This window comes from Flavobacterium sp. SORGH_AS_0622 (assembly GCF_030818825.1).
Taxonomy (GTDB): domain Bacteria; phylum Bacteroidota; class Bacteroidia; order Flavobacteriales; family Flavobacteriaceae; genus Flavobacterium.
This window is the reverse complement of the sequence record NZ_JAUTAX010000001.1, coordinates 3,056,589-3,114,259: the sequence shown is the minus strand read 5'-3', so window position 1 is coordinate 3,114,259 and position 57,671 is coordinate 3,056,589. Positions and strand designations below refer to the sequence as shown.

At 33.8% G+C, this 57,671-nt stretch carries 47 protein-coding genes and 2 tRNA genes (1 of these 49 only partly in view); 16 read left to right on the top strand and 33 right to left on the bottom strand.

The window, feature by feature from the left end:
• Positions 1-170: 170 nt before the first annotated feature.
• Positions 171-1,769, bottom strand: a complete 1,599-nt coding sequence (locus QE431_RS13250) for a DUF6377 domain-containing protein (protein ID WP_307296634.1) — start codon at positions 1,767-1,769, stop codon at positions 171-173.
• Positions 1,770-2,248: 479 nt separating this feature from the next.
• On the opposite strand from QE431_RS13250, the gene QE431_RS13245 reads away from it, so the two are divergent.
• The 6 genes from QE431_RS13245 (at position 2,249) to QE431_RS13220 (ending at position 11,936) form a co-directional block, all read left to right on the top strand.
• Positions 2,249-2,770, top strand: coding sequence for a DUF5004 domain-containing protein (locus QE431_RS13245; RefSeq protein ID WP_307296631.1), 522 nt, complete (start codon positions 2,249-2,251; stop codon positions 2,768-2,770).
• Between the two features lie 8 nt (positions 2,771-2,778).
• Positions 2,779-3,861, top strand: coding sequence for a hypothetical protein (locus QE431_RS13240; protein ID WP_307296628.1), 1,083 nt, complete (start codon positions 2,779-2,781; stop codon positions 3,859-3,861).
• Positions 3,862-3,890: 29 nt separating this feature from the next.
• Positions 3,891-6,908 (top strand): TonB-dependent receptor, encoded by a 3,018-nt coding sequence (locus QE431_RS13235; RefSeq protein WP_307296626.1) that lies wholly within the window; start codon positions 3,891-3,893, stop codon positions 6,906-6,908.
• Between the two features lie 28 nt (positions 6,909-6,936).
• On the top strand, positions 6,937-8,448 hold the full coding sequence (locus QE431_RS13230) for a RagB/SusD family nutrient uptake outer membrane protein (protein WP_307296623.1): 1,512 nt from the start codon (positions 6,937-6,939) through the stop codon (positions 8,446-8,448).
• A gap of 199 nt (positions 8,449-8,647) precedes the next feature.
• Positions 8,648-9,892 (top strand): glycoside hydrolase family 71/99-like protein, encoded by a 1,245-nt coding sequence (locus QE431_RS13225; RefSeq protein WP_307296621.1) that lies wholly within the window; start codon positions 8,648-8,650, stop codon positions 9,890-9,892.
• A 25-nt stretch (positions 9,893-9,917) separates the two neighbouring features.
• The gene (locus QE431_RS13220) at positions 9,918-11,936 is read left to right on the top strand and encodes a glycoside hydrolase family 97 protein (protein WP_307296619.1); all 2,019 of its coding nucleotides are present in this window, start codon (positions 9,918-9,920) and stop codon (positions 11,934-11,936) included.
• 315 nt (positions 11,937-12,251) lie between these two features.
• Here the strand turns inward: QE431_RS13220 and QE431_RS13215 are convergent, their stop codons facing one another.
• On the bottom strand, positions 12,252-13,166 hold the full coding sequence (locus tag QE431_RS13215) for a hypothetical protein (RefSeq protein WP_307296618.1): 915 nt from the start codon (positions 13,164-13,166) through the stop codon (positions 12,252-12,254).
• A gap of 174 nt (positions 13,167-13,340) precedes the next feature.
• Between QE431_RS13215 and QE431_RS13210 the strand changes: the two genes are divergently transcribed.
• From QE431_RS13210 to QE431_RS13200, 3 genes are all read left to right on the top strand, one after another.
• The gene (locus QE431_RS13210; RefSeq protein ID WP_307296617.1) at positions 13,341-13,817 is read left to right on the top strand and encodes a MarR family winged helix-turn-helix transcriptional regulator; all 477 of its coding nucleotides are present in this window, start codon (positions 13,341-13,343) and stop codon (positions 13,815-13,817) included.
• A 64-nt stretch (positions 13,818-13,881) separates the two neighbouring features.
• The gene (locus QE431_RS13205) at positions 13,882-15,303 is read left to right on the top strand and encodes an MATE family efflux transporter (RefSeq protein WP_307296615.1); all 1,422 of its coding nucleotides are present in this window, start codon (positions 13,882-13,884) and stop codon (positions 15,301-15,303) included.
• 148 nt (positions 15,304-15,451) lie between these two features.
• Positions 15,452-16,615 (top strand): hypothetical protein, encoded by a 1,164-nt coding sequence (locus tag QE431_RS13200; RefSeq protein WP_307296612.1) that lies wholly within the window; start codon positions 15,452-15,454, stop codon positions 16,613-16,615.
• A 112-nt stretch (positions 16,616-16,727) separates the two neighbouring features.
• Here QE431_RS13200 and QE431_RS13195 read toward each other — a convergent pair whose 3' ends face one another.
• Together QE431_RS13195 and QE431_RS13190 are read right to left on the bottom strand one after the other, a co-directional pair.
• On the bottom strand, positions 16,728-17,162 hold the full coding sequence (locus tag QE431_RS13195) for a DUF6526 family protein (protein ID WP_307296610.1): 435 nt from the start codon (positions 17,160-17,162) through the stop codon (positions 16,728-16,730).
• Between the two features lie 308 nt (positions 17,163-17,470).
• Positions 17,471-17,956 (bottom strand): DNA-deoxyinosine glycosylase, encoded by a 486-nt coding sequence (locus tag QE431_RS13190; protein ID WP_307296608.1) that lies wholly within the window; start codon positions 17,954-17,956, stop codon positions 17,471-17,473.
• 164 nt (positions 17,957-18,120) lie between these two features.
• Between QE431_RS13190 and QE431_RS13185 the strand changes: the two genes are divergently transcribed.
• The gene (locus QE431_RS13185; RefSeq protein WP_057116240.1) at positions 18,121-19,146 is read left to right on the top strand and encodes an AraC family transcriptional regulator; all 1,026 of its coding nucleotides are present in this window, start codon (positions 18,121-18,123) and stop codon (positions 19,144-19,146) included.
• Positions 19,147-19,455: 309 nt separating this feature from the next.
• The gene (locus QE431_RS13180; protein ID WP_307296605.1) at positions 19,456-20,406 is read left to right on the top strand and encodes a bifunctional helix-turn-helix transcriptional regulator/GNAT family N-acetyltransferase; all 951 of its coding nucleotides are present in this window, start codon (positions 19,456-19,458) and stop codon (positions 20,404-20,406) included.
• A gap of 79 nt (positions 20,407-20,485) precedes the next feature.
• Here the strand turns inward: QE431_RS13180 and QE431_RS13175 are convergent, their stop codons facing one another.
• The 10 genes from QE431_RS13175 to QE431_RS13130 all read right to left on the bottom strand — a co-directional run bounded on the left by QE431_RS13175 (position 20,486) and on the right by QE431_RS13130 (position 33,132).
• The gene (locus tag QE431_RS13175) at positions 20,486-21,685 is read right to left on the bottom strand and encodes an FAD-binding oxidoreductase (protein WP_307296604.1); all 1,200 of its coding nucleotides are present in this window, start codon (positions 21,683-21,685) and stop codon (positions 20,486-20,488) included.
• Complete coding sequence (locus tag QE431_RS13170; RefSeq protein WP_243839362.1) at positions 21,682-22,224, bottom strand: low affinity iron permease family protein; 543 nt, start codon at positions 22,222-22,224, stop codon at positions 21,682-21,684. The genes QE431_RS13175 and QE431_RS13170 overlap by 4 nt, the downstream gene beginning before the upstream one ends.
• The gene (locus tag QE431_RS13165; RefSeq protein ID WP_307296601.1) at positions 22,224-25,043 is read right to left on the bottom strand and encodes an AsmA family protein; all 2,820 of its coding nucleotides are present in this window, start codon (positions 25,041-25,043) and stop codon (positions 22,224-22,226) included. The genes QE431_RS13170 and QE431_RS13165 overlap by 1 nt, the downstream gene beginning before the upstream one ends.
• 131 nt (positions 25,044-25,174) lie before the next feature.
• Entirely contained in the window at positions 25,175-26,014 is an 840-nt protein-coding gene (locus tag QE431_RS13160; protein ID WP_307296598.1) for an MlaD family protein, read from the bottom strand.
• A 22-nt stretch (positions 26,015-26,036) separates the two neighbouring features.
• Positions 26,037-26,816 (bottom strand): ABC transporter ATP-binding protein, encoded by a 780-nt coding sequence (locus tag QE431_RS13155; protein WP_057116234.1) that lies wholly within the window; start codon positions 26,814-26,816, stop codon positions 26,037-26,039.
• 2 nt (positions 26,817-26,818) lie between these two features.
• Entirely contained in the window at positions 26,819-27,577 is a 759-nt protein-coding gene (locus tag QE431_RS13150) for an ABC transporter permease (RefSeq protein ID WP_057116233.1), read from the bottom strand.
• Positions 27,578-27,836: 259 nt separating this feature from the next.
• On the bottom strand, positions 27,837-29,081 hold the full coding sequence (gene fabF / locus QE431_RS13145) for a beta-ketoacyl-ACP synthase II (RefSeq protein WP_307296594.1): 1,245 nt from the start codon (positions 29,079-29,081) through the stop codon (positions 27,837-27,839).
• On the bottom strand, positions 29,081-29,638 hold the full coding sequence (locus QE431_RS13140; RefSeq protein WP_307296593.1) for a TetR/AcrR family transcriptional regulator: 558 nt from the start codon (positions 29,636-29,638) through the stop codon (positions 29,081-29,083). The genes fabF and QE431_RS13140 overlap by 1 nt, the downstream gene beginning before the upstream one ends.
• A gap of 184 nt (positions 29,639-29,822) precedes the next feature.
• Entirely contained in the window at positions 29,823-32,093 is a 2,271-nt protein-coding gene (locus QE431_RS13135) for a glycosyltransferase (protein WP_057116230.1), read from the bottom strand.
• Positions 32,074-33,132 (bottom strand): pesticidal protein Cry7Aa, encoded by a 1,059-nt coding sequence (locus QE431_RS13130; RefSeq protein ID WP_281865962.1) that lies wholly within the window; start codon positions 33,130-33,132, stop codon positions 32,074-32,076. Before QE431_RS13130 ends, QE431_RS13135 begins: the two co-directional genes overlap by 20 nt.
• Positions 33,133-33,402: 270 nt before the next feature.
• On the opposite strand from QE431_RS13130, the gene QE431_RS13125 reads away from it, so the two are divergent.
• Complete coding sequence (locus tag QE431_RS13125; RefSeq protein WP_082586767.1) at positions 33,403-33,564, top strand: DUF1328 family protein; 162 nt, start codon at positions 33,403-33,405, stop codon at positions 33,562-33,564.
• A 177-nt stretch (positions 33,565-33,741) separates the two neighbouring features.
• Here QE431_RS13125 and QE431_RS13120 read toward each other — a convergent pair whose 3' ends face one another.
• From QE431_RS13120 to QE431_RS13070, 11 genes are all read right to left on the bottom strand, one after another.
• Positions 33,742-34,209, bottom strand: coding sequence for a DUF1440 domain-containing protein (locus QE431_RS13120; RefSeq protein ID WP_307296590.1), 468 nt, complete (start codon positions 34,207-34,209; stop codon positions 33,742-33,744).
• Between the two features lie 27 nt (positions 34,210-34,236).
• Entirely contained in the window at positions 34,237-34,743 is a 507-nt protein-coding gene (locus tag QE431_RS13115; RefSeq protein WP_307296587.1) for a DinB family protein, read from the bottom strand.
• Between the two features lie 178 nt (positions 34,744-34,921).
• Positions 34,922-35,299 (bottom strand): VOC family protein, encoded by a 378-nt coding sequence (locus QE431_RS13110; RefSeq protein ID WP_057116227.1) that lies wholly within the window; start codon positions 35,297-35,299, stop codon positions 34,922-34,924.
• Between the two features lie 74 nt (positions 35,300-35,373).
• Positions 35,374-35,583 (bottom strand): hypothetical protein, encoded by a 210-nt coding sequence (locus QE431_RS13105; protein ID WP_057116226.1) that lies wholly within the window; start codon positions 35,581-35,583, stop codon positions 35,374-35,376.
• Between the two features lie 12 nt (positions 35,584-35,595).
• Entirely contained in the window at positions 35,596-35,976 is a 381-nt protein-coding gene (locus QE431_RS13100) for a DoxX family protein (RefSeq protein ID WP_307296584.1), read from the bottom strand.
• 204 nt (positions 35,977-36,180) lie between these two features.
• Positions 36,181-36,912 carry a GNAT family N-acetyltransferase gene (locus QE431_RS13095; protein ID WP_307296581.1) on the bottom strand — a complete coding sequence of 244 codons (732 nt, stop codon included), beginning with the start codon at positions 36,910-36,912 and terminating at the stop codon, positions 36,181-36,183.
• A 71-nt stretch (positions 36,913-36,983) separates the two neighbouring features.
• Positions 36,984-37,589, bottom strand: a complete 606-nt coding sequence (locus QE431_RS13090) for a Crp/Fnr family transcriptional regulator (RefSeq protein ID WP_307296578.1) — start codon at positions 37,587-37,589, stop codon at positions 36,984-36,986.
• Positions 37,590-37,874: 285 nt separating this feature from the next.
• Positions 37,875-39,293: a TolC family protein gene (locus QE431_RS13085; RefSeq protein WP_307296575.1), complete on the bottom strand. Its 1,419-nt coding sequence runs from the start codon at positions 39,291-39,293 to the stop codon at positions 37,875-37,877.
• Between the two features lie 126 nt (positions 39,294-39,419).
• Positions 39,420-42,584 (bottom strand): efflux RND transporter permease subunit, encoded by a 3,165-nt coding sequence (locus tag QE431_RS13080; protein ID WP_307296573.1) that lies wholly within the window; start codon positions 42,582-42,584, stop codon positions 39,420-39,422.
• Positions 42,585-42,596: 12 nt separating this feature from the next.
• Positions 42,597-43,814, bottom strand: a complete 1,218-nt coding sequence (locus tag QE431_RS13075; protein WP_281865956.1) for an efflux RND transporter periplasmic adaptor subunit — start codon at positions 43,812-43,814, stop codon at positions 42,597-42,599.
• Between the two features lie 248 nt (positions 43,815-44,062).
• Positions 44,063-44,656, bottom strand: coding sequence for a TetR/AcrR family transcriptional regulator (locus tag QE431_RS13070; RefSeq protein ID WP_057116220.1), 594 nt, complete (start codon positions 44,654-44,656; stop codon positions 44,063-44,065).
• Between the two features lie 591 nt (positions 44,657-45,247).
• Here QE431_RS13070 and QE431_RS13065 point away from each other — a divergent pair.
• From QE431_RS13065 to QE431_RS13055, 3 genes are all read left to right on the top strand, one after another.
• Positions 45,248-45,682 (top strand): cupin domain-containing protein, encoded by a 435-nt coding sequence (locus tag QE431_RS13065; RefSeq protein ID WP_307296566.1) that lies wholly within the window; start codon positions 45,248-45,250, stop codon positions 45,680-45,682.
• 227 nt (positions 45,683-45,909) lie between these two features.
• On the top strand, positions 45,910-46,458 hold the full coding sequence (locus QE431_RS13060) for a type 1 glutamine amidotransferase domain-containing protein (RefSeq protein ID WP_307296564.1): 549 nt from the start codon (positions 45,910-45,912) through the stop codon (positions 46,456-46,458).
• 661 nt (positions 46,459-47,119) lie between these two features.
• Positions 47,120-47,356, top strand: a complete 237-nt coding sequence (locus QE431_RS13055) for a hypothetical protein (RefSeq protein WP_307296562.1) — start codon at positions 47,120-47,122, stop codon at positions 47,354-47,356.
• A gap of 46 nt (positions 47,357-47,402) precedes the next feature.
• On the opposite strand, the gene QE431_RS13050 is transcribed toward QE431_RS13055, so the two are convergent.
• The 3 genes from QE431_RS13050 to QE431_RS13040 all read right to left on the bottom strand — a co-directional run bounded on the left by QE431_RS13050 (position 47,403) and on the right by QE431_RS13040 (position 48,942).
• Positions 47,403-47,475, bottom strand: a tRNA-Lys gene (locus QE431_RS13050).
• 6 nt (positions 47,476-47,481) lie between these two features.
• Positions 47,482-47,553: transfer RNA gene (locus tag QE431_RS13045), tRNA-Lys, on the bottom strand.
• A gap of 30 nt (positions 47,554-47,583) precedes the next feature.
• Complete coding sequence (locus QE431_RS13040) at positions 47,584-48,942, bottom strand: hypothetical protein (RefSeq protein WP_307296561.1); 1,359 nt, start codon at positions 48,940-48,942, stop codon at positions 47,584-47,586.
• 205 nt (positions 48,943-49,147) lie between these two features.
• Between QE431_RS13040 and QE431_RS13035 the strand changes: the two genes are divergently transcribed.
• A complete protein-coding gene (locus tag QE431_RS13035) occupies positions 49,148-49,342 on the top strand; it encodes a hypothetical protein (protein ID WP_307300549.1) in 195 nt (64 codons plus the stop codon).
• Positions 49,343-49,425: 83 nt separating this feature from the next.
• Here QE431_RS13035 and QE431_RS13030 read toward each other — a convergent pair whose 3' ends face one another.
• From QE431_RS13030 to QE431_RS13010, 5 genes are all read right to left on the bottom strand, one after another.
• Positions 49,426-50,259 (bottom strand): hypothetical protein, encoded by an 834-nt coding sequence (locus QE431_RS13030; protein WP_307296559.1) that lies wholly within the window; start codon positions 50,257-50,259, stop codon positions 49,426-49,428.
• The gene (locus QE431_RS13025) at positions 50,259-51,929 is read right to left on the bottom strand and encodes a hypothetical protein (RefSeq protein WP_307296557.1); all 1,671 of its coding nucleotides are present in this window, start codon (positions 51,927-51,929) and stop codon (positions 50,259-50,261) included. The genes QE431_RS13030 and QE431_RS13025 overlap by 1 nt, the downstream gene beginning before the upstream one ends.
• Before the next feature lie 416 nt (positions 51,930-52,345).
• A complete protein-coding gene (locus QE431_RS13020) occupies positions 52,346-53,434 on the bottom strand; it encodes an efflux RND transporter periplasmic adaptor subunit (protein ID WP_057116213.1) in 1,089 nt (362 codons plus the stop codon).
• Positions 53,424-56,708 carry an efflux RND transporter permease subunit gene (locus QE431_RS13015; RefSeq protein ID WP_307296551.1) on the bottom strand — a complete coding sequence of 1,095 codons (3,285 nt, stop codon included), beginning with the start codon at positions 56,706-56,708 and terminating at the stop codon, positions 53,424-53,426. The genes QE431_RS13020 and QE431_RS13015 overlap by 11 nt, the downstream gene beginning before the upstream one ends.
• Before the next feature lie 10 nt (positions 56,709-56,718).
• Positions 56,719-57,671: the 3' portion of a TolC family protein gene (locus QE431_RS13010; protein ID WP_307296548.1), read on the bottom strand. The gene runs 433 nt beyond the window's last position; the window shows 953 of its 1,386 coding nt (coding positions 434-1,386); the start codon falls outside the window, past its right edge — the gene reads right to left on this strand; the stop codon is at positions 56,719-56,721.

Sequence of the window (57,671 nt, the reverse complement as noted above, 5' to 3'; positions counted from 1 at the left end):
TATAAATTTAAGTACTAATAATATGTCGCTCCGCTGGAGCTTTTTTCTTGAGGTATTACCTATATTTCTATAAATATTTAGCTTCTCCGAAGCTTTTAGAAGATCTCAAAAACTCAAAAACTCAGAAGCTCAGAACCTTAGTATCTCAGAACCTCAGCACCTCAGCACCTTCAAATAGTTTTAATCTCCATAATTTTCTGTTCAAAAGTATCTTTAAAATCAGATTTACTCTTAATTCTGGTTTTGTAGGTGTAAATTGTAGCCACAGAAAGTTCTAAGAATTCTGCCATTTGACTACTGTCTTGAATTCCTAATCGGTACAAAGCAAAAATTCGTAATTCGGTATTCAAAAGTTCGCCTTTTTTTACAATGCATTTATGATCGTTTGGGAACAGTTTATTGAATTCGGTCACAAAAGTGGGAAACAATCTCAAGAAGATCTCATCAAATTGATGAAATAGATTTTCTCTTTCTTCCTTTACGTTATAGCGCTTTAAACTGGCAATAACTTCATCTGTTTTTTTGGTGATAATTTTATGAAGCGTGCTTTTCTGAATATGATCTATTTTATTGATGAAAGCCGAAGTTGCTTTGATGAAATACGTAATATATTCTTCTTTTATAGCATTTGCCTCGCTTAAACTCACATTCATTTCTTGTAATTGCAGATAAGAAGAAGCCATAATTTTTCTAGCCTTATTTTTTTCTTTCAACTGCTTGAAAATAATGCCTAAAAACAGAAAAATAATAACCGTAAGAATAGTCAATAGAATAATGATTTTTTCCAGTTTATCATTTTTGTCTTTTACATTATTCAATTGTGCCTTTTCTATAATTGGCAGAATAGATGAAATCTCAATTTTTCGATGTCTGGCGTTATAAAAAGTGGCGTCATCCATCGCAATATTGATGTATTCGTTGGCTTTATCCAAATATCCCATTTTAAAAAGTTCGTTGGCCAAATTTCGAAGTGCAACCGTTTCTTTTGTTGCATTTTTGACATCTGCAATTGCGGCAAGCGCCAGATATTGAATAGCCTTTTTAGTATAACCTCTTTCCGAATAAATATATCCTAGACTCGAAGTTGCAATTCCGTAATAATCCGGAGGCAGATTATAATTGTTGATCCAATAACTAAAGGCGAATTCTGCCCCGCGCCAATCTTGCTGTTTTAGACGTTTCAGGCTTTCTGCGGCCCAATATTCATTAGTATTTGTACCAATTAAAGCCAATGCCTTTTTTAAGAAATGATTTCCCTGTTGCACATAATGAATATTAAAGCGCTGATCACGGTTGTAGTCGGCTAAATCATAATAGGCTCGGGCTTTAATGTTATAATATTCAAATTTATTTTTAAGATCAAGTTTAGTATCATCAATAACATTCAGAGTATCAATTGCTTCTTTAAAAAGTCCAGAAGACAGTAAAACAAAACCTTCTTTAATTCGGCTTTTAGACAAAAACTTGGGATCTTTTAAAATTTTAGCTTTGATTTTAGATTGCTCCAGATAATAATAAGCAGAGTCATATTTAAAAGATTTGTATTCTTCAAATAATGACATATAACAATTATACAGCTCTTCATTGTTTTGACTGAGCGTAAACTTGGAAACATTTTTCTTTAAAGCTTCAATTTTTCGATATTTCTGTTTCAGGTAAACATCTTTTTTCAAGAGAACCTGATCTAATTCTTCTAAGTAAGGATTTGTCTCTTTCGCAGTTAGAGAAAAACCTCCAATGAAGAAAAGCAGTATCAATATTCTTCGCATGATTTAGTTTTGGTTTAGGGTAAAAAGTGGTTGTTAGATATTTTAGTTAATTCGTTTTAAAATTAAAAATAAGTTTGGGATTACACGAAACCTAATTTTTAGAATCTTGTAAATTGTTTAGTAACATCGCTTTAGAAGGTGGTTTTTGGAACAAAAATAAGCTGTAAATGTTAAAAACGAATAAATTATTTGCAATTATACAATAAAAACTAGTTATATATATACATAGTGAAAAAAATATAGTGATTAATTTAGATATTGTCATTTTTACCATTAAAAAACTACCGATTTTGATCTAAACAACGTCTTGATTTTTTAAATGTAAAAATAAATATAAATAATTGATATTTAATTATTTGTGTTTTAAAATGCTCAGATTTTATCTTGATTTTTCTCAGATATTTTTTTTAAGATTTATTTAACTTCTAGTTTCGCTGTATCCTTTTGAAGGGGTAACAAACTAACAAAAACCAAAATTTATGAAATGTAAAAGTCTTTATTGGTTAGCTTTTATAATGTGTTTTTTTGCGCTTAGCTGCGACAACACAGAAGATGGAAGCTACGTAGATCCGATTACCATTTATGAGAAAGTAAATGGGAATTGGCAATTAGCAAATCTGAAAATGGTTGATGAAGTTGCGAAAGCAAATAAGATCGAACCAAATGAAGAAAACTTGAGTACCTATTTCAACTACGAAGATTTTAAAATCAACTTCAGTGTAGATGAAAACAACAGGCCTACAAGTTATGAAGTAACTGGAAATGTCCCTCCATTATTTGCTCCAAAGGGATATTGGGCACTTAGCTCAGATTTTCAGCAGACCAATGCTGCTGCAACAAGAATCTACTTGTACAGTGATGCACAAAAAACTCAAAAAACAGACGAACTTCGATTGATTTCCGTTCCAGGAAAAAACAAAGAAATGCAGATTCAGTTAACGCATTCTTCAGACGGAGTAGATTTTGTGTCTTATGTATTTAAATTAAATGCTATTAATTAAAAAGTAATATGAAAAAGTTTATATATACAATTTTACTTGCCTTGTTGATGGCTCCTAATTTTATTCAGGCACAAGAGGCTGCTGGAGCTGTAGGGCCAATGTCATCTTATCCTGTTGTATACAAATATGATGAACAAGTGACCTGGTATTTTGATTTATCAGGAACAACATTTGCAGAAAACGAAAATTTATACATCTGGATTTGGTCGCCATCTGAACCAGATGCTGGAAATTGGGAGAACTCTTCTGAATTTGCCAAACTTAAATATGAAGGAAACAAAGTTTGGAGTTTTACTTTAACTCCAACAGTTTATTTTTCTAAAACTCCTGCAGAAATTGCAGCAAGTGCGGGCTTTTGGTTTCGTTTAAAAAACAAAAACGGATCTAAACAAAGTGAGGTTGCCAATATGCTGTATACAGATTTTACGTCATTTTATACTGCAAATGAGGTAATCAGATCATACCCAACAAAACCTTTAATTGATAAACCAGTTAGTATTTTATTCAATTCTAATTTGAAAGATGGTTTTGCAGGTGTTGAAAGCGTTCATTTTCATAGTGGTTTAAACAACTGGGCAGTTTTGCAGGAGTATCAAGCATGGCTTCCAGATGTGTCTGAAAAAACAAAATTGAAAGATCTTGGAAATGGTTTTTACAGAATGGATTTGATTCCGCAGCAATATTACAATACAGAGCCAGGTTTTGTTATGGAAAATATTACTTTCCTAATGGTAGCAAAAGACTGGACAACAAATTCTGGCGACCAAATTATTTATGCTGGAGAATTTATTCCGCCGCCGCCGCCAAGTTTCAACTTTTTCCCATTACAGATAAGTCAAAAAGATTTTCTTGGAATGTCTAGAAAAAATAACGAACCAGGTGTAAACAAATTACTTTACACTATTACAGCTGGCACAAAAACATTCTCTGGTGAGTTTTCTGGAGGAACTGCAGAAATTAAAGGTTTTGTGAATCTTGTTTCTGAACTAAATGGTATTTCAAATTTAAATGAAATTCATGTTTTGGTAAAAGACAACAAAGACAAAACGATTTCGGACACGACAATTCCGCTAAAAACTTTAGATAAATAATTCACTATTAAATTAAAACACCAATTCTAATGAATAGTAAAAATAAAAAAAGCGTCCTGCATCAAATGTGGACTGCTAAATCGGCGGTATTGATGATTTTTATGCTTTTTCTTTCTGCCGGCATATTTGCGCAGGGCAAAAAACAGATATCAGGAACCGTTTACGACAATACTGGCAATGTATTGCCGGGAGCTTCTATCATTGAAGTAGGAACAAAAAATGGAACTACAACAGATTTTGACGGTAAATTTAGTCTTCAGGTAGCCGTAGGAGGTGCAATCGAAGTTTCTTTTATTGGTTCAACAACTCAAAGAGTTCAGATTACAGGAACTACTTCTAATCTTGAAGTGCGTCTGCAAAATGATGGTTATACTTTGGCAGAAGTACAAGTGGTTTCTGTAGGTTATGGAAAAGTAAAAAAATCAGATTTAACGGGAGCTATTTCAACTGTTGGAGCAGATGATTTAGTAAAAGGAACCATTTCATCAACTGAACAAGTTTTACAAGGAAAAGTAGCAGGATTAAATATTATTCGTCCTTCCGGCGATCCATCCGCGGGTTCTACAATACGATTACGTGGAGGAACTTCTTTAACAGCAAGCAACAGTCCGTTAATTGTGGTTGATGGTATTGCAGGGGTAGACATAAATGTGGTGCAGCCGGCAGATATTAAATCGGTTGATGTTCTTAAAGATGCTTCTGCAACTGCAATTTATGGTTCTAGAGGAGCAAACGGGGTAATCATGATTACGACTAAATCTGGAACTAAAGGAGTGTCTGTAACGTACAGCGGATTATCAAGTTTTGGTTACGCTGCCAATAATTTAGATCTTTTATCAGCCAATCAATGGAGAGGTTATGTTCGTGAAAATGGATTGGCAGATGCTGTAGATTATGGCGGAAACACAAACTGGCAGAAAGCAATTGAACAGACTGCAGTTTCGCAGTCACATACTTTAAGTATTAATTCTGGTAAAGCAGACAGCGGTTTTAGAACTTCACTTTCTTATCTAAACAATGAAGGTCTTATAAAAAGATCCGGTTTAGAAAGAATCAGCGGAAACGTTACAGCTTATCAATTTCTTGGAGACAACAAAGATGTAAAGTTTGATATGGGATTATTTGCAAATATCGACAAATGGCACCCTATAGACTATAGAATTTTTGAAAGAGCTTACAACTTAAATCCAACAATTCCAGTTTACAATTCTGATGGTGAGTTTTCTGAGGTAACTGGAAATATTTATCAAAATCCAGTTGAGATTTTAACCAACAGAACCATTGATAATGAGAGACACAGATTATTAGGTTATTTTAAAACGGATGTCAAATTCTTAAACGATTTTACCGCTACAGCTAATATTTCATTAGAACATAATGCCGTAAAAGGAGGTTCGTACAAACCATCCTATGCCGTTATGGAAGGGCAGACAGAAGGCGGTTTTGCACAGAGAAGTTATGGCGAATTTACAAATGCACAAGGAGAACTTTATGTCAACTACAATAAAACCTTCGACAAACATAACGTAAGTGCTTTGGCTGGATATTCTTATCTGCAAAATATTTACGAAGGTTTTGGAGCACAAAGAGGTGGTTTTGTAACAGATGCTTTCAGCTATAACAATTTAGGGGCTGGTTACAATTATCGTCTGGGTGATGTTTATTCATACAAAGGAAAATCAAATTTAGTTTCGTTTTATGCCCGCGCCAACTATGGTTACGACGGTAAATATTTATTGACAGCAACTGTAAGACGCGACGGATCAAGCCGTTTTGGAGAAAACAATAAATGGGGAACTTTCCCATCTGCATCTGCAGCCTGGAGAATTTCTAACGAGGCATTTATGGAATCTTCTAAAGGATGGTTAGACAATTTAAAAGTTAGAGTTGGTTACGGAGTTACAGGAAATCAAGATGGAATTGGCGAATACAAATCGCTTTCTATTTTAGGAGTTGGAAACGATAGTTACTACGATCCAGTTACTAAAACTTGGAGTTTGGCTTATTCACCAAAACAAAATCCGAATCCTGATTTGAAGTGGGAATCAACAGAGCAGATAAACGTTGGTTTTGATTTTGGTCTTTTCAATAGAATTACAGGATCATTCGAATGGTATTCTAAAACAACAAAAGATTTATTATATACTTACGAAGTGCCTCAGCCTCCTTACTTAGTAGGAACTATGCTGGCTAATGTTGGTGAAATGTCAAACAAAGGAGTTGAACTTACTTTGAATGCAGATATTGTAAAAGGAGATAAATTCAATTGGAATGCGAATTTGACACTTGGTCATAACGTTCAAAAAATCGAAAAACTTTCGAACCCAACGTACAAAACAGATGTTATTTACAGCGGATCTCTGCACGGTTTAGCAGGTATGTCTGGACAATATTCTCAAATTATTGCCGAAGGATATCCAGTTGGAACTTTCTGGGGATTTAAAAATGCTGGTTTAGATGCTGATGGAAAAATTCAATATTATAACGCTGCGAATGAAGTAGTGGCAGAGAGCGCATTGGTTGATGCAGACAAAAGAGATTTAGGAAACATCCAGCCAGATTTAACTTTAGGTATCGGAATGAATTTTACTTATGAAAATTTTGATCTTGGAATTTCAGGCTACGGAATGTTTGGGCAAAAAGCATTAAATGCAACCAATATGATGTTAAACGATCCAAACAGGTTACCAGCTTTTAATGTGCCTGATGATTTCTTAAACAGCGGTATTACATCGGCACCAAAGTATTCTGATTATTGGATCGAAGATGCATCATTCTTTAGACTTCAAACCTTATCACTTGGTTACACACTGCCATTAAAATACAAAAAATCTAAAGTTAGATTCTATGTAATGGGAGAAAACCTATTTGTAATTACAGGCTACAAAGGTGTAGATCCAGAGATTGGTCTAAATGCTCAAGACGGTATAAATCAAACTGGAGTAATGGATCAAACGGGATTAGCAGCTCCTGGAATTGACAGGTACAACAATTATCCTCGACCAACTACGATTTCTGTTGGACTAAATTTTACGCTGAATAACTAAGCGAATTGATAACCATAAAATATTAAAAATGAAAATCAAAATAACAGCAGCGATACTTTTAAGCATGCTTTTTACGGTATCATGTACTGATCTAAACGAACAATTATATGATCAGGTAGAAGATGGAAATTTTGGAAACACACCTAAAGAAATAGATGCGTTGGTTGGTGGAGCTTATTCTTCTTTAAGAGGATTCTCTGATGCAATATCGAATAATTTCCCGACTTGCGAATATGTTTTCTTTTTGAATGAAGTAGTTTCAGACGAAGCTACAATTCCAACAAGAGGAACAAACTGGTACGATGGCGGACAATATCAAGATGCTCAAAAACATACTTGGAAAGCTGATAATAGAATGATTCTTTCGGCTTGGCGTTACAATTATACTGGAATTGCTAAGATCAACGCGATCATTTATCAAATCAATAAATCGTCATTGACAGAGAAAGCAAAAGCCCCAATTTTTGCAGAATTAAAAGCGCTTAGAGCTTATTACTACTACAATCTTTTGGATTTATTCGGAAATGTTCCAATCGTAACTAATTTTGAAGATACAGATCTTCCAACCAATTCAACTAGAAAAGAAGTCTACGATTTTGTTGAAAAAGAGCTTACAGATGCAATTCCGTATTTAAATGGAAATGTAGTGTATTCTAAATTGACTAAAAATGTAGCCTATTCAATTTTGGCAAGATTATATCTGAATTCTGAAGCATTTATTGGCGTGGCGCGCTGGCAGGATTGTTTAGATGCATGTCAGAAAGTAACAGGTTACAGTTTAACACCAGATTTCTTTGCCAATTTCGCCACAGAAAATCAAACTTCAAACGAAATCATTTTTGCAATTCCTTACGATTCAAAAGCAGGAACGGTTGGAAATTACATGAACTCAATGTCTGCTCATTATAATCAAAAATTAGCAATTTCACCAATAGGAAATTACCCTTGGAGCGCTAACGGAATGTGCGCTCAGCCTGGAGTATATTCAACTTTTGCAGATACAGACAAAAGAAAAAAATGTATGCTGGCAGGAGATCAAATTAATCTTGCCACGGGTTCTGTAATTATGATGGACAATGGAGAACCGTTGACTTATACAGAAAACTTGACAAGTTTAACAGATGCCAAAGAAAATGAAGGAGTTCGTTTAGCTAAATACGAAATGAAAGCAGGAGAACAATGGGAGCGTGATCATGATTTTGTTTTAATTCGTTATGCAGAAATCTTAATGATGCAGGCAGAATGTTACGTGCGTTTGGGCTCGCCAGATTTAGCAAGACCATTTCTACAACAAGTAACCGCACGTGCTGGAGAAGAAATGCCGGCAACTATTGATCTTGCTTTTATAGACAAAGAATTGTTGAAAGAATTTACATTTGAAGGAAGAAGAAGAACAGATAATATTCGTTTTGGAACATTTTTTCTTCCATGGTGGGAAAAAGGAACTACTGAAAAATACAGAGCAATTTTTCCAATTCCAAGTACAGTTTTAACTACAAATAAAAACCTGAAACAAAATCCTGGGTATCCTTTGAATTAGGTTTCTAAACTGTCAGTCTTCCATGTTGGTTAGTCGTGGAAGGCTGACATGTTTTTACGAATGAATATATGAAGGGCTTTATTTTAGCCACAGATTAAAAGATTCTCACAGATTATAAGTAAACAAATACAAAACAAAAAATCCTTTTTAATCTTTTAATCTGTGGCAAAAAATATAAAATAATAAATAATACATCAGTATGAAAAGATATATCACATCGCTGGTTTTCGGTTTAATGAACATTGTGATGGTTGCTGGCTGCAGCAGTGATGACAAAGGTCCAGAAAAACCCGTAGAACCAGAAGTAGTAAAACCTGTTGCGATAGAGAAAACCAACAGCACCAAAATTTATGTTCACTACATGCCGTGGTTTGAAACCAACGAAAGCAGTGCCGATAAAAAATGGGGATATCATTGGACAATGGCCAACAAAAATCCGAATAATGTTGCGGCTAGCGGCCGTAGAGAAATAGCATCTTATTATTATCCGCTGATTGGACCTTATCACTCAGGCGATAAAAATGTGATTGAAAATCATTTATTGATGATGAAATACTCTGGAATTGATGGAGTTCTAATAGATTGGTATGGAACTTTTGATGTATATGACTATAGAATGGTCAAAGAAAATACCGAACAGCTGATTGATATGCTGGAAAAAGTAGGATTAGAATATGCCATTGTGTATGAAGATCGAGTAACCAAAAGTGCAGTAGATGCTGGAAAAGCTATTTCGGTAACCAGTGCTGCAAAAACAGATTTAGCTTATGTACAAAATAATTATTTTACTGATGCTAATTATATCAAAATTAATGGCAAACCTCTATTAATGAATTTTGGACCAATCATTTTGCAGACTCCTGCCGAATGGACAAATGTATTTGCTACTTTAACCACAAAGCCAACATTTTTGACACTTTGGGATCAATCTTACGAAGCAGGCGAAAATGCTTCTGGCGAGTATGCATGGGTATACAAAGACAACAGCTTCCTGACGAATTTTTACACCAATACCAAACCAAAATTAGGAGTTGCTATGGGAAGCGCTTATCCAGGATTTAAAGATTTTTATGCAGAAGGCGGAGGCGGAGCAGCAATTGGATGGACAATCGAGCACAATAATGGAGCGACCTTAGACGCAACACTTGCTTTGGCTAAAAATGCTAATGTAAATTACCTACAGCTTATTACTTGGAATGATTTCGGAGAAGGAACAATGATAGAACCAACAGTTGAATTTGGTTATTCTTTTATTGAAAAAATAAAAACTTTTTCGGGAGTAAAAGATACAGAAAATATTTTCCCGGAAATCAGCAAATTGTATGATTTACGCGTACAGAAAAAAGGAAATGTCGAAGCCCAGAAAAAACTCGATCAAGCGTTTAATTATTTTGTTTCCATGCAGTCAGCAAAAGCAAAACAAATAATGAGCGAAATTAAATAGAGCTGTAATTAATACAATTTAAATAATGAAAAACAAAAAATATAGATACTGCCTAATGGCAATGGCATCAATGCTGATTTTTGCCTGCAGTACTAAAAAAACGTATAAAATCAGTTCTCCTGAAAAAATCTCCGAATTAACTTTTGAATTAACAGCTACGGGACAGCCACAATATAGCTTTTCTTCTAACGGAAAATCGGTTATTGAACCTTCTCTGCTTGGTTTCGAATTTCAAGGACTTCCCAAAATGACGGAAGGTTTTGAAGTCGTTTCAACAGAAGAAAAATCGGCCGACGAAACTTGGGAACAGCCGTGGGGAGAATTCAAAAAAGTGAGAGATCATCATAACGAATTAATTGTTCATTTAAAAGAATCAAAAGGAGAGGAGCGTTTGGTTGATATTATTTTTAGGGTTTTTGATGATGGAGTAGGATTTCGCTATGAATTTCCGAAACAGCCTCATTTAGGAAAAGTCAAAATTTCTAACGAAATAACACAGTTTACTTTTAAAGACAATAATGAAGTTTGGTGGATTCCAGTTCATCGTGAAAATAGTTATTACGAAAGTGAATACCGTAAAACTTTAATGAGTAAAACAGATACCATTAATACGCCGGCAACTTTTGAAACCAAAGACAAATTGTATGTAGCGATTCACGAAGCCAATCTAACAGATTTTGCCTCAATGACACTTCTAAAAACTACAGACAAGCAATACAAAAGTGATTTGGTGCCTTGGGCAGATGGTGTAAAAGTATATGCAGAAACGCCTTTTAAAACACCTTGGAGAACCATTGTTGTAGGTAAAAATCCTGGAGAAGTGGCAACTTCGACCATGATGCTGAATCTAAATGAACCTTCAAAAATTGAAGATCTATCTTGGATCACACCTTCAAAATATATTGGAATCTGGTGGGGAATGCATTTAGAAAAGTACACTTGGGGACAGGGTCCAAAACACGGTGCAACAACTAAGAATACAAAAGAATATATTGATTTTGCTGCAAAAAATGGTTTCGACGGTGTTCTAGTCGAAGGCTGGAATGAAGGCTGGGACGGCGACTGGACAGCAGACGGTTCTGCATTTAGTTTTGTAAAAGCCTATCCAGATTTTAATTTGGAAGAAATTACAAAATATGCTGCTATGAAAAATGTTCGTTTAATTGGACATCATGAAACTGCAGGAGCAACCAAAAACTACGAAAGCCAGCTGGAAGATGCATTCAAATTGTATCAAAAAATGGGTGTGAATTCAGTAAAAACGGGGTACGTAAACAAATTCCTGGATAAAAAAGAATGGCATGACAGCCAATACGGAGCGCGTCATTACAGAAAAGTAATTGAGACAGCGGCCAAATATCATATCATGATCGATAACCACGAACCAATGAAAGGAACAGGTTTACAGCGCACTTACCCGAACTTTATGTCTCAGGAAGGCGGACGCGGACAGGAATATAATGCATGGTCTGTAGATGGAGGAAATACACCAGAGCATTTAACTACGCTTCCTTTTACCAGAATGCTTTCAGGACCTTTTGATTACACGCCGGGGAATTTCAATTTTGATTATAAAACGCCTTCTGGAGCAAAAGTGCAGACTACTTTAGCCAACCAATTGGCATTATACGTTATTATTTTCAGTCCGCTGCAAATGGCATCTGATTTACCCGAAAATTATGAAGGCAAACCAGAATTTCAATTCGTAAAAGACGTTCCTTGTACTTGGTCTGACACTAAAGTTTTAGATTCTAAAATTGGTGAATACACGACAATCGCGCGTAAAGACTGGGAAGAGAAAAACTGGTATTTAGGGTCAATTACAAACAGAAATGCAAGAGATTTAAAAGTAGCACTTTCATTTTTAGATAAAGACAAAGAATACGAAGCAGAAATTTATGCAGACGGACCTGGAGCAAATTATAAAACCAATCCTTATCCTGTTACAATCTCTAAACAAAAAGTAAATAATAAAACTGTATTAAATATTAAGTTGGCCGCTGGAGGAGGAACAGCAGTAAAATTCACTCCACTAGAGAAATAAATTAGTTGAGTTTTATTTTGAGTTAATTAAGTTAAGTTTAGTAATGCAAACCCGATACTGGAGAGTTATCGGGTTTGTTTTTTTTTGTTTCAAGTTTCAAGTTTCAAGTTTCAAGTTTCAGGTTTCAGGTTTTCTTTGCTTTGAGTATAATTTTACCGCAAAGCACGCTAAGTTTTTTAACAAGCCAGGTTTTGCAAAAACTCAAAAGTTCGCAAAGCTTTGAGAAAAAAACTTTGCGAACTTTGCGTAAATCTTAGCGTCTTTGCGTTAAAAAAACTTAGAAACTTAGCCTCTCAGAACCTTAGCACCTTAAAATTAATGTTTATAAAGCCTAACATGATTTCCAAAGCTATAAGTAGCTGTTATAGTTGGACCGTTATATCCCCATTTAAAAAATCCATTTAATCTTTCTTTTTCAACATCAACTCTGATATTAAGACCAGTATATCCAGCTGTTAAACTAAAATTTTGATAAACATTGTACAACACAGATAAATTGTAACTTAACAACCGTCCGTCAAAATCATTAATTTTAATAGCAAAATAATTGATATTAGCATAAAGACCAACTTTTCTACCTAATACAAATTCTCCAAAGAGACCAATATCTGGCAGAGGAGCAGTAAAGTCAAAATTATCTTTATATTCTGCCTCGATTGTTGCTCCTTCTAATCTCATACCTACATCTCCAAATAGAACGTGTGCGCCAATAAGCGCTCCAATTTCGTATTTTGGTTTTGATATGAAAGCATAACTGTATGTAATTCTTGCAATATGATTGTCCATAAAGGCAGAAACAGTAGCATCTACCGGATAAACGTGATCACCAAATTCAATTTCCTTCTGAAGTGTTTTAGTGGCACTTCTGCTCAAATAGTAATATTCGGCTCCAAGTCTTGATCTTCTTGAGATTCTCCATTCAAAAGTTCCCATAAATGAAACAGAGCTTTTATTAAAGCCGAGATCTTTTTCAAAATCAATTAAATTACCAAAACTTCCATTATTACTTCCTACTTCAACTTCTGTATTATTTACAGGAAAAAAAGCACCCGCCGTTACCTTGAATCTTCTCGCATGCCACGGCAGATCATCTGAATAACTGTCCTGAAAATCTTCATTTTCAGTTTTAAAAGTTGTTAAACTTTCACTAGAATTATTTTCTGCGATAGTTTGAGCTTTTAGCGGAATCCATAAGAGCGTCATTACCAAAAAAACAAATAATTTTTTCATCAGATTTAGTTTTTAGATTTTGATTAGGTAATATTTAACATTAAAGTTAGTAAAAATTATCGTTCATTTTTATTTTTTATATTGAATTGTTAAATTGAAGTATTTGGTTATCAGTAAAATATGTGTCTTATTTAAAATTAGTTGACATGTCATCTTTTTTTATAACTTTGCATCATGGAAAAAGCAAATACAGATAAGGAAAGTTTTTCAAATTTTTGGAAAGAGGAAATATCCGATAGTTTCTTCTTTCAGATTCACCGTATAAAACGTGCAATTTTTAGACGCACCAATGCGTTAATGGCAGAAGCAGGAATTACATTGCAGTTAGAACAATTGCCATTGCTGATGATTTTGAATTATAAAAGCCTTTCGCAAAGAGAATTATCAGACAAAACAATGCGCGATAAATCTTCGATTTTAAGAAGTATTACAGCGCTTGAAAAGAAGAATTTAGTTGAGGTTGTAAAAGATAAAACAGATAAAAGAAAGAATATTGTAAGTCTTACCTCTGATGGAGTTGCTATGGCAAAAAATATTCGATCGCTAATGAAAAGGGCAGAAGAAGAAGTAATGTCTGTATTTTCTCCAAAGGAAAGAATAGAAGCTTTAAATGCGGTAAAATCCTATGCAGATAAATTAGAAATGCTTTAATTTTTTTTAAACTTTAAAAGTTGATATGTCAACTTATTTTTTAAATAATTATTTGAAATAAAAAATGAAAAAAAACGAATTATTAGAAGGACCAATTCTTTCTTCATTATTAAAGCTGGCAGTTCCAATCATGATTGCCAATCTATTACAAGCCGCTTACCAATTGGTAGACGCTTTTTGGGTAGGTCGCCTCGGCGGAGATGCTGTTGCTGCAGTTTCAATAAGTACGCCCGTAATATTCTTAACCATTGCTTTAGGAACCGGGCTGGCGATTGCAGGATCTATTTTAATTGCGCAATATTTTGGTGCGGGAAATCAAACAATGGTCAATCATGTGGCGGCGCAGACATTGTCAATGGTAATTATAGTTTCTATAGTTTTATCTATTATTGGATATATTTTGAGTCCATATTTTTTATATCTTTTAAAAGTAACGCCTGAGGTTTATGCAGATGCTTTAGGATTTATGAGAGTCGCCTTTGTAGGTTTGGTTTTTAGTTTCGGATTTATGATTTTCCAATCTATTATGCGCGGGGTTGGTCGTGTAACGCTTCCTGTTTATATTGTTTTAGGAACAGTAATTTTGAACTTTGCGCTGGATCCTTTGTTTATTTTCGGGTGGAATTTTATTCCAGCAATGGGCGTAAAAGGTGCTGCATTGGCAACTTTGTCTACGCAGCTTTTGGCTATTATCATTGGATTTGTGATTTTATTTAGAGGAAAACACGGAATTCATCTTCGCACTCAAGATTTTAAACCTGACTATAATCACATTAAAAGAGCTTTTGAAATCGGATTTCCATCTTCTATAGAGCAATCTATGCGTGCTCTGGGTATGATGGCGATTACGTTTTTAATTGTACGTTTTGGTACAACAACGGTTGCTTCTTATGGAGCAGGTTCCAATTTAATTCAGCTGATTTTAATTCCAGCTTTAGGTTTATCGATGGCGATTGCTACTCTTGTTGGGCAAAATATTGGTGCAGGAAATATTGAACGTGCTGCTCAAATTTCAAAACTAGGTGCTTATCTCGGTTTCGGATTGCTAACAGGATTGGGAATAATAGCGTTTATTCTTGCGCCATATTTAATTGCGTTTTTTGTTCCAAAAGATCAAGCGGTTATAGAAGGTGGAACAGAATTTCTTAGAATTACCTGCCTTTCCTGGGGATTTTTAGGTTTACAACTTTGCTTAACGGGCGTGTTCCGTGCCGTTGGAAATACAAAATTGCCAATGATTTTAACTTTGGTTTCGCAATGGGTAATTCAATTTCCGCTGGCTTTTATTTTATCTCATAATACACCACTAGGAAAAATCGGAATTTGGTGGGCTTTCCCGATTTCTTCGGTAGTGACAGCATTAATTACCTTAGTTCTCTACATAAAAGGCGACTGGAAAAAAGAAAGATTAACTGGTAAAACCAATAAATTAATCGGTAAAGTAGAAAGCGAAATTGTGAAAGAGGGGTTTGATATTTCGAAATAAAAGGGTCTAAGATTCTGAGATACTAAGGTTCTGAGATTAATAAAAAGACGTACAATTGTGCGTCTTTTTAATTTTACGTTTAAACATACAGGAAAAATTTAATTATCTTAGAACCTTAGTATCTCAGAACCTTAGCACCTTTTTAAAAATGACCAAAAATCTAAAACGTTATTTCGTAAAATCTGTAATTGTATTAGCCTTAATTCACTTAGCTTATTTTTTATACGGTTATTTTACTTTTAAAGGAATTTCAAAAATTAATATTTATACAGAATTCTACCGTTTTAAGTTTTACGATGATGTTTCGATATCGCATTTTTTTGTGAGCGGTTTGTTTTTACTTTTCTTTCTTATTTTCTTAGTCCGAAATCATTCTAGAGAAAATTATAAAGGAGGAAGTTTGCTTAAAATAACTGCTTGTTTATTGCTGATTTCGTTTTTAACTTTTTCATTTTTTGTTAGTTACAGCTTCGGAATGAATGCGAAACTAAAAACAGAATTATCTGAAAATGATTTTAATAAAGACAAAAAACTACTTAATGTTCTAAATCCGTTTTTATATGGTTATACATCTTACAGTTCGGAGAAACTTTTTAATTATGAGAACATCTTATATCCAAAGCCGTATCCTGTAATTAAGCAGGAAGATACCATTTCTGCAGGCGAATATCCAATAATTGAAACCAATTATTATAGTATTGATACCATAAAAGCCCTCACAAGTACTTTTGACAAAACTAAAAATAAAGCTGACAGTATTCTGGATATTATTGGTTTAGATAAAGAAGAATTGTATAAAAGAATTATCTCTAAAAAAATTATAAAAGATAGTACACAGATTATTTTTAAAGGACTTCCTGTGCATCCCGAACATGATGAAGATATCTGCATATTTTTGCAAAACAACTCATTATTTAATGCTGTACATGGTGATTCGATCGACAAACAAAAGTATCAATCTGCAGTAGATCGTTATAAAATATTGTATAAATCTAAGAAAGATTCTTTAACGTATGAATTTCAAAAATTAGACACAATTCTTAGAAAATACAATATAGAAACCAATTTGATTCCGAAACAATTAACCCAAGATGTTTATCATTATAGAGATAATCATGGGGAACCGTTGAATGGAATTCGAAATAATTTTGAAAGAAAAGCTCTAGCAGAAAAGTTCAACACTTTAGATAAACTTTTTTACGAACCAAATTACCTGCATCCGAATATTATCGGAATATATTTCATTATAATTGTATCGGTTTGGATAGTATTATCACTATTTTATTTAGCTTTTAATAAAAAAAAGGAATAGTTCAATATCAAAATCAATATCAAAAATCTATGTCAATTTAAAATTGAAATAATTCTTTTGATTGTCATTGATCCTTGATATTGAAATTGATTTTTGTAATTGTTATTCTTTGCTAAACCCTGTGATAATCTGCTTTCCAGTGCACGATTGCTTTTTTGATTGAATCTCCGCTTAAATTGTTTTTTAAAACATCTTCTACAAGCGGAATCAATTCGCTGTCGGGAGCAAAGCGCAATGCAAATATTTGATCATCTGTAAGTTTGTACTCAAATTCTTCGAATCTTTTGCCTGTTAAAGAGAAATAACGATAACGCATTTCTAAACGTACAATTCTATTTTGAAGTGTAAGTGCATAATGCTGGCGCAGCATAAAAGCAAGTGCGAACAGAAAAACAAAAATAACGCTTATGAATATCCAAATAAGTGGATCTTCTGTTGTTTTAGCAAAATAAATGCTTGCAATTAAAAATAGGACTAGAATGGGATAATATACAAAATGGTGCGGAGTATAAAACCGTATATGATTGTAATAGGTTTGAATTTTCATGTTTTTCTTTTTTAAAGGTACTCTAAAAAACAAAGCTGCTCTATAAAATTATAGAGCAGCTTTTTCCCAAAAATAAACTAACATAACCAATGTTCTCTTTATAATCTAAACTTTTTTAAAGTTTGTTAAGTAATTTTAGTAAGAAGAAAGCCTTTCCATTTCGTTCATCACATTTTCAACAGGGCTTATTTTTCTTTGTTTTCTACGATGTAAAATTAGATTCAGAGTGGCTATAATTTGTTATATTTTAAAAGGAAAAAGTTACATGATTCCAATATTTGCATTTTAATTGTATAAAATTATTGCTTCTATAATAAGGTTTGAATAATACTCCATTCCTTTAATTTGTCTTGAGAAGTCTTACTGGCGTTGGCGGGACTGGTAGAAGGAAGCGTAAATTTTTTATATTCTTTTTTTAAGTGAACATATTTCTTAAAAAAAGCAGCGGCTTTCTGTCCGTTAAAAAGAATGTATTCTATTTTAGGATGTTTTTCTAGAAAATCTTCAAAATCATTTGCAATTTCATTTTTAATTGCGCTGTCGAGACTTCCAACACGGTCGCAAAATTGTAAGACATCCCAAAGAGCAATATGGTTTTTAATCAATAATTTTTTTCGAGTTTCATAATCCGGCGAAAATTCTTCTCCTAATATTTCAAAGAGAAATTTCCAAAAGTTATTCTGCTTATGACCATAATATTGATTGAGTTCTAAAGATTTTGTTCCGGGCATTGTGCCTAAAATCAGGATTTTAGAATCTGGAGAACTAATGGGAGCAAAAGAGAAACTTTTCATATTTAAGAGTTGAATTTATATCTGTTAAAATAATCATTTATAAGGAATTATAAAACAAAACGATAAAATTATATAACACGTTTCGCTTGTGTTTACACGAACTTTGACTTCAGATTTTTAGCAAAGATCTATTTAGCAAATTATAGAATTTAAATCCAGTCACCATGAAAATTGTTACTATAAATACAGAAAAAACACAAAATATATTTGATGAACTTCATACTAATTTTGGCGGAAAAGTGACTTTTGACTTAGACGAATATACACTTGAAGTAGAAAATAGTTTTGCAGAAGGTTCAATTATAGGAGCTTCTTTTAATGATAATATTTCGTATGTTCAGTTTGATATGACATTTTCAAGCGATGTCAGACTAGATATTCTAAATGTAAAATCATCACCAATTTATTTTGCATATTGTTCTAAAGGAAGTTTGTCGCATAGTTTTGGATTGAATGGAGAAGAGCGAAAACTAAAAACTTTTCAAACAGCTATTGTAACTTCAAAACAAAATCAGGATAATGTTTTATTTTTTGAAAAAGGTAAAAAAACTAAACTGACTTTAATTATTGTGGGAACTCAAGTTGATGCTAAAACTCAATTACATTCTTTAAACCAAAGAGTAAAAGATACCTTTTTTGAAAATAATTTAGTTCAGGATTTCTTTTATATAGGTTCTTATAATTTACAAATTGCAGAAAAAATCGAACAGCTTAATTCTATTACACAAACTGGAATTGTTCGTAATTTATTGAAAGAAGGTATTATGAGAATTATCCTTGCAATGGAAATTCAACAACATTCAGACGACTTGCACGCTTTCGCAAATGAGTCAAACGGATTGACTTTAAGAGAAATGGAAGAAATTAAAGAACTTTCAGAGTTTATTAAAGCAAGTCCAGAAGAAGCTTTTTCTATTAAATCTTTAAGCAAAAGATCAGGTTTATCTCCAAATAAACTTCAAGAGGGCTTTAAAATGATACACAATCGTACTGTTAATGATTATATCACACATATGCGTGTATTAAAAGCCGAGATATTGATACGAACTTCAGATCTAAATATTTCAGAAATAGTGTATTGCATTGGTTTTACAAGCAGAAGTTATTTCTCAAAAATTTTTAAACAAAAATTCAACTGCAGCCCAAAAGAATATAAATTCAATTTGAATTCGTTGGCTATTACAGCTTAGGTTAAGTTGTTAACTTTCAAAGGTTCAAAATGGCAGAGGTTCAAAGTTGCAAAGGTTTAAAAACTTTGTTTCTGTACCTATAAAATTAATGTCGATAGCTTTAAGCAAGATATATACATAAGCAAATAAGACTCTAAGTTGGCTACAACTCAGAGTCTTATTTTTTTTATAAAAAAATAAAATTTAGAATAGCAAAAAAAATAAACTTTGTTCCTCTGCATCTTTGCAGCTTTGGACCTAGAAAAAAAATCTTTAATTAAAAGATTTTTTTGTACATTTGCATAACTAGTTATATAATTAATTATTGTTATGGAATTTTTTAATAAAGTTGGTAAAGTGGCTTTGGGAAGTCGTTTACGTTTAATGACGGCAAGTTTTACAGATGATGCTGCTAAAATTTACGAATTATACGGAATAGATTTTAATCCGAAGTGGTTTCCTGTGTTTTATACGATTGCAGAAGATAGAGAAAGGACAATTACGGAGATTGCGAATGAAATTGGACATTCTCAGCCTTCTGTAAGCAAAATTATTCAGGAAATGATTGGCGCCGGAATACTTGAAGAAGGAGCGAAGACCGATGATAAACGCAAGAATAACGTTGTTTTAACCGAGAAAGGACTTTTGATTTCGAACAAAATCAAAAATCAATTATTAGACATCGATGTGGCTGTTGAAGGCTTGATTTCTGAAGCAAAACATAATCTTTGGGCAGCAATTGAAGAATGGGAATTCTTGTTGCAGCAAAAATCATTATTTAAAAGAGTAAGCGACCAGAAAAAAATTCGAGAAAGTAAAGATGTTGAAATTGTAGAGTATAAATCAGAATATAAAGAAGTATTTAAATCTCTAAATGAAGAATGGATTTCGACTTATTTTGAAATGGAAGAAGCTGATTATAAAGCCTTGGATAATCCAGAAGATTATATTTTGAATAAAGGCGGAAAAATTTTAGTGGCTTTGTATAAAAATGAACCTGTTGGAGTCTGCGCACTTATAAAAACGAAAAATCCTGAATATGATTTCGAAATGGCTAAAATGGCCGTTTCGCCAAAAGCACAAGGTAAAAATATTGGCTGGTTGTTAGGAAAAGCAATAGTAGATACTGCAAAGGAACTTGGTGCAAAAAAGATATATTTAGAAAGTAACACGATCTTAAAACCTGCAATAAACTTGTATTACAAATTGGGTTTTGAAAAAGTTTTCGGACTCTCAACCCCCTATAAAAGATGCAATATCCAAATGGAGTTAGTTTTATAAAGTTGCTAAGGTTCTGAGATACTAAGACTCTAAGAAAAAACTTAGTATCTCAGAATCTTAGTCTCTTAGAACCTTTTTCTCATCTTCCAAATCGATAATACTCCAAATCTGTATTTTTTTTATTGTGAAGAGAATCTAATATAGAATTCATTCCGATCACGCTGAAGGTTATGCCGTTTCCTCCGAAACCTAGAATATAATGTTCGTTTTTTCTCGGATTTGGTTTTCCAAAATAGGGGAGTCCGTCTTTGGTTTCTCCAAAAGTACCTGCCCAGGAATAATCAATTTTGAAATTTAAGTCTGGAAATCGTTTAAAAAAATTCTTCAAAAGATACTGCTCTTTTTTAGGCAGTAATTTATCGCGTTTTACAGCATCTTTAAAATCTTCGTCGCCGCCACCCATAATAATTCGGTTATCTTCTGTAGTCCTAACGTAATGGTAAGGAGAGGCGGTATCCCAAAATATAGCATGTTTAAAACTTTCAGGAAGATCTGGCTGACTTTCAGATGCAATAACATAAGTGCTTTTTAAGTCGACAACCTTTTCGGTTAAGGTTTCTGTACTTTCATAACCTGTGCAATGAATTATATGTGAAGCGGTTATGGAGTTCTTTGAATCAGTTTCAGCAATTATTTTACCTTTTTGGTGTTGTATTGAAGCAACATTTGTTCGATCAAAAATTTGCATGCCTTTTTCATGGCAATGAAATAAAAGATCAGTAGCTAATTTGAACGGATCCATTACGGCTGCAGTTTTAGATTCTATTGCTGCAATGGCATTTAATCCCATTTTTTGTAATTCAGATCGATTGAGCCAGCTAACTTCAAAACCATGCTGTTTGCGGGCTTTAAATTCATTTTTTAAATATGGGACATCCTTTTTTAGTGTAGTAAAATAGATGCTTTTTTTAAATTCAAAATCACAGTCGCACCCTACCGTGTCAATAATATTACGAAGATCAAAAATGGCTTTTTTTCCATTTTGATAACTTTCTACGGCACATTTTACCCCTCTAAGTTTAATAAGCTGATGTAACGGTACATCAATTTCGTATTGCAGTAAAGCAGTGCTGCCTGATGTACTGCCTCCGCAGACATCACGACGGTCTATCAAAACAATTTTTTTTCCTTCGTTAATTAATTTGTAAGCGGTAAGGGCTCCAGTAATACCTCCTCCAATAATTAAAATATCGGTATTGATATCAGAATCGATCGAGGGATAACTATGTTTTATGGCATTTTTTAATGGCCAGTAAGTTTCTGTAGAGCTTAATTTCATTTTTTAGATGCGTTTTTGGTAGTGTTTTTGGTATTCTTCGGAGTGGTTTTGCCCGTTTTCTTTATGGTTGTTTTATCTGATGGTTTATTTTTTTGTTGTTTTCGATTGTGCAGCTCATGTGCCTCTGCAATAGAATGTGAAGTTCTTATGCTTTCGTCTTTTTTGGCCAGTTCACTCAATCGATGATAGTATTTTTGAACAATAATCATTTCTTCTTCAGTCATGCTTTCAATATCAACCAAACTATTGCTGGATAAATCATTAGAAGCAACAAGCTCATTTAACTTTAATTGAATGGCGAGCGAATCTTTATTTTGAGCTTTTTGAATTAAGAAAACCATCAAAAAAGTAATAATTGTAGTTCCAGTATTAATGACCAGCTGCCAAGTTTCTGAATAATCGAAAATTGGTCCCGAAACGGCCCAGGCAACAACGATAATAAATGCGCCAATAAATGCAGTGGTACTTCCTGCTGCCTTGGAAACTTTTGTAGCAAATTTCTCAAATGCACTTTGACTATGTGGAGATTTAGAATTCATTACGATTTTTTTGTTTTAGATTTACTTACTTTTTCTTCCTTTATAACTTTATTGTTTTTTTCGTCATAAACAGCAGGATCAATTTCTTGTCCCGTTTTGCTGAATATTTTAATTTTTGGAGCGTCATGCGTGCCAGTAATAACAATCGGAAATCCGATAAGTCCGAAAAGGGGAAGACCCAAACGCATTCTAAGATCCAATAGTCCGTCAAAGCTTGTAGTTCCTTTTATAGTTGGTTTAAAACCGGCTACAGTAAAGGTGAATGGTTCAATATGAATAAGATTTTTATTTATTGTAGATTTGACTTCAATTCCTTGCATATCAGGATTATTCAAACCATTTTGTCCAGTTTTAGAACTAATTCCATCAAAAAGTTTTAGGCCTTTAATTTTTACGTCTCTTAAATTCAATGTACCGCCTCCCTGAAGAGATTCATAAATAGGTCCCATATTACCGTTTAAATCTCCTTTGATGTTATAATCGACAGAAATTATTCCGTAAGCTTTTTCAGCTGCGGTAACCATATCATGAAACATCGGAATTTCTTTGTAAGCTCTTTGTACATCAAAATCTTTCGCACGAAAGTGAGCATCAAAATGTGCTGCTGTAGGTGATTCATCTTTGTAAGTTGCATCAATTCCTAAAATACAGTCAATGATGTTAAAGGTTGTATTTTCTAAATAAAACCCACCTTTCGTAATACCCGTTTTTCCGTTAAGTTTATTGAAGACCAGTCCGTTATATTCTACCTTGTCTGCACTTGCATTTAAACTGACATTTAAGTTTTTCGGAATTATAACTACACCGCTCATTTTCGGATGATCTTCTTTGGCATATTCTACCTCAATATTTCGATCTTTATTTTCGCCTTTTTCAAGTGCCATAAATTCGTCAACATTTATCAATTTTGATTTTAAGTTGAAATTACCGCTCAAAGTTCCGTGCGATTCTAAGAAATAATTTATTGTATTTAAGAGGTAACCGTTAATATCAAAATCTGATTTACCGTAAGACGCATTAAATTTCTCAAACCACATTTTCTCATTTTGAAAACGGAAATTTCCCTGTTTGATAAAAAAAGCTTTCGGAAACAACTCAGATGTTGCTTTTATATTTTTAAGGATTAAAGTTCCTTTATTATCTAGTTTGTCATATTGTCCAGTTGTAGCGTAACTTTGTTTTCCTTTCAATGAAAGATCTGCTTTTGCATAACCCGTTAAATCGAGACCTTTTTGAGAGAAAACCTGATAGATTCTACCAACATTCAATTCACCTTTTATTTTTGCATTATAAGCCAAATCATTAAAATCTGATACAGTTGCATTTACGTAAACAGGATTTCCTTCAAAAACAAAAGAGGCTGGAGCAACTGCAACAATCAAATCTTGACAGGTTCCTGCTTTGTTAAGCATATTGGCAACAAAAGTGATATTGGTAATTGGATTTGGATAATATTCTGTTTTAAGCCATCCGTTTCGTAATGAAATACCACCGATAGTTTTTGGAAAAAGTTTTTTAGACGTGCTGAAAGTACCGCGTGCCTGAATATCGGTTTTTAAAATTCCTTTTACGTCAACACTGGTTAAACCTAAAGCGGCATCAACGACAGCCAAATCCAAAGCGCCTTTGACACTTGCATTGATATCCATTTCGCTCAGACCTTTACTATGCAGATAAGCGTTGAAATAATCTTTTTCGCCTACTTTAAATTTTAATGTTCGCAGATTAATCAATAATTGTTCAGGATCCAATGAAGGAAGTATTGCATTCAAATCCACTTGGAAATCGGTTAATGGAACAGGGGCATTTTGGTAATTTACCGAACCTTCATTTATTTTTAAGTTAAAAGCTAGATTTGGTTTTTGCTTTTTAGCGACATTATAATCGCCTTTAAAAGTAAATACCAAATCACTTCGGCCAGAAATATCCGTTTTTTCTAACCATGTTAAATATTCTGGAGGCATAACAGACAATAAATCTTTAACAGTTGTATTCTCTGAAGCGGCTTTTATATTTATCTTATAACCATCTCTAAGAATGGAAAAAAGGCCAGTAAATTTTAAGGGTAATTTATTGATATTAAGTTCATTCTTTTGAAGAATAAACGAAAGTGCATGTGTATTAATTCGGGTAATTAAATCGGCGCGAACCTCTTTTTTTCTAAGATAAGCTGTTCGGTTATAATAGAAATCCAGATTTTCAATTCTGGCATCGGTTGCAAGATCAAAAATATCTTCGCTTAGGTTTCCTTTTCCAACATAATTAAAACCTTGAGCATCGACCAAAATTTTGGCCGAACGATCGTTATATTTAACATGACAATTTTCTAAATCAATGCGTTCTAGTCGAATTGCTGTTCCTTCTTCTGGAGCGTTTGGATCATTTTTCTCGTCTTTGGGAGCCACATAAATATTATAGTTCGCTTGACCTTTTTCGTTAACCATTACATTGATTAAAGCATCTGAAATATACAGCTTATTGATTTTTACTTCATTATCAAAAATCAAACGTTTTAAGTTTATACCAAAAGCAACTTGATCTGCTTTTAACAAAGTATCATTGCTAAACGGTTTAGAACCTGTAAGAGATAAATCGTCTAAAGAAACTGTCAAAGATGGAAAATGAGTGAAAAATGAAAGTCTTGATTTGCTAAAATCTAGTTTGGTGTCTAAACGTTCATTGGCAATTTTCTTTACTTCAGAAGCAATTTTACCAGGAAACAGCAGCGGAATTATAAACAATAAAAACAAAATCACCGCAATCGTAATTCCGGTAATTTTTAAGACTTTTAAGGCAGTATGTTTAAATGAAGTTGGCATGTACAATACGTTTTTGTTGTTTAAAAACTGGAATGAATTTAGATTTAAAGTGTTAGAAATTAGAACTTAAAGTTGTAATAAAGAATTATGATTAAACAGATTCTGAATTTTTAATTTCAAATTTTCTCAATTTATTTTTTCTTTTCAGCTTCAGCTTTTTTAGCATCTTCTTCTTTTTCCTTTTGTTCTTTCTCTTTCTGCTCTTTCTCCTTTTGTTCTTTTTCTTTTTGCTCTTTTTCTTTTTGAGCTTTTTCTTGCTGTTCTTCTTTTTTCTCTTTGGCTTCTTCTTTTTGTTTTTCCTTTTGTTTCTCTTTTTTCTTGAAATAACCTCTAAACAGGAAATTGCTTTTTGCAGCTTCCATATTTTCGCTGAAACCCTTTGTTCCACTTTCTAAATTAGAAAGCGTGTTCGAAACGCTGTTCGCCATTTTATCATCTCTAACCAATCTAGCTAGCGCACCGTTTCCGTTGTTCATACTGTGGCTGAAAATGGCTATTTCATCTGAAATTACACCAATATTATCCACGCTTTTCTTAACACTTTTCATAATATCGTGCATTTCTATTCCGTCGACAGAAGCAATCTGCCCGTTGTCTTGAATAACTTTTTGGGACTTTTGCCCTGGAGTAATTGTCAATACTTTGTCGCCCATTAATCCGTCAGAACCAATGCTGGCCGTTGCATCTGTTTTAATAAATTTTCGAACATCTTCTTTCATTACTAAAACAACAACTACAGATGAATCGTTTATTAATTGAATTTGTTCTACAGTTCCGACATTAATACCCGAAAAACGAACATTATTTCCAACTTCTAAACCACTTACAGTTTTAAACTGAGAAGTAATATGAAAGGTTGAACCGAATAGGTTTTTTTGTTTTCCGATAAAATATACGGCCATTATAAAAAGCAGTAAACCTATTGTTACAAACATTCCTAATTTCCAAGTATATCTCGATTGCTTTTCCATGATTTCTATTATTTATTTTGCTTTATTCAAAAAATGAGCGTACCCATTCGTCTTCGTTTTTTTCTAATTCTTCGTATGTTCCTTCGGCGTGAATTACTCCTTCTTTCAAAACAATAATTCTATCAGCAGTTAATTTCGCACAAGCCATATCATGTGTGATAATGATCGATGATGTTTTTTGTTTGTGTTTAATATCAAGAATCAATTCACTAATTTCTCTCGATGTTATCGTATCTAAACCTGTTGTAGGTTCGTCGTATAAAATAATTTCAGGCTTTAAAATTAAGGTGCGGGCCAGACCAATTCTTTTTTTCATTCCTCCAGATAATTCAGAAGGCATTTTGTCAATTGCTTCTGATAAACCAACACTTTCAAGAGCTTCCATAACTTCACTTTCGATTTCTTCGGCACTTAAATCACGTTTGTGTTTGGTCAATGTAAAAGAAAGGTTTTCTCTAACCGACATTGAATCGTAAAGTGCTCCACTTTGAAATAAAAATCCGATTCGGACTCTAATCTCATTCAGTTCTTTTTTGGAAATGTTCAGTACATTTTCGTCAAAAACTTTAATTTCACCTTTATCAGGTTCAATCAATCCAACGATGCATTTTATCGTTACCGATTTTCCAGATCCTGAACGTCCTAAAACCACCAAATCTTCTCCTTTATTCAAAGTAAGATTTACGCCTTTTAATACTTTATTATCTTTTCCAAAAGTTTTGTGCAGATCTTTAATCTCAATAATTGGAGCTTGATCTTTTTCTTTCGTTTTGGGTTCTTTATGTAGTTTTTCTTTGGTCATTTTTAAAAGAATAAATCGGTTATTTGAACGGCAACCATATCAATAATAAAAATGCTTAATGATGCTGTTACAACGGCTGAATTGGCAGCTTGTCCAACACTTTCTGTTCCATTTGATGCATTAAAACCTTTATAACATCCAATCATTCCGATAAGAAATCCAAAGAAGAAAGTTTTAATAGTAGCAGGAAACAAGTCTAAAAACTCTAATGATTGAATAATTTGAGTTAGATATCTGTAAAAGTTCACATCTCCGTGAATATTAATTCCTACATATCCGCCCATAATTCCGATTGCGTCTGCAAAAAAAACTAAAATCGGCACCATTAAAGTACAGGCTAATACTCTCGTTACAACCAAATAATTATAAGGGTTTACTGCCGAAACTTCCATTGCGTCGATTTGCTCTGTCACTTTCATAGATCCTAATTCGGCTCCAATTCCAGATGAAATTTTTCCGGCGCAAATCAAAGCTGTAATTACTGGTGCAATTTCTCTAATTAACGAAAGTGCAACCATTCCTGGAAGCCAGCTTTCGGCACCAAATTTTACCAAGGTTGGTCTTGACTGGAGTGTAAGTACCAAACCCATAATAAAACCTGTAATGGCAACTAAAGGCAGCGATTTGTAGCCAATGACATAACATTGTTTTAAAAACTCCTTCGTCTCATAAGGCGGAATAAATACCTCCTTAAAAAACTTTTTGGCGAACAATGTTGTTTCTCCAATTTCAGCAAATGTATTTTTTAGGTTGAGAATCAAAATGTTTTTGTTTTTAATATGAATGATATAAAATGAGAATCAATTATTTAACAGTTTTTTCTACTGATTAAATTATATATGAAAGTTAGCCCGATACTTGTTAAAATATATTACACAACTTTTTTCGAGCCTTATATAATTTTCATAGGCTCACAATATTTGAAATAAATTTCCGTTGCCGTTTTTGCAAATAAAAAATCCCTTTCGTTTAGGAAAGGGATTTATAAAAATGAAAACTTTTAAATTTTGGCGTATATCGTTATTCTTTAAATTTTTTAAAGATTGAGCTGGCAACATGACCTCCAAAACCGAAAGTATTACTCATAGCATAATCAACTATTCGCGATTGTGCTTTTCCGAGAGTAAGATTAAATTTGCCGGCATATTCTTCTTCAACAGTTTCTGTATTTATAGTGGGCGGTACAATGTTTTCCTGAAGTGCTTTTATACAGGCAATTGCTTCAATAGCTCCAGCGCCGCCAAGCAGATGTCCAGTCATAGATTTTGTAGCACTAATATTGGCATTCGGATTTATTCCAAAAACTTTTTCCAATGCTTTAAGTTCGCTTAAATCACCAGTTGGAGTAGAGGTAGCATGTGCGTTGATATAATCAATTTTGTCTGGAGTAATCTCCGCTTCTTCAAGAGCAAGTTCCATTCCTAAAACTGCACCTTCGCCTTCAGGATGTGTTCCTGTTAAATGATAAGCGTCTGCCGCCAGTCCGCCGCCAACAATTTCGGCATAAATTACCGCATTTCTTTTGATGGCATGTTCATAGCTTTCTAAAATTACAACGCCGGCACCTTCGCCCAAAACAAATCCGTCTCTTGTAACATCAAAAGGACGTGACGCTTTAGTGTAATCATCATTTAAAGTTGACAATGCTTTCGAAGCATTAAAGCCGCCAATTGAAGATTCTGTAACAGAAGCCTCAGACCCGCCGCTGATAATCATATCTGCTTTACCCCAGCGAATGTAATTGAAAGCATCTATGATTGCGGTATTACTTGCAGAACAAGCCGCAGCCGTGGTGTAATTAATGCCGCGTAATCCATATTTAATAGAAATGGCTCCCGAAGCTATATTGACAATTCTCTTTGGAATGAAAAACGGACTAAATCTAGGTGTACCGTTTCCTAATTTGTATTCTCCAAATTGTTCCTCAAAAGTAGAAATACCGCCGTCTCCACAGCCCCATATAACACCAATTCGGTTTTTATTTAAGGTATCAAAATCAATATTTGCATTTGTTATTGCTTCGTCTGCTGCATATAGAGCATATTGCGTGAAAAGATCATATTTCCTAATTTCATTTTTCTCAAAAATGTGCTGCGGACTAAAGTTTTTAACTTCACATGCAAATTTAGTTTTGAATTGTGAGGTGTCGAATCTTGTTATTGGTGCTGCACCGCTGACTCCATTAATTAAGGAATGCCAGTATTCTGACACATTATTTCCAATGGGAGTTACAGCTCCTAATCCTGTTATAACTACTCTTTTCATTATTTTTTAGGTCTTAATTCTGTTAATATTGTTTCTCTTACCAATTCAAAATCTTCATCGATTGTAAGCCTCGAAAGCTGTACAATGGCTACCATATTTGTTATAATCATTATTGCTTTTGTTCTTGGTGCCATATCAAAATCAAATATGTTTTGTTCTTTTCCTTCAATTAAAATTCCAGTAAGCCATGTAATTACCAATTGAGCGAATTGTTGTAATTCTGTTTTTATAGAATCATCTAAGGTGTTTAAATCGGTAGCTAGTGAACCAACAATGCACACTTTATTTTCTTTTTTGATTTTTGCCTGTACTTCTAAGAAAGCTTGGAGTTTTGTTAACGGTGACTCATTAGCCACTTTTTTCTTTAAAGTTTCAACTCTTTCAATATGTTCTTTGATGGTTGCTACGCCCAAATTTGATTTTGTTGGAAAATGATAATGTATTGACGCCGTTTTTATACCAATATCATTAGAGATATCTTTAAAACTAAAAGCGTTATATCCTTTGTCTCTTATAAATTGATCTGCTTTTTCAATAATAGATTCTCGTGTTGTCATGGCAGTAATTTTTCATACAAATATACTACCTATTAGTAGATAGGCAAATTATTTAAACAGTTTTTTATTTAGTGAAGATTTTGAAGATTTTGACGAAATAGCAAAAAACAAAAAATCCCTTTCATTTAGAAAGGGATTTTCAGGGTTTTAAAAGAGAAGTATTTGGTTAGCTTCTACCTTATTTTTATGAATTAATTGCGATTCCAGTACGGGATTTCATTAACGGAATAACTTTAGACTGTGTCTGAGCTAATTTTTCCATTAATAATCTTGCTGTTAAAAAACATACTGTAGATTCTGCGCCTTGATTTAAGTTTACATTTTCTTTTTCAAGTCCGTCATAACCACCGCCGCTTACTGGGTTGTACATAATTTGATTCAAGTGGTTTTTACCTAAGAACCAATTAAATGCAATTCTCATTTTCTTTTTATATTCTGGAGTTTTAAATGCATCATAAAAAGCATTTAAAGTCTGTATCGTGTAAGTAACATCTATTGGCTGTTCTCCATATTGTTGTGGTTCTGAACCTTTATGGTGCCAGCTTCTATTAGAAATTGCTTTAAAATCACCATTTACGAATGTTTTAGAAATCAAGAAATCTAAAGAATCTAAAGCAACCTTTTTGTAAATTGGCTTATTAGTAATTAAGTAAGCATACAGCATTGATTCTGGTAAAACACCATTTCCGTATGTTAAATAATTTTCAAACCATTTCCAGTCTTCTGTAGCTGTATCTTCGTAATTTTTAAGCAGTTTTGCATTCAATTTATTAATAATTGCCGCTACATATAAATTAGGAATTGTTGAGTGATACAAGTACAAACCTTTTGTTGCAAAACCAATAGAACGTGGCGATTGAATAGTTTCAGTCCATTTTAATGAATTCAATAAACATCTAGTTGCTTTTTTAGTAATAGCTTCTGGAAGAATATCTGAAAGCGAAACCACAGTTCCTAATGCCCAGATTGCTCTTGCATTTGAATCTTCTAAGTTAACTTCGGCATTTTGTTCAACATGTTCACGATTTTCCTGATCTACGTAATTGATGAAATCACCTTTTGGTTTTTGACAACGCTGGATAAAATCTAAGTAGATTAGGATATAAGCTAAATCATCTTTGTCTTGAGTCAGTTTGTAATGCATACAGAAAGCAATCAATGCTCTTGCGTTATCGTCTAATGTATATCCAGAATCTAAATCTGGAATTGAAATTTTACTAAATTGAATAATACCAAGTTCGGTAGTTAATCTTTTAATATGTCTTAGTTGAATTTCCGGATAACTGTATTTAATCTCTGAAGAATTTTCCATTAAGTTTTTATATGTATTCATGTGGGTAATGGCAGCATTTTCCCAAGAAGAAGCACGCATTTTTGTAAACGAGTTTATACCCATTTCATTTCTTAAGTTTTCATCAGCGATTAATTTAATTGCCGCATCTGCAAACTGATCTACATCTCCGATATCTACTAATATTCCTGAATCTGGAGTTAATACTTCTTTTGTATGAGGAATTTTAGAAGCCACTATAGGACACGCACAGCTCATTGCATAAGCAAAAGTACCGCTTACAGCCTGATTTGGATCTTTAGATGTAAACATATAAATATCTGTAGCTTTTAGGTATTCTAAAAGTTCATCAGTGTCTAAATATTTGTTTATAAAACGTACATTATTCTGCAGATTTAATTCTTCTACAATTGACTCTAATTTTTCTCTATAAGTGTCTACACCATCTTTAATTAAATTTGGATGTGTTTTTCCAATAATTAAATACAATGCATTTGGTGCTTTCTCAACAATTTTTGGAAGTGCCTGCAATCCAGTTTCGATATTTTTTCCTTCGCCTAAAAGTCCAAAAGTTGATAATACGATACGATCTCCAATGTTTAATTTTTCCTTTGCATTTTGAGGAGCTTCATAAACTACGATATGAGTTCCATGAGGTACGCAAGTAATTATTTCTTCATTGATGTCATAGTCTTTAATTAGTATTTCTTTTGATTTGTTAGTCATTACAAAAACCGAATTGCTGTAACTCAATAACAGTTTTACAAAAGTTTTTAATTCGTTGTTTGGGTTTGGTATTACACTATGGAAAGTGTATGTCACAGGTACTTTAATTACATTTAAAAAATCTAATAGATGATCTCCGTAATTTCCTGAAAACAAACCAAACTCATGTTGAATGTGAACTAATTTTACAGCTCCATCCTGATTGATTTCTTCTGCTACTTTTGCGTACTCTTCTCTGTTTTTTGTGTTTAAGGTAAATGCCTGTGTTGGTTTTTCTTTTGGTGTATCCACAAGCTCACATATTTCGCATGTGATAGATTTACCGTATACATCGGTGATTCCTTTAATTGTATCTTGAGTATAAGTTGCTATGCCGCATTGTGTTGGCGGAAAAGTAGATAGAAAAACTATTTTTGATTTATTTGATATTGTTTTCATGAGAATTCATTTTTAGTTCGGTTAATAACTCGTTAAGGTTCAAAGATGCCACCGCAATTTTGTCATCGGCAGCGCCATAATAAATATATAATCGGTCATCAAAAATTGCAGTTCCAGTCGGGAAAACTACATAATTTACATAACCATGTCTTTCGTAATATTCAGAAGGAGTAATAATTGGTTTTGGCAGTCTGCCGATTACTTTAGCTGGATTTTCTAAGTCCAGTAAAACGGCACAGGCATGATAAACCAATCCTTTTTCTCTTCTTTCAGCAGCATGATAAATTAAAAGCCAGCCGTCTGCTGTTTCGATCGGCGGAGCTCCTGGTCCAATATGACTTGTTTCATGGTCAAACTTGGGTTCCATTACAATATGACTCGGAAGATCTTTTAAATAATTTTTCCAAAAGTCTTCAGTAAGCTCAGATTTTTTTTCAAACGTAACAATCTGAATAGACGGGAAGAGCCTGTGCAATGCGACAAATTTTCCATTAATTTTTTTCGGAAAAAGAACCACATTTTTATCCCACACGTATAAATGCTCTTTCATGGTCTCCGTAAGCGGATAGTTTCTTTCGGTATTAAAAGCTAATATCTTTGCAATACTCGGATTTTGTAAATGGTTTCTAATTAGATTAGTAAATTCATTTAAAATAAATCGCGGTGTAATTATTCCTTTCTTTTTAAACTTTACTAAATCTTTAGAAACAGCAAAGGCACCGCAGGCATTTAATCCGTCATACGTGACATAAGTCATATAATACAGGTCATCTATTTTAGTAATTCTTGGGTCTTCAACTCCATGAATTTCATAAATATACTCTGGAAGAAAAATCGGATTTGAACGTCTTTCTACTAAAGTTGTCGGTCCTTCAAAACGACAATAACCTATAGTGGAGAAATTTCCTTTTTTGGCAGCTCTGTAAAACATGTGAACAGTATTTCCATCTTGATAAATGGCTGGATTTAAAACACCCAATTCTTCAAAATTTCTTTCTGTTTTTTCTAAAAGAACACCATGCTTTTTAGCTTCTTCCATTACTGTAATTATTTTTGATAAAATTACCTTGGGATAGGAGCAGCGATTAATCCAATCCATTAAAAAATTAACTCAAAAGCGTAAACATGGTAATTCTGTAAGACTAAAAAATAATAATGAAAACCTGCGGTAAATACTTGTTTTTTAGTTTATTGAGTTAATTTAAAAAGCGTTTTGAGTTAACAAGATTTGTAGGAATAAAATAAATTTGAATAACAAACAAAACAGACTATTGAATAGTCGTATTTACGAACTAAAAAATCTAAAATTATGTTACGCTGGACAGTCATTTTTATAATTCTTGCTATTATAGCCGGAATTTTTGGTTTTGGTGGTATTGCCGCTGGAGCTGCAGGTATTGCAAAAGTTTTGTTCTTTATCTTTATAGTGTTATTTATTATTTCACTAATTACAGGTAGAACAAAGGTTTAAGCACTTTTAAGAAGATATTTTTTTTAACATATAAGTAATTCGGGTTCTACGGAACTTGAATTACTTTTTTGTTTTTAGACCATTTGAGATTATTTTCAGAAATCAAAAATGTAAAAAGTATAAAGCAGCTAAATTCAACCTCTGCCACTCTGAACCTTAAACCTTTGAACCTTTTTTCTAATACCATTTAGCATAATATTTCTGCGTTATGAAAGCTATTGGTATCCCTACGCAGCAAATTACGATTAAAATTGACAATAGGAGAGCAAAGTCTAATTTCTTTTCTGGTAAAACAGGAAAAACAATTGGAAGTACAATAAGATTCATTACAACCCAGATAAAGAAGCCATACGAAACTCCAGATAAAAGGGTGTTTATTTTGAAAAAAGGAATGTACGGAAAGATCTTAAAATAAAACCAGGCAAATATAAAAGTGATTAAGAAATGTAAACCTAAACCCGCAAAAGTCATTTCTGTTCCAGCTGTATAAGCTTCTTTTTTAAAAACACCGCTTGCGATAGACTGCAGGATTTTTTCGGCTGTTGTTTTATGAAGGATCACGGCATAAATTAAAATAGCTGCAGTAATATCTAATGTGCCAGCTACTAAACCAGAAGAAACAATGGTCTTAACTTTTGATCTCATAAAAATAAATTTTGGTTTAACTATTTATTATTTTTTGATATTTTCATAAATCAATTTCAATTGATGTGTATGTCTTTGTGTATGAACAATTGCAAAATAAATCCATTCGTAAATAGTGAAATTTTCAAAACCTGGTATTTTGGCATCAAGACACGTCAGCGTTAAATCATAGGTTTCAGCAGCTTCAAATAAATCTTTTTGTATTTTATTTAATGAAGCCAATAATTTGCTTTTATCATAATCAATTTCAGCAGGTTTTATATTTTCGGGAGATTGATATTTGGTATTAAAATCTAAAAAAACCGCATCCAGATTTTTAACGTTTTCATCAGCCTCACGATTTGTTTTCTCTGTTTTTCCAGCAAACAGCTTTGGAATATCAGCACAAGCTAAAATAATATGCTGTGCAGTTTGGCCGGCCGTCCAGCTTCCTTCAAATGGTACAATATTAATTTCTTCCTCCGAAAAAGAAGCAATAGTATCATTCAATTCACTGTAAGTTTCTATAATAGTATTTTGGATACCGCTTTTCATCTTATTTTAATTTTAGAATTACATCAATAACAGCTGTGAACCGATGGGTTTTAAGAAAACCTGCCAGTACATTTTGTTGAATTAAATTTATAGGATTAGGGGAATGATAGTACTTCAAATATACGATAAAAAATATTAAAATTCTAATAATCAGTATTTTGAATTTCGGTTTTCTGCTTTAATTATTTACAGAGGTAATCCACCACACATTTCCAAACGGATCTGTAACACCGCAGGTTCTGCCATAATCTTGGTCGCTTAACTCCATTAAAGAAACAGCTCCGTTTTCTATAGCTTTTTTATAGGTTTCATCGGCATTGGGAACATAAACAAATAGGTGTGAAGTTTGTTTTGCCCAATCCGTAATTTCATCCGTAATCATAATGGTGCTTCCGTTAAGGGTAACTTCAGCATGCATTATACTTCCGTCTGCGCGGATTGATTTTGTGTTAGTTTCAGATGCTCCAAAAACAACTTTTGTAAAATCGATAAATTTTGCTGCGCCTTGTAAAATTAAATAAGGCATTATGGTTTGATGTTCTGCCGGAATATTCATTTTCGATATTTTAAAATTAGTATTCTAAAATTACGATTTTTATTTTACTATTTGTAAATCAATAAATTATGTTTTTATAAAAGAACCTCACAATGAAAACCATGTGCATTCAGAAGCTCAATTATTATATTATTTGAAATTCCCGCAGCATGAATTCGTAAAATTTTATCGCAGTCTTCAAGGTCAAAATTAATAGCGCTGTTAGGATAGTGTTCAAGAAGTTTCTCAATAATAATTTTACATTGAGATTCTTCTTGAACATTTGTTTTAAAAACTTCAATCATAAAGTTTTGAATTTACAGCGCGATATTTTTGTATCGCTCTATTTTATGGTAATAGGTATAAGAAATCGCCAGAATCACTAAGAAGATCAATGGAAAAAAACTTTGAAAATTTATTCCGTCAACCGCAAAATGACTGATAGAAGCAAAGATAAAATCGAAACCAAATCCTGCATAAGCCCATTCTTTTACATTTTTAGGTACTTGTGGAATTACCAAAGCCAAAACACCTAGAATTTTAAAAATTACCAAGGCAACTCCAAAATATTCAGGGTAACCTAAATGTCTGATTCCTTCTTTAGCTTCCTGGCTTTGTGAAAATAAAGCGGGCATAACACCTTCAAATAGAAAAATAATAATAGTCGTAATCCAAAAAATAATTTTTGCTTTTTTCATTGGGTATTGTTTTAAAAGGTTATTAGTTAATGTATTACAAATCTAATAATGTTTTACTTTTTAACGAATACGCATTTGCGACTATTTTAGGGGCATTTGGGACATTGTTGATTTTAGATTTTAGTCCCGAAGCCTCGGGATAGATTTTAGACTTTTAAACGCAATGACAGAAAATGAGAAATTTGGAATTTTTGATTTTAAAATTTACGTCAGTTGGTAGTTAGTAATCAAAAACAAATCTTCAAAACCTAATCTTGTATAAATTCCTTTTCCTAAAGCTGAAGCTTGTAGTTGTGCATATTCACAGCCGGCATCAATTGCTTCGTTGAGGGCAAATTTCATAATTTCTTCTGCAAAACCCTTTTTACGCATTTCTGGAATTACTCCGACGCCATGAATTCCCATTACATTTCCAGTTTGAAAAAGGGTCAGTGTTCCAATTGGTTTTTCTTCAAAATGAACCAGATAAAACTTTATATTTTCGTAGTTATGCACCAGCGTTTCTTTACTGATTACATAGCTAAAAGATAATGGATAAATATCAGACCAAGTTTTGGCATCTTCTTCATTTAGAACTCTTTTAAAATTCAACTTATTTTGAAGTGTGAATTTTTTATCCAGTTTTAAGGCCATAGCCATCAATTGAATTCGGATTTTAAATCCTTTATTTTCAAAAAATTCACTGGAGTTACTTCCAAAAATATCCCAATACGGAATAACTAATCCTGGATTTTTTTCCATAATTTCCATAATCTGCGGAAGATTTTCTTCTTTAATATCTTCACGAAGCCATAAGCGGTTAGGCCAGCCTGAGTTTTTTATTTGGCTGAATTCAAAAGGATCGAATTTATGATAGGAAAGGAGAGGAGTGGCAACAGTTCTCCAAAGTGCTGTAAGATTGTCAATATTGTCTTTGATAAGGTTTCTATTGGTCATTGTAATAACAAGTTTGAATTATAGAGCAAAGATAAAATCAGTCTTTTAGAAAAGCCTTTACATATGTTGATTTACAAATCTTTTTCCAGACTTTTTCTAATTCGGCTTAACTGTGTTGGCGTAATACCTAAATGCGATGCAATATGCAACAACGGAACCCGATCTGCAATACTTGGATGTTTTTGTAAAAGATTGACATATCGCTCGGTTGCGTTTTGCATGACCAAAGCGACTTCTCTTTGCTCTTTATCTATAATCCAGTTTTTCTCTAAATGAGCGATATAAAAGTTTTTGAGATCATCGTTTTTATTAATTAACGAGATGTATTTTTTATAATTAAGATTGATGATAATGCTGTCTTCCAAAGCTTCAATTGTAAAATTTGAAGGTGATTGCAGCATTAATGAAACCTTAGAACCTGCAAAATAATTTTCAAGAAAGAGATTTTTGTTATAGAAATTTCCCTGCTGGTCTGTGATAAAAGCTCGTAAAACACCTTTTGCAATAAAATGAAGATTTTTAGCGATTTCTCCGTTTTGCAATAACGTTTCTCCTTTTTTAAGGGTTTGAAATGCTGCAATGCCCTCAATCAATTGCCATGAGTTTTCAGAAAGAGGATAGTAGCTTTCAATGGTTTGTTTTAAGTTATTGAGGTATATCTGGTGGTTAGAAATCATTATATAATTTTTAAGCTTACCAAAAATAGCTAAATTTTGAGTCAGATTTGTCATTTCAAGGAAGCAAACTCATTTGCTGAATCACTAATTCTAGTGTGGTTGCTTCGTTCCTCGCAATGACATAAAATGAGATAAAATAAAATCAGCGAGAGGCTTAAAAAAAAAAACTTCGTGCCTTAGCGCCTTAGCGCCAAATTAAAAAAACTAAAAAACGCCGTGAAACCCAAAGGTCTCACAGCGTTTTCATCTCAAAAAATAAATAATTAACGGGTAATGTAACAGGTATTATTTCCAGCCTCCGCCCAGAGCGCGGTACAAATCTGTATTAGCTGTAAGCTGTTGTCTTTTGATATCAGCAAGTTCCAGTTCGCTTTGCAAAAGATTTGCCTGCGCAGTTAAAACTTCCAGATATTCTGCCATACCATTTTTGAATAATAGGTTGGCATTTTTAATGGCCAGCTGTAATGTTTTTACTTTTTCTTTTAAGAAAGTTTCCTGCTGTTGTAATTTCTCTACTTTCACCAAAGCATCCGAAACTTCACTTACAGCAACCAAAACCGATTGTCTGAAATTTAAAACTGCTTTTTCTCTTTCCGCGACAGCGATATTATATTGCGTTCTTACTCTTTTATTGTTCAAAAGCGGTTGTGTTAAACCTCCCGCAACCGTTCCGAATAAAGAAGCCGGAATGTTGAACCAATTGCTGGTTTCGAAAGAGTTTAATCCGCCTTGAGCGGTGATTCTCAAAGCTGGATATAAATCGGCTTTTGTGATTCCTACGTTTGCGTTGGCAACTTTCAGAGCCAATTCGGCACTTTTTACATCAGGTCTTCTGCTTACTAATGAAGATGGAATCCCGATTGCTGTATTGTGTTTTACATCAATTGAGCTTAAACGAATTGTTCTTTCTTTTGAATTCGGAAAAGAACCTGTTAAAACACTCAAAGCATTTTCCTGAATTGCAATGTTTTGTTCCAATAACGGAATCAATTGCGCTGAGTTTAATTTCTGTGCTTCAGATTGTTGAATTGCTAAAGTGGTTACCTGACCTGCATCGTATTTTAATTTGATAATATTCGTTGTACTATCGTTTAATTTTAGATTTTGCCTGGCAATTTCCAATTGTGCATCCAGCATCAATAGATTGTAATATCCTCTTGAAACATTAGCTACGATATTAGTCTGCAAAGCTTTTTTTACTTCTTCAGATTGAAGATATCCTGCGTAAGCACCTTTCTTTTGGTTTCTGATCTTTCCCCAAATATCAGCTTCCCAAGAAAGTGAAGCTCCAGCAGAATAATCATCAATATGTTTAGCTCCAATTGCTTGGTTTAAATTCAATCCTGTAAAACTGTTATCAGACGGATTGCTTGTGCTTGCATTTACAAATAAATTAACCTGAGGTACATTTCCCCATTTTGATTGTGTGAATCTGTATTGTGCAATTTCGATGTTCTTTTCGGCAATCTGCAAATCGTTGTTTCTCGCAACGGCACTGTCGATTAGTTTGATAATATCTTTTTCTGTAAAGAAATTTTTCCACTCCAAATCGGCAATACTGGTTGTATCACTCGAAACCGATGCATTCCTGAAATTCTCAGGAAATGCATCTTTTGGAGTTTCAATATCCTTCGAAACTTTACAGGATATTAAGGTCGTGATCAGAATGGCGAAGGTCACGATTTTGGTTATATGATTTTCCATTGTTTTATTATTAGATTTCTGTACAAGTATCTTTTCTGGTCTCAAGATCCTTTGAGATTCTGTACGATATATAAGCGATGCCAATGATAATGGCTACTAAAGCTGTTGTTATATAGTTTTCCATATTTATTTTTCTTCATTATGAATTACGGCAACTGGTTTTCCAGAAACCTTTTCTTGTAAATGCTGGAAGATGATGAAGAGCACTGGAATGATAAACAAACCTAGAATTACTCCTGAAAGCATCCCCCCAGCTGCCCCGATACTGATGGAGTGGTTACCTTGTGCAGATGGACCTTTGGCACTCATCATTGGCACTAAACCTACTACAAAAGCAAGAGACGTCATGATAATTGGTCGCAAACGTAATTTTGCTGCATCGATTGAAGCTCTGACTAACGCTTGTCCCGATTTTCGTTTTTGAACGGCAAACTCGACAATCAAAATGGCATTTTTAGCAAGAAGTCCGATCAGCATGACTAGGGCAACTTGTACGTAAATGTTGTTTTCGATTCCAGTTAAACCAATCGCTACGAATACTCCAAAAATACCTGCAGGGATTGACAAGATTACAGCCAAAGGCAAAATGTAACTTTCATACTGTGCAGCAAGTAGGAAATAAATGAATATCAAACACAGTAAGAATATAGTTGCAGACTGCCCTCCAGAAGAAATCTCCTCACGAGTCTGGCCCGAGAATTCAAACCCGTAACCTGCAGGTAATTGTTGTGCTGCTACTTCTTCAATTGCTTTAATGGCATCTCCGGAACTAAATCCAGGTTTCGGAATCGCATTAATCGAAATTGAATTAAATAAATTATATCTAGAAGCGGTTTCAGAACCATAAATACGGGTTAGTTTTACTAAAGTATTTATTGGCACCATTTCGCCTGTTTTGTTTTTGACAAAAACTCTGTCAATGGCTGTTGGATCAGCTCGGTCTTCGATATCGGCCTGAACAACCACACGGTAATATTTACCAAATCGGTTGAAATCAGAAGCCTGTGCGCTACCAAAGTAAGCCTGCATCGTTTGTAAAATGTCTTTTACATTAACGCCTAACTGATTTGCTTTTTCGTCATTAACTTCCAATTGTAATTGCGGATAATCTGCTTTGAAAGAGGTAAAGGCAACTGCAATTTCCGGACGTTTCATTAATTCGCCGATAAAATTTTGAGAGATTCCAGAGAATTTATCCAGTTTTCCTCCCGTTTTATCTTGAAGAACCAAATCTAAAGCTTCAACATTACTAAATCCAGGAACAGTTGGGAAACTGAATACGAAGAAACTTCCGCCAGAAATAGCGCCCAGTTTACCACGAACCTGATTCATGATTTCGTCAATGTTTTTTACATCACCGCGTTCTTCATTTGGCTTAAGTAATACGAAAACTACTGCAGAAGATGGACTTGTTGAATTCGTCAATAAGTTGAAACCTGAAATCGCGGTTACAAATCGAGAAGCATCTAAACCTCTTAAAGTATTTTCAGCATCGGTCATTACTTTTTGAGTTCCGTCCAATGATGTTCCAGATGGCGTATTTACTGCAATTGCAATAAATCCTTGATCTTCTGTTGGGATAAATCCTGCTGGAGTTGTTTTCACCATAATTACTGTTGCAACAGTAATTAAAGCTAATCCGCCTAAGCTCAACCATTTTCTTCTGATTAAGAATTTCAATCCTCCAACGTAACGGTTTGTCAACGATTCAAAACTGCTGTTGAAAGCGGTAAAGAATTTTTCTTTAAATCCTTTTTTCTCATAAGGCGCGCCATGATCGTGAGATCCATGATTATCCTTTAAGAATAAAGCAGCAAGCGCCGGACTCAATGTTAAGGCATTAACAGCCGAAATTACAATTGCGATTGCCATCGTAAAGGCAAACTGACGATAGAAAACTCCTGTTGAGCCTTCCATAAAACCAACCGGCAGGAATACAGCAGCCATTACCAGCGTAATCGAGATAATAGCACCCGTTATTTCGTGCATTGCTTCATGGGTTGCGATTTTTGGAGACAAACGTTTGTGCTCCATTTTCGCATGCACCGCTTCGACTACCACAATGGCATCATCGACCACAATACCAATCGCCAGAATTAATGCGAAAAGCGTTAAAAGGTTGATCGAAAATCCGAATAACTGCATGAAGAAGAACGTTCCTAAAATTGCTACAGGTACAGCAATAGCCGGGATTAATGTTGATCTAAAATCTTGCAAGAAGATAAATACCACAATAAACACCAGTATAAAAGCTTCTATTAACGTATGCTCAACCTGTTCGATAGATTGGTCAAGAGATACTTTTGTACTATAGAAAATATTGTGTTTAATGCCTTTTGGAAAATCTTTAGAAGCCTTTTCCATCATTTTGTTAATAGCAATCTGAATATCATTCGAGTTAGAACCTGCTAACTGAATAACCCCAATTACAATTCCTTTTTTACCATTTAAACGAGTTAAACTGTTGTAAGAGTAAGCACCAAGTTCAACTCTCGCTACATCTTTTAAGCGAAGTACTGAGCCATCTGCATTAGAACGTATAGCAATATTTTCATAATCTTCTGGTTTGGTTAATTTTCCTTTGTATTTAATAACGTATTCAAAAACCTCTTTGCTTCGCTCTCCAAATTTCCCTGGAGCCGCTTCCAAACTTTTGTCCTGAATTGCTCCCATAACTTCGCTAGGCGTAACTTTGTAAGTCGACATTTGCGTTGGATTCAACCAAACACGCATAGAATAATCTTTTACACCACCAAAAATACTGGCAGAACCCACACCCGGAATACGTTTTAGTTCCGGAATAATGTTAATCTGAGCATAGTTGGCCACAAAAGTCTGATCGTATTTTGATTCATCTTCAGTGTACATACCAATTGCCATGATGAAACTGTTTTGCTGCTTCGCAGTAACAATACCTTGCTGTACAACCTCGGCAGGAAGCTGGCTCGTTGCCTGAGCAACTCTGTTTTGTACGTTTACCGCAGCCTGATCGGCATCTGTACCTAGTTTAAAGAAAACCGTAATCGCTAAAGTACCGTCGTTACTGGCTGTAGAACTCATATAAGTCATGTTTTCTACACCATTTATTGATTCTTCGATAGAAGGTGCCACAGAACGTAAAACCGTTTCTGCGTTGGCTCCAGGATATACCGCCGTTACCAAAACCGATGGAGGCGCAATATCAGGAAACTGTTGTAAAGGCAGTTTAGTTAAACCCAATACCCCCAGAATTACCAATAAAATGGAAATTACGGTTGCCAGTACAGGTCTTTGTATAAATATTTTGAACATTGTCTTTTAGAATTATTTTTTATTAGTTACTTGGGCAACTTTTGCAGCTTTTTCAGGTTGAATAGCCTGTCCGTCCTGAAGTTTATCAATACCGCTCATTACGATTTGATCACCCGTTTTTACACCATCTTTAATTAAATAATTAGTACCGTTTTTACCCACAACTGTAATTGGCATTTTGGTTACTTTGTTGTCTTTGCCTACGGTGAAAACAAATACTTTATCCTGCATTTCAATCGTAGCGGCTTGCGGCACTAAAATCGCATCGTCGTGTTGTAACCCTAAACGAATTCTTCCTGTGTTTCCAGAACGTAACGTTCCGTTTGTATTTGGGAAAGTTGCTCTAATAGTGATGGCTCCAGTAGTTTTATCAAACTGACCGTCAACCATATCGATTTTTCCGGTTTGAGGATAAGCGTTGTTATCAGCCAAAATCAAAGTAACTGGAGGTAGTTTTTTAATTTTATCACCAAGTGAACTTCCTGCGTATTGTGATTTAAAGTTGATGAAATCTGTTTCGCTCAAAGAGAAATAAGCAAAAACTTCATGAACGTCTGATAAAGTCGTTAAAGGTTCAACATCAGAAGCTGATACTAAACTTCCTTGTTTTTTAGGCAGTCTTCCTATGTAACCACTAACTGGAGCTGTCACATTTGTGTATCCTAAATTAATTTTAGCAGAACCAACCATTGCTTTTGCCTGCTCGATATTCGCAGCAGCAATTTTTTGAGAAGCTTTAGCTGTTTTCAACTGATAGTCAGAAACTACTTTGTTTTGAACCAGCGGAGTAAGTTTATCAACTTCTAAATTAGCGTTGATTAAAGCCGCTTCTGCAGCGTGTAGACTTGCCAAAGCATTGTTTAACTGCTCACGAAACGGACGTTCGTTTATTTTAAATAAAGTTTGTCCTTTGCTTACATAAGCACCTTCGTCAACAAAAATTCTGTCAAGGTTTCCGCTTACTTGCGGGCGAATTTCAACATCAACAGTTCCTTGTATTGCAGCAGGATATTCAGCGTCAGTTGTAGTGTTTGCACTTGTAATAGCCAGCACAGGTAAAACCGGTGGAGGCGGAGCAGTAGGCGCCTGATTTTTGTCGCCACAGCTGCTTAATACTAGGGCCAGAATAAAACTGGTTATAATTACATTTTTCATTTTCATAGTGGTTTTAATTGGTTGAACATTTTCTCGGATTAAATTCTTTGGTATTCTGGCATTCTCGGGATTCATATTTAATTGAATTAAATTATCTAACGTTGTTAAGTAAAAGTGCACAAATTTCTATACAGCAAGCCCTTTCCAATTCTATTCTAAATCGGTATTAAATTATCTAACATTGTTAAGTAAGAGTCTAAAAAAAGAGCTTTTACTACCTTTATTAAATTTTCTAACAGTGTTAAGCGAATGTTATAAAAAAAAGGATTTAATATTATCCTGTTTAAATCATTTTACACCGTTAAGTAAAATTGAAAATTTTTTTATTGTATAGACTTGATGATACCACCAATGGCATCTTTCAAAATCTGAGCATTTATTGTTTCTAAAATATCACTTTTATTAATGATGTTGATGGCGATTAAACCATGAATAACAGAAAAGAAAGTAAAATATTTTTGTTTGATGATATCTTCACTAGGGTTGCTGTCCTTCATGATTTCAGCAATAACTCCGGTGAACAATTTGTAAGGTGCTTCCTGAGCCGAACATCGCTGTGCGCAGCAGGTCATTTGAACACCAAACATTAACTGATACATTTCAGTATTAGTAAAAGCGAAGTCCCAGTAAGTCATCCACATGGCTTCTAATTGATCTTCGGGTTTTTCAAATTTGGCTTTAGCAGTTTGTAACTCTTTCGCCAGTTTCATAAAACCTTTGCCAGTCAGTTCTTCTAGTATTGCTTCCTTATTCGAAAAATATTCATAAATAATAGGAGCAGTATATTCGATCCTGTCGGCAATTTTACGCATACTCAAACCATTCCAGCCTTCGTCTTTCACGATGTCATAAGCAGCCCCAAGGATGTTGTTCCTTGTCTCTTCTTTTTGTCTTAAAATTCGATCTTTACTAGCCATTATATTCGAGTATTAAATTGTTTAACACTGTTAGGCAAATGTATGGCGGTTTTTCTAATTATGAAATATTTTTATCATAATATTTTCTTATCGTGTCATAGATTGATTTAAAAAACTTCGGAAAGCCTTTATTTTATTCAGTTTTTGTCTGGCTGATTATTTTAAGGAGCAGACATTTTTTAGTTTTTAAGACCATTTGTCCCGCTCTCCATTATATTTTTTGTAGTCTCGTTAAAGAAACGATACCACAAAAAGATACCATTTCGATCGGGGCTAGACGAGAACGTATCTTTTTCATTAGAACTTTTTCAAATTTTACCACTAATGATTTTCTCGGAGGCAAAATTTCAGAGGAATGAAATATTTATAGATTGTTAAATAGCGGTTACAAAAGCTCCAGCAGAGCGATATAACAATTATCGAAATCAACAGAGAATATTTCGCCCCACTGGGGCTCTATCAAAATGTAATTAATTGTTTCTATAAATATTTCGTCCCGCTGGGACTTTTAATAAAATAGTAATGGTTTCTTTTGTGGGACTGAGCAACACCACCTGTATTAATTTTTTTCGTAACATTACAATAAAAAAAATGAAGCCACTAACCATCCTAAAAACCACAATTGCTGTTTTATTTTTCCAGCAGACCTTTTCTCAGGAAACAAAAAAAGAAACCGCACAACCGCAATACACAATCGAGAACTGTGTCAATCATTTCGAATTAGACAAAGCCACAAAAACCAAAGTAGGTTATCAATATTGGTTTGGAGATAAAAACTTCACTCAGGAAAACACACTCAAAATGAGCATTGTCGAACCTGGCAAATCTACCCACGCACCACATCATCATGTAGAAGAAGAATTTTTCTATATCATCGAAGGCACAGCCGAATTCTACCTCGACGGAAAAACCAAAATCGCAGGTCCGAACACGAGTTTTTACTGCCCCTCAAATATGGAACACGGAATCAAAAATGTTGGAACTACCGATTTAAAATATTTGGTTATTAAAAAGGATTTGAGGTAACTCCCTTAATATGATTTTTAATCGTTCTCTAAGTTGTCATCCTATAAAATAGTGAAGTATAATGGCATAGATTTTATATAATTTCAGTTTAATTTTTAATAAAAATCTGAATTTCAATTAATTAACTTTTATTAAAGAAAGGTTTAACACTGTCCGCTTTCTCTGGCTGTTTCAAATAAGTAATTTTAGGTAAATCAAAATTAATAACATTTTAAATATTTAAAATTATGAAAAAGAATATAGCCATATTAGCAACAGACGGGTTTGAAGAATCAGAATTAGCATCTCCTAAAGCCTATCTGGAAGAGCAAGGTTGGAATGCAGATATTGTAAGTTTGAAATCAGGAACTATTAAATCTTGGAAAGACGGTAATTGGAGCACAGAATATAATGTCGATGTGGTATTAGATCAGGCAAATGAAGCCGATTACGATGCTTTGGTTCTTCCGGGAGGAGTTATAAACCCCGATTTATTAAGAAGAGAAGAAGCAGCAGTAAAATTTGTACGTTCTTTTTTTGAAAGTAAAAAGCCAGTAGCGGCTATTTGTCATGGACCTCAAATTCTGGTAGATGCAGATGTTTTAGAAGGTCGAAAAGTAACTTCGTTCTTTTCTGTTAAAAACGATTTGAAAAATGCCGGAGCACAATGGGAAGACTCAGAAGTAGTCGTAGACAATGGATTAGTAACAAGCCGAAACCCAAATGATTTGCCAGCTTTTAATAAAAAAATGGTAGAAGAAATTAAAGAAGGAAAACACGAACGTCAGACAGTGTAGTTTTTTACATTTATGAAGTTACAAAAAATGCAAGATCAATTTTGGTCTTGCATTTTTTTATTGAATAGCCCCTAGTTTTAACTAGGGATTAAAAGATTCAATAGTAATAAGGCTTTAGCCAAATGCGTATTTTGGGTAAAGCCTTTTCTAACTTTATTTATACCTCCAACTAAAGCTGGAGGCAATTGATTCTTTTAATTAAATGTGGTTTTTAAATCTGTAAAGAAAATTCCGGAGGAATGAAATATTTATAGATTTATAACACGTGCCTTACCAAAGCTCCAGCGGAGCGACATACGGTAAATAAGATTTCACCCCGCTGGGGTTCTTTTAAAATGGGAAAAATTGTTTTCTATAAATATTTCGTCCCGCTGGGACTTTCTCGAGGTAATTCATATAATTTTAAAAATGATTATTTCTAATAACGATTTTATACATTTGGTATATTGTAAAGTTGATAAATATAGAAATAGTATTGAAAGAAAAATCTTTCTTTTTAAAAATTTTTCTTACATTTGAAGTTCCTATAATTTCGACTTTAAATTAGAACAAGATTTGCCCTTGTATTATGTGTACGGTATCGGAAACGACCGTAAACGCTGTCGTAGGCGTTAGGAACACTAAAATGCAAGGGTTTTTATATTCCTAATACTACGACATTATGAGTACAAAAAACACCCTTTCCAAAGAAGCCGAAACAAGGCTGATTGATTTTTTTAACCATATAATCGATCCAGAAGATATGGCTAAAATCTTAAGACAAGTAAACTGCATTTTAGCTCTCGGCGTAACGCGACAACACGAAACTCTCCAAATCGGACTTTTAAATTTTGAAGACAATTATTATTGGCTCAATGAATTGGCGGAGATTTTGAATCCTTATTTGAGTGAGGAGTAAGGTTTATAAAATTGAAAAACCTCGATTTTTGGGATCGAGGTTTTTGTTCTGATAACAGGGCTCGAACCTGTGTCCATTCGGTCCAAGAGCCGAATGCTCTACCTCTGAGCTATATCAGAAATTTGAGATAGGTGTAGGGCTCGAACCTACGTCTATTCGGTAAAGAGCCGAATGTTCTACCACTGAACTAACCTATCTGTTTTATTTAATTTAAGGAATAAAAAGTATTATTTTTTTCCTGAAAAAAATCGATGTCTTTTTAAAACTGTTGCTAAAAATGGATTAGAAATTGTAACGCCATGAACAAGCTCTGGCGTTGGAGTAAATTCTGCCACTCCATGTGTTCTAGCAGCTATCCAGCCTGATTTTTCTGGATCAAGGCCTGCTTGTACACAATACTTAATAACCAAATCTTTGTTGCAATTTACTTTATTTTGAAAAATTTCCCAAGGCAAAGGTAATTTATTCCATACTTCAGTATTGGGATCAAGTTTTCCGTTTGTCGAAAAGTGCCAGGCAACTACATCAGCAGCCATAAGTCGTAATGTTTTACCAAAACAAATTTCTTCCAGAATATAATCTAATCCTAATGAATAGATTAAGTTCATCCAATTGTCTCTTGCTTTATTCCATGCCCCTGCTGTATTATTCCAAGTTGTAGAGTCATTACCTCTTTTTACAACCATCGTTTCTCTATTGATATCATTTTCATTCCAAATTTGATCTAAAAATGCAGCAATTTCTTGTAGTATAGTTGTCCATTTGCCCAAAAGTAACCCTTTCTCCTGATCTGTTAAATGAGATAATACTTCTTGACTTGTATAAATGTGTGCTATTGCCCACCAATTGGTCGGGTTTGGTAATTGTATATCTTTTCTATTGCATTTGTTTAATAGCATTTCACTTATTTCATCAAAAGATCTAATCTGACTTTCATTTGTAAAAACACTTCTAAGATTGCATCGAGCATTATAATATGCTATAAAAGAGGCAGTATTTATATCTGAGGAGAAATTTGTAAAATCCAGAGTATGAACTAAGCCGTGTTTTGCAATCTTTTGAAATTCAACTTTTTTACTTTCCGTAATAAATTTTAATAATTTATTTTCTATTCGTTTAAGCAGTCGCCACTTTTTATTGTAATTGCGTTTAGATAAATCAATTCCGTTTTCTATTCTCTGCGATTTATTAAGTCTATCAGCCTTAAAATCGTTTTTTCCTATACTTTTATTGATAATAGGAGAAACAAGGGCAATAAATTCTTCTATATCTTTTTGATTATTGTAATCAAATTTAGTGTCGGGATTGAGTTGAAAGATTTCTAAAGCCTTTTCAATTTGTTTTGTTGCTCCTTTGGCTTCTGCAAAAGTCTGAAGCATTGAGGTATAACCGTAAATGTTTTTTGATAACGAACCTTTTGATGCTTTTTCTAAAAGAAGCTTTTCATTGTTTGTCAAACTATCTTTTGTTAATTCGAAGATCATTTCTGCAATGTCTTCTGGTCGCCTGCGTTCATTTAACGTTTGATATAAAAGTTCAATTGTCGTCATTTCATTTATTCTCAGAGTAAGTTTGGAATTACTCATTTATGATCAATTAAAAATAATACAAATTCATTATAGTATGAATGGAATCGATACTAAAACAAACGTTTTATCTTTTAGAGCAAAAATATAAAAATTTAGCTACAAACTTGAGTATTCGTAAAAATAATGCATAGCTAATTTTAAACCTGTGTGTTTTATTTCGTTCTCATAGTGAAACACCCTTTCCAAAGAAGCCGAAACAAGGCTGATTGATTTTTTTAACCATATTATAGATCCCGAAGATATGGCTAAAATATTAAGACAAGTAAATTGCATTTTAGCTCTCGGCGTAATGCGACAACACGAAACCCTTCAAATTGGACTAACCAATTTTGAAGACAATTATTATTGGCTCAATGAATTGGCTGAGATTTTGAATCCTTATTTGAGTGAGGAGTAAGGTTTATAAAAATGGAAAAACCTCGATTTTTAGGAATCGAGGTTTATTTATGAAATAAATTCAATTCAAAATAAGAATTACAATTACGTTGCTCTGGTTAATATTATGTTATTACGTGCTTTAATTTTAGTTAATGGTTGAGCAATTAACCCAGTTCTATCGTCTATAGTTGAATAAAAGACTGACCATAACTTACTGTAAACTTGATTTAAGTCTATTCCTGCAAAAGCTGGAGAGCTTGGCCATCTATGGAGCCAACGATGTCCCATCAATTTAAAAAGTTCTAAGTTGGATGCACAAATTAATGAAGTACATATTTCGGCAGCTTCTTGCATTTCACTGTAATCTAATATAACTTGTACTGAATTTGAGGAATTTGGCAATTGTAATTTAATTGCATTTTTGCCACTTAATTCGCCACCGCTATGAACAATTGCATGTCTTAATTCACATAATTTACCAAATTCTACTAAAGGAGCATTAACTTGGTTAGCTGATGCATCTACATCTATACCAAATATAGATTTAAGGTTTTTGCTAATGTTTTTAGAATCAGAAAAAGATGTATTTTCTAAAGATCCTTTCTCTAAATTACTTGAGCCAAACCATATTGTTGCCAAATTAATAGTTTTTTCTGAGCTGAGTTCCTTAGAAATAGGACAAATTTTTATTAATTCGGATATAATATCTCGATAATAGTTTTCAACAATTGATATTAAGCCAACTAAAAGAAGAGGCATTATGGTTGGATTTGCAGTAGAAAACGTGGGAGTTGTTACCGCTAATATTTCGTTTCTTCTTTTGTAAAACTTATCTATTGGAGATAGTGTTTCATTAATTAAATCGACGTAATTTGATATATTAGATATTGAAACAGTGCTTGGCTGTTTACAAATACAATTTTTCCAATCTGCCATTATGATATAAATTCTTCAGCTATATAATAAATTTTATTTGCCCAATACTTACCAATTTGAGGAACTTCAAGTAATTCTGTTCCTCCAATATCAAATAAAATATCCTTGACCTTACGAATATTAGAATTTGATTTAATACTTTTTACTCTTTTTAAAGTTAGGGACAAACTTTCTATCGGTTCATTTATTAGGTTTTCGTAATTAGAAGGTGTAATTAACGATGCACCACAATTATGGCAAAATCTCGCATTCTCGTTTATTCTTTCAGATTTACAATTTTGACATGCTGGTAAGTTTAATTTAATGGAATCTAGACCTTTAGAAAGCAAATATTCTGACTGTGTTCTAGTGTATTCATGAGCATTTCTAACAGAAAGAGCAATTTTTAAGTCATTCAAATTTATAGATTTCGTTGCTAATATGGCATTAAAATCGAGAAGTGCTCCAATATTTATTAAATACAAATCAAACACCCCTTTTTCTCCTTTACTAAGTTGCCCTTTATAACTTACTAACCCTGCATATTGAAAAAAACCAAGTATTTTTTTTAAATCTGGATGAGTTCTTTGTTTTATTGCTACTGTTATACTCTTTCTTTCTACGGCTTTATTCTTATTATACTCTTTTAATAATCCAATTATTTTTTCAAAAACATTTTTTCCTTCTTCAATATAGTTTACATAAGTAGGTATCTTTTTTTCTAAGGATATAAAAACATTTAATGTGCTTTTGTAACTATCTCTAATCTGCTTAAAAATAGTTTTTCTATCTATTGACGTTGTAATTGAAGAATCATCGTTCTGCGAATATAGATTTCGGACGATATTTAGTAATTGTCTAGGTATGCCAAATGATGCATAACAGATTGCATAAAGAAGACTAATATTTTCTTCTAACTCTTTGAACACTTCTTGAGGTAATCTTTTTTGTAATAGCTCACCCATGAAATCTAAATATTTTTCATTTTCAGGGTCAATCCAAGCATTAACTTCTTCAGCATCATGACCTACATTAAAAGTTGGAGAGAAACTTGTTACACCTGGATAAATAGCAGCTTTTGGAGAAATGTAGCGACTTTTAATTTTTCTAAATAGCTCAAAGAAATCTTTTTGTTGCTCAATTGAAAATGCGTGCGCGGCATCGTCGAACAAAATTATACATCTGTTTTTTTTAAGTACTCTTAATGTTTTATCAATATCTTGCTCAAGAGCATAAAAACTTAAATCAGTTTGAGTAGATGTTAACTTTGATATTTCACCAAGTTCTAAATGAAATAGAATTGATTTAATATCTTCTTCTTTTATTGTTAAGTCAATTTTATCTTTATTATGATCTATTATACTTCGATAAAGACCTTCATATATTTTTAAATACATCCAATACGTAAACCAAAAACTACCATTTGAGTTTGATTTGTAAATAGGTTCTAATTTAAGTGATGTTTTAAAATTAACATAGATTCCAAATGCACCGACTTTGTCGGAAAGTAATTTGTTATATGCTTTTAAAATTAGGGTTGTTTTTCCGCATCCACGAGGTCCCGTAAGTAATTTAGCTCCACTTTGCATTAATTTAGTTAAAATAAAATCCTCTCTAGGATGGCTGCTAGATAAGGTAATAAAATCTTCTTTTGGAAGATATTCTGCTTGCTCTATGAATGAGTTTTCCAATTATTTATTTCTTTAAATTTATTTTATCTGATTTTTTTAAATTGATTAATTTTATGTTTATGAGAAATTATTTTATAATTCTTTTAACCTCATAAGTGATAAATCTCCAAAAATAAGAATTTAATAAACAAATATTGATTTATTTAGATATTCAATACCACATTTGTCAGTTAAATTTACAGATAATATATTTTTGTAGATAAATTTATTTATTTTAAAGTAGATTATTTTTTCAAAAGTATGAATTTACGAATCTTTATAACCCAGTACATTTACCTATTTATTTTTTTAATTTGCTTAATAAAAAAACAGCCCCTCAAAAAAGAGGAGCTGTCCTTAGGCAAATTTTTAAATTTGCATTCCTAAAAAATGCGTACAGTAATTAATAATCACTAAAATGAAGACTAAAACGCAGGTTATTCGTTTATTGTATCGCCTTCCTTAGTTTCTTCGCTGGCAATTTTTACCAGTTTATCTTTCGGATTTAAATCACCGAATATTTCGATTTTATCGTCGATTTCTCTTCCTTTTTTAATGTTGACTCTTGTTGCTTTGTGGTTCAAAACTTTGATCACAAATAAACCTTCAGCAGAATTCACCACCGCCGATTTCGGAACTACAAATGTGCTGTCTTTTGCGTTTAACGGCAATAAAACTTCGGCAACCATTCCAGGTAAAAGATCTTTTTTGGTATTGATAACATCCATTTCAACACGCTCAGAACGCAGTTTTAAATCTAAAGCGCCAGACATTCTGGTAATTTTCGCTTTAAAAGTTTCTGGTAACGATTTTACATTAAAACTCATCTCGTCTCCATTGTGTAAATATCCCGTATACAATTCTGGAATAGAAACCGCCAAACGCAATTTATCCTGCTGTTGAATCGTCAATAAAGGCAGATCAGAACCTTTTCCGGCTGGACCAACATAAGTTCCTAAATTCACATTTCTTGCTGCTACAACACCATCAAAAGGAGCGCGAATTTCAAGATATCCTCTCATAATGCCTACTTCTTTGTGTGCCGCAACGGCAGCCTGATATTGTGCGTAATCAGAATTCTTTTTACCGCTTGCCATTTCTAAATCGTTTTTAGAAATCGTTCCTTCAACCTTGCTTGTTTCATACAAACGGTTGTAGGTGCTTTTGCTGGTTGCATAAATCGCTTCCATCGATTTCAATCTTGATTCGGCTGCAGCCAATTGTGAACTGATTTCCGGCGCTTCTAAAACAATCAAAAGCTGTCCTTTTTTTACTTTCGTTCCAATATCAACTTTTAATAATTTTACGAAACTGCTCACTTTAGCATACAAATCTACTTGTTGGAAACCCGTTAATTCAGCAGGTAAACGCAATTCTGTAGTCAGTTTTTCTTTTTCTAAAAGAAACGTTTCTGTTTTAGGTTCAATTTCTGCCGTAACAACTTCTTCTTTCTTGGAATTACAGCTGTTCAGAAAAAATAATGCTGCTAAAAACAGCGGGCTGTATTTTATAATTTTAGTGTTCATTTTTTGGTTTTAATGATGAGATATAATGGATACTTTCTTCGTCTTCAGGATCTAAAGAAACAGATTGTGTCGTTGTTTTTTCTTGTGCCCAGGCAAATATCTGCGGAAGGATTAATAATACGGCAAAAGTAGAAAATAAAAGTCCACCGATAACCGCTCTTCCTAACGGAGAAACCTGATCGCCTCCTTCGCCGTGGCCAATAGCCATTGGCAGCATTCCCGCAATCATCGCAACAGATGTCATGATAATCGGACGCAAACGCAGCGCCGCAGCTTCACGCGCAGATTCTAAGGCATTGCCATTTATTTTTCGAAGCTGTTCGGCATTCGTAACCAATAAAACGGCATTGGCAATCGAAACCCCAACCGACATAATGATTCCCATATACGATTGTAAGTTTAGTGTAGAACCTGTAATAGTCAGCATTAATAAAGCTCCTAAAACCACTGCAGGAACTGTCGTTAAGATTACTAACGAAACTTTAAACGACTGGAAATTAGCGGCCAACATTAAGAAGATTACAAAAACGGCAACCAATAATCCTGATTGTAAACTACTTAATGTTTCAGTCAGTACAGTACTTAGTCCAATTGGCGTGATAAACAAACCACGTGGTAATTCGCCAAGAGAACTAATTGTTTTGCCTACATCTTTTGTAGCCGTACCTAAATCGGTTTGGTTGATGTTTGCAGTAACGGTAATGTACGGCATGGCCCCTAAATTGTCATTTTCACCGCTTACAAATCCGGGTGTAATTTTAGCAACGTCACTTAAAACAGGACGAAGCGAGTTTCTCAATAACGGAATTTCTCCAATATCGGTTTTACTTTTCATCTGGTTCAACGGAACCTGAACCTGAACGTTGTATGATAATCCCGCTCTTTCATCAACCCACATATTTTTTTCGGTGTATCTTGATGATGAGGTTGAAGCCACAAGCGAACGTGAAATATCGTTCATGTCTACGCCTAATTCTGCTGCACGGGTTCTGTCAATGTCAATATTCATTGCTGGATAATGAATCGGTTGTCCGATCTGCACATCTCTGAAATACGAAATTGCTTTTAGTTTATCAACAATTTGATTCGCGTATAATTCATTTCGTTTTTTATCTTTTCCTGCAATTCGAATTTCGATTGGAGTAGGAGAGCCTTGGCTTAAAACCTTATCTGTTAATTCAATTGGTTCAAAAGAAACTTTAGTGTCTGGCAGTAATTTTTTCAATCTTGCCCTGAACTCGTCTTTAAACTCATCCATATCGGCATGATAATCTTTTAAACTTACCTGAAAAACAGCTTCATGCGAACCTGCCATAAACAAGTAAATCGGGTTGATGGAGAATAAAGACGGGTGCTGTCCAACATACACAGAAGATATTCCGATATGTTCAGGTCCAACCATTTTTTTCAATTCTTTTAGCGTAATTACAGCCTGTTCTTCTGTTCTTTCTAAACGCGTTCCGTCTGGAGCACGAAGTCGCAGTTGAAACTGACTTGAATTGGTTTTCGGGAAAACATCTTTTCCAATAAAAGTAATTAATACAATTGCTAAAACCGTTGCAGAAACTAAATACACAATACTGGTTGCTTTTTTATGAACGAATAATCGATCCAGCGTTCTCATAAAACGGATTCTAAAACGCTCAAAAGCACCTATTTTTCCGTCGCTGTTTGTATCGTCCTTTTCTACATAGTTTTTTTTCTGCGTAATAAGCTCTCTTTCAGATTCTGGAGTTAAGCCGCAGGCATTAAATTCAGCTTCATCGTCTGTAATTTCCGGCGTATGATCGTGTTTTGGATGCGCTTTCATTAACCAGTTGGCCATTACAGGCACAAAAGTCTGCGATAATAAAAATGAAATTACCATAGAAAATCCGATTGCTAAAGCCAAAGGCAGAAACAACGCTCCCGGAATACCAACCATTGTAAATGCTGGTGCAAATACGGCAAGAATACACAATAAAATCAATAATTTTGGTAAAGCAATTTCCTGACAAGCATCCCAAATAGCGAGTGCTTTTGGTTTTCCCATGTCGAGATGCTGGTGAATATTTTCGATCGTAACCGTACTTTCATCCACCAAAATACCAATTGCCAAAGCCAATCCTGATAGCGACATTAAGTTGATCGTCTGTCCAAATAATTTCAGGAATAAAACTCCTGAAATAATCGAAATCGGAATCGTTAAAATTACGATTAACGCGGCACGTCTATCTCCTAAGAATAATAAAACCATTAAACCCGTTAAAACCGCACCAATAATTCCTTCGGTAATTAAACTTTTAACCGAGTTAATTACATAAACCGACTGGTCAAATTCGTATGATAATTTTACGTCTTCGGGTAATGTACTTTGAATTTTAGGAAGTTCTGATTTTAATTTCTGAACCACATCCCAAGTAGAAGCATCTCCGGCTTTTGCGATACTGACATAAACCGAACGTTTTCCGTTTACCAAAGCATAACCCGCAGTAATATCGGCACCATCTTTTACAGTCGCTACATCGCCTAATTTTAAGTTTTGAACGCTTCCTTTGAATAACGGAATGTTTTCAAAATCCTTAACTTCTTTAATTGTATTGTTGGTTGGCGTGATATAATTTTTGTCGCCCATTCGCACGTTTCCGCCTGGAGCCGTTTGGTTGTTGACACGAATCGCTTCTACAACTTGATCTGGAGTCATATTGTGCGAACGCAGTAAATCTGGGTCAACGTTAACCTCGATTGTTCTTGGGCTTCCGCCGAAAGGCGCAGGAGACAATAATCCTGGAATCGAAGTAAACGAAGCACGAACATAAACGTTGGCTAAATCCTGTAATTCGTTATTTGAACGTATTTTACTGCTCAAGACCAATTGCCCGATTGGCAGTGAAGAAGCATCAAAACGAATGATAAACGGAGGCTGTGTCCCTGGAGGAAATGCCGCCTGAATCCTGTTCGAAAGTGAACTCAGTTCGGCTGCAGCCTGCGCCATATTGGTGTTTTCATAATAGGTTAATTTCATGATCATTAACCCCTGAATATTTTTGGTTTCTACCGATTTTACACCGTTGGCAAAAGGCAGAATGTTGACGTAAGTCTTGGCAAAATAAGCTTCCATCTGGTCTGGCGTGTAACCTCCAAAAGGATGCGCAATATAGATAACCGGTAAATTCATTTTCGGTAAAATATCTACCTTAATGTCTTTGATGGCACCAATTCCGAAGAAAAATAGACCCGCAACCAATACTAATATGGAAATGGGTTTGCGGAGTGCAAAACGTATTAAATTCATTTGGATCTAATTAAAATTCATTTATAAATAAGTCAAAATTGCCCGTTGCAGCAACTTTCAACAAGAACGACTGCCATACATTATTGTTGACAATATCACGATCAATTTCCGCACGATTCAAAACATACATTGTTTGTGTTAAATCAGTTAAGTCGGTTAAACCGTTTTTGTATAAAGTCGATTTTTGCAGGTAAGCTCTTTTTGCCGCATCAACCTGAATAGGCGCTTCGGCATAATTTTCTAAAGTAATTCTGATCTTATCTTCGGCAAAATTCAGCTGTGATTTTAATTCTCTATCCGCCTGATTGTATTCTTCCTGCAAAGCCTGAGAAACAAATTTCTGAGCGCTGACTTGTTTGCTGGATCTAAACGGCGTGGTTAAATTCCACGTAATTCCAACTCCAATCAAATAGTTTGTACGATCTGGATTTACGCCGTCCCAATAATTTCTGCTGAAAGCATTTTGGTCGGTTGCATAGCTGTTTTCAAATCCTGAAGCTCTCGTTTGTAAAACACCAAAAGCACTCATTGTTGGGTAATAAAAACGTTTGAATAATTTAACCTGCTGGTTGCTGTAATCAATTCTCGTTTTATAGAATTGCAATAACGGATGCAGACTGTCATTTGCCGCGTTTCCTTTAATTAGTTCTTTTGGAATCTGAGTTACAAAAAGAGTATCAGTAACAAAATCCTGAGGCGCAACACCCATCAAATCAACTAATTTGTTGTTTTGTTCTTTAACGAAATTTCTAGCTAAGTTTAAAGCAATTTTAGCTTTAGAAACTTCTGCAGTTGCTAGTGTAGAATCTACGCCAGCTAATAATCCGTTTTTAACTCTGGCAACAGCTGTCTTTTTGAAAATTTCTGCGCGGTCTAGATTTTTTTGCTGCGAAATCAATAATCTTTGGCTCGCTAATAAATTAAGATAAGCAGCAGAAATTTTGATTTCCTGTTGGAATTTTT

What these genes read in the sequence shown, in the direction of transcription:
- QE431_RS13250 (WP_307296634.1), bottom strand. Translation starts at nt 1,769, where the DNA reads ATGCGAAGAATATTGATACTGCTTTTCTTCATTGGAGGTTTTTCTCTA.
- QE431_RS13245 (WP_307296631.1), top strand. Translation starts at nt 2,249, where the DNA reads ATGAAATGTAAAAGTCTTTATTGGTTAGCTTTTATAATGTGTTTTTTT.
- QE431_RS13240 (WP_307296628.1), top strand. Translation starts at nt 2,779, where the DNA reads ATGAAAAAGTTTATATATACAATTTTACTTGCCTTGTTGATGGCTCCT.
- QE431_RS13235 (WP_307296626.1), top strand. Translation starts at nt 3,891, where the DNA reads ATGAATAGTAAAAATAAAAAAAGCGTCCTGCATCAAATGTGGACTGCT.
- QE431_RS13230 (WP_307296623.1), top strand. Translation starts at nt 6,937, where the DNA reads ATGAAAATCAAAATAACAGCAGCGATACTTTTAAGCATGCTTTTTACG.
- QE431_RS13225 (WP_307296621.1), top strand. Translation starts at nt 8,648, where the DNA reads ATGAAAAGATATATCACATCGCTGGTTTTCGGTTTAATGAACATTGTG.
- QE431_RS13220 (WP_307296619.1), top strand. Translation starts at nt 9,918, where the DNA reads ATGAAAAACAAAAAATATAGATACTGCCTAATGGCAATGGCATCAATG.
- QE431_RS13215 (WP_307296618.1), bottom strand. Translation starts at nt 13,166, where the DNA reads ATGAAAAAATTATTTGTTTTTTTGGTAATGACGCTCTTATGGATTCCG.
- QE431_RS13210 (WP_307296617.1), top strand. Translation starts at nt 13,341, where the DNA reads ATGGAAAAAGCAAATACAGATAAGGAAAGTTTTTCAAATTTTTGGAAA.
- QE431_RS13205 (WP_307296615.1), top strand. Translation starts at nt 13,882, where the DNA reads ATGAAAAAAAACGAATTATTAGAAGGACCAATTCTTTCTTCATTATTA.
- QE431_RS13200 (WP_307296612.1), top strand. Translation starts at nt 15,452, where the DNA reads ATGACCAAAAATCTAAAACGTTATTTCGTAAAATCTGTAATTGTATTA.
- QE431_RS13195 (WP_307296610.1), bottom strand. Translation starts at nt 17,162, where the DNA reads ATGAAAATTCAAACCTATTACAATCATATACGGTTTTATACTCCGCAC.
- QE431_RS13190 (WP_307296608.1), bottom strand. Translation starts at nt 17,956, where the DNA reads ATGAAAAGTTTCTCTTTTGCTCCCATTAGTTCTCCAGATTCTAAAATC.
- QE431_RS13185 (WP_057116240.1), top strand. Translation starts at nt 18,121, where the DNA reads ATGAAAATTGTTACTATAAATACAGAAAAAACACAAAATATATTTGAT.
- QE431_RS13180 (WP_307296605.1), top strand. Translation starts at nt 19,456, where the DNA reads ATGGAATTTTTTAATAAAGTTGGTAAAGTGGCTTTGGGAAGTCGTTTA.
- QE431_RS13175 (WP_307296604.1), bottom strand. Translation starts at nt 21,685, where the DNA reads ATGAAATTAAGCTCTACAGAAACTTACTGGCCATTAAAAAATGCCATA.
- QE431_RS13170 (WP_243839362.1), bottom strand. Translation starts at nt 22,224, where the DNA reads ATGAATTCTAAATCTCCACATAGTCAAAGTGCATTTGAGAAATTTGCT.
- QE431_RS13165 (WP_307296601.1), bottom strand. Translation starts at nt 25,043, where the DNA reads ATGCCAACTTCATTTAAACATACTGCCTTAAAAGTCTTAAAAATTACC.
- QE431_RS13160 (WP_307296598.1), bottom strand. Translation starts at nt 26,014, where the DNA reads ATGGAAAAGCAATCGAGATATACTTGGAAATTAGGAATGTTTGTAACA.
- QE431_RS13155 (WP_057116234.1), bottom strand. Translation starts at nt 26,816, where the DNA reads ATGACCAAAGAAAAACTACATAAAGAACCCAAAACGAAAGAAAAAGAT.
- fabF (WP_307296594.1), bottom strand. Translation starts at nt 29,081, where the DNA reads ATGAAAAGAGTAGTTATAACAGGATTAGGAGCTGTAACTCCCATTGGA.
- QE431_RS13140 (WP_307296593.1), bottom strand. Translation starts at nt 29,638, where the DNA reads ATGACAACACGAGAATCTATTATTGAAAAAGCAGATCAATTTATAAGA.
- QE431_RS13135 (WP_057116230.1), bottom strand. Translation starts at nt 32,093, where the DNA reads ATGAAAACAATATCAAATAAATCAAAAATAGTTTTTCTATCTACTTTT.
- QE431_RS13130 (WP_281865962.1), bottom strand. Translation starts at nt 33,132, where the DNA reads ATGGAAGAAGCTAAAAAGCATGGTGTTCTTTTAGAAAAAACAGAAAGA.
- QE431_RS13125 (WP_082586767.1), top strand. Translation starts at nt 33,403, where the DNA reads ATGTTACGCTGGACAGTCATTTTTATAATTCTTGCTATTATAGCCGGA.
- QE431_RS13120 (WP_307296590.1), bottom strand. Translation starts at nt 34,209, where the DNA reads ATGAGATCAAAAGTTAAGACCATTGTTTCTTCTGGTTTAGTAGCTGGC.
- QE431_RS13115 (WP_307296587.1), bottom strand. Translation starts at nt 34,743, where the DNA reads ATGAAAAGCGGTATCCAAAATACTATTATAGAAACTTACAGTGAATTG.
- QE431_RS13110 (WP_057116227.1), bottom strand. Translation starts at nt 35,299, where the DNA reads ATGAATATTCCGGCAGAACATCAAACCATAATGCCTTATTTAATTTTA.
- QE431_RS13105 (WP_057116226.1), bottom strand. Translation starts at nt 35,583, where the DNA reads ATGATTGAAGTTTTTAAAACAAATGTTCAAGAAGAATCTCAATGTAAA.
- QE431_RS13100 (WP_307296584.1), bottom strand. Translation starts at nt 35,976, where the DNA reads ATGAAAAAAGCAAAAATTATTTTTTGGATTACGACTATTATTATTTTT.
- QE431_RS13095 (WP_307296581.1), bottom strand. Translation starts at nt 36,912, where the DNA reads ATGACCAATAGAAACCTTATCAAAGACAATATTGACAATCTTACAGCA.
- QE431_RS13090 (WP_307296578.1), bottom strand. Translation starts at nt 37,589, where the DNA reads ATGATTTCTAACCACCAGATATACCTCAATAACTTAAAACAAACCATT.
- QE431_RS13085 (WP_307296575.1), bottom strand. Translation starts at nt 39,293, where the DNA reads ATGGAAAATCATATAACCAAAATCGTGACCTTCGCCATTCTGATCACG.
- QE431_RS13080 (WP_307296573.1), bottom strand. Translation starts at nt 42,584, where the DNA reads ATGTTCAAAATATTTATACAAAGACCTGTACTGGCAACCGTAATTTCC.
- QE431_RS13075 (WP_281865956.1), bottom strand. Translation starts at nt 43,814, where the DNA reads ATGAATCCCGAGAATGCCAGAATACCAAAGAATTTAATCCGAGAAAAT.
- QE431_RS13070 (WP_057116220.1), bottom strand. Translation starts at nt 44,656, where the DNA reads ATGGCTAGTAAAGATCGAATTTTAAGACAAAAAGAAGAGACAAGGAAC.
- QE431_RS13065 (WP_307296566.1), top strand. Translation starts at nt 45,248, where the DNA reads ATGAAGCCACTAACCATCCTAAAAACCACAATTGCTGTTTTATTTTTC.
- QE431_RS13060 (WP_307296564.1), top strand. Translation starts at nt 45,910, where the DNA reads ATGAAAAAGAATATAGCCATATTAGCAACAGACGGGTTTGAAGAATCA.
- QE431_RS13055 (WP_307296562.1), top strand. Translation starts at nt 47,120, where the DNA reads ATGAGTACAAAAAACACCCTTTCCAAAGAAGCCGAAACAAGGCTGATT.
- QE431_RS13040 (WP_307296561.1), bottom strand. Translation starts at nt 48,942, where the DNA reads ATGAGTAATTCCAAACTTACTCTGAGAATAAATGAAATGACGACAATT.
- QE431_RS13030 (WP_307296559.1), bottom strand. Translation starts at nt 50,259, where the DNA reads ATGGCAGATTGGAAAAATTGTATTTGTAAACAGCCAAGCACTGTTTCA.
- QE431_RS13020 (WP_057116213.1), bottom strand. Translation starts at nt 53,434, where the DNA reads ATGAACACTAAAATTATAAAATACAGCCCGCTGTTTTTAGCAGCATTA.
- QE431_RS13015 (WP_307296551.1), bottom strand. Translation starts at nt 56,708, where the DNA reads ATGAATTTAATACGTTTTGCACTCCGCAAACCCATTTCCATATTAGTA.